The sequence below is a fragment of the Burkholderia sp. AU33545 genome (genome assembly GCF_020419685.1).
GTDB classification, from domain to species: domain Bacteria; phylum Pseudomonadota; class Gammaproteobacteria; order Burkholderiales; family Burkholderiaceae; genus Burkholderia; species Burkholderia diffusa.
This window is the reverse complement of the sequence record NZ_JAIZRQ010000001.1, coordinates 170,544-228,214: the sequence shown is the minus strand read 5'-3', so window position 1 is coordinate 228,214 and position 57,671 is coordinate 170,544. Positions and strand designations below refer to the sequence as shown.

Below are 57,671 nucleotides of genomic sequence, written 5' to 3'. Positions count from 1 at the left end.
TCGCGACCGACGCGACGCCGACCGAAGTCCAGCGCCTGTTCCGCCGCGCGCGCCTGATCGGCCGCCGCTTCCAGATCGTCCACGTGCAGTTCGGCCAGGAACTGATCGAGGTGTCGACGTTCCGCGCACTGGTCGATGCGCCGCCCGAGGCTGCCGCGTCGGCCGAGCCGCCGAAGCGCCTGAAGCGCGACGAACTCGATCGCCGCACGCACGCGGTCGACGCCAGCGGCCGCGTGCTGCGCGACAACGTGTGGGGCGAACAGCACGAAGACGCCGCGCGCCGCGACTTCACGATCAACGCGATGTACTACGACCCGTCGACGCAGACGGTGCTCGACTACCACGACGGGATGGCCGACATGCGCGCCCGCCTGCTGCGGATGATCGGCGACCCGGCCACGCGCTTCCGCGAGGATCCGGTGCGGATGCTGCGCGTCGTGCGCTTTGCGGCAAAGCTCGGCTTCGAGATCGAGCCGCATACGCGCGAACCGATCAAGGCGCTCGCCGACCTGATCAACAACGTGCCGGCCGCGCGCCTGTTCGACGAAATGCTGAAGCTGCTGCTGTCGGGCCACGCGCTGGCGTGCCTGCAGCGGCTGCGCAAGGAGGGCCTGCACCACGGGCTGCTGCCGCTCCTCGACGTCGTGCTCGAACAACCGCAGGGCGAGAAGTTCATCACGCTCGCGCTGAACAACACCGACGCGCGCGTGCGCGCCGGCAAGACGGTATCGCCGGGCTTCCTGTTCGCGACGCTGCTGTGGCACGACATGCGCCAGCGCTTCGAGCAATACACGGCGGAAGGCGAATTCCCGGTGCCGGCGCTCCATCGCGCGATGGACGACGTGATCGACATGCAGACCGAGAAACTCGCGATCCACAAGCGCTACTCGGCCGACATGCGCGAGATCTGGGGCCTGCAGTTGCGCCTCGAAAAACGCTCGGGCCGCAGCGCGATGCGGCTGCTGGAACACCAAAGGTTTAGAGCGGGGTATGATTTCCTCCTGTTACGCTGCGAATCCGGCGAGCTCGATGCGGAAGTCGGACAGTGGTGGACGGATTTCATCGAAGGCGACGCGGCCGCGCGCGAGGCACTCCTCACGCAGGGCGGCTCGAAGGAAAAATCGCCCCGCAAGCGGCGCCGCCGCGGCGGTGCGCGAAACCGCAATCCGGGCGAAGGCGCCGCCGAGCAGGCGCCGGACACCGCGGGCGGTTCCGACGACTGACGCGCGCGCCGGCGAACGACGTAGGAAGTGATGCCATGACGGTTGCATATATCGGACTGGGGGCGAATCTCGGCGATGCGCGCCAGACCCTGAAGGACGCGGTGGTGTGCCTCGCGCAGCAGCGCACCATCTCGGTCCTCGGCAAATCGAGCCTGTATCGCACGGCGCCCTTCGAAGCGGGCGGCGACGATTACTACAACTGCGTCGTCAAGCTCGACACGACGCTGTCGGCCCGTGAGCTGCTCGCGCTCTGCCAGAAGATCGAACATCACTTCGGGCGCGAGCGCCCGTATCGCAACGCGCCGCGCACGCTCGACCTCGACATCCTGCTGTTCGGCTCCGATTCGATCGACGAACCCGACCTGATCGTCCCGCATCCGCGCCTCACCGATCGCGCATTCGCGCTCGTGCCGCTCGTCGAGATCGAGCCGGCGCTCGACATCCCCGCGCGCGGCCGCGCCGATGCATACCTCGCCTCTGTCGCGGATCAGCGCGTCGAGAAGGTACAGACCTGTCAATGCCTGATGCAGAAGGCCCTTGCCGCCGGCGCTGACGCCGACAAGAACCGCTGCCGATGAACATCACTCCGCTGACCGTCACCGCGCCAGACCTGCGCGCCCCGCATCGCTATCTGGTGATCGAAGGGCCGATCGGCGTCGGCAAGACGACGCTCGCGCGCCTCTTCGCCGAGCGCTGGTCGATGCAGACGCTGCTCGAGCGCCCGCAGGACAACCCGTTCCTCGAACGCTTCTATCGCGACACCGCGCGCTACGCGCTGCCCGCGCAGTTGTCGTTCGCGCTGCAGCGCGCGCAGCAGGCGCGCGAACTGATCGGCGCGCTCGAGACGGGCCGGCCCGTCGTCGCCGATTTCATGCCGCAGAAGAACGACATCTTCGCGCGGCTGAACCTGCCGGAAGACGAATGGCAGTTGTACCGCTCGATCGCGACGCACCTCGACGTCCCGCAAGCCCCCGCGCCCGATCTCGTCGTCTATCTGCAGGCGAGCCCCGAGGTGCTGTTCTCGCGCATCCAGAAGCGCGGGCTGCCAATGGAGCTGCAGATCAGCGACGCGTACCTGCGCTCGCTCGTCGATGCGTACAACGAATTCTTCTATCACTACGACCGAACGCCGGTACTCACGGTCGCAGCCGAACACCTGAACCCGCAAGACTCCCCCGAAGACCTCGCGCTGCTGATCGAGCGCATCGACACGATGCGCGGCCGCAAGGAATTCTTCGTCAAGGGCGAAACGACGCGCTGACGCGTCCTCGCCTGTCGTTCCTCCCCCATCGAACCGGATTTCCCCATGACCTATCTCCAGGAATCGAGCCGGCCTGCCGTCACTGTGCCCAAGCTGCAGGCAATGCGCGAGGCCGGCGAGAAGATCGCGATGCTCACCTGCTACGACGCGAGCTTTTCCGCGCTGCTCGATCGCGCCGGCACCGACGTGCTGCTGATCGGCGACTCGCTCGGCAACGTGCTGCAGGGCCACACCACCACGCTCCCCGTGTCGATCGACGACATCGCGTACCACACCGCATGCGTCGCGCGTGCGCAGCCGCGCGCGCTCATCGTCGCCGATCTGCCGTTCGGCACGTACGGCACACCGGCCGAGGCGTTCGCGAACGCGGTCACGCTGATGCGCGCCGGCGCGCAGATGGTCAAGCTCGAAGGCGGTGAATGGCTCGCCGACACGGTCCGCTTCCTCGTTGAACGCTCGGTGCCGGTGTGCGCGCACCTCGGCCTCACGCCGCAGTCGGTGCATGCGTTCGGCGGCTTCAAGGTGCAAGGCCGCACGGAAGCTGGCGCCGCGCAGCTGCTGCGCGATGCGCGCGCGATCGAGGACGCGGGCGCGCAGCTCGTGGTGCTCGAAGCGGTGCCGACGCTCGTCGCGTCCGAAGTCACGCACATGCTGAAAATCCCGACGATCGGCATCGGCGCGGGCCTCGAATGCTCGGGCCAGGTGCTGGTGCTGCACGACATGCTCGGCATTTTCCCCGGCAAGCGCCCGCGTTTCGTGAAGGATTTCATGCAGGGCCAGCCGAACATCCAGGCGGCCGTCGAGGCATATGTGAGCGCGGTGAAGGACTGCTCGTTCCCGGGCCCGGAACACTCGTTCTGACGCGCGGCCGGCGCCTGTTCGATACGAAAAAAAGCGCGGCACCCTTTGCAGGGCGCCGCGCTTTTTCCTTGGATGCGGTGTTGCCGAAGATCAGCGGTATCGGTTCGTCGGGCACGCGGCCCAGTCGTTCATCGCGTCATTTCAATACCGCATCGAGCGCGCCGCGCAGTGCATTGGTCAGCAGCAGCGCCTCGGCGCGCGCCAGATCGTCGAGCGTGACGATGCGCTCCTGGGCGCCGAATGTGCGGTCGTCGAGCAGCACGCCGCGCATCACGCCCGGCAGCACACCGCTCGACAGCGGCGGGGTCACCCACTGGCCATCGAGCTTCACGAACAGGTTCGAGCGCCCGCCTTCCGTCACTTCGCCGCGCTCGTTGACAAACAGCATGTCGAAGCCACCAAGCGCTTCCGCCACCTGCCATGCGCGATCGTATTCGGCACGGCGCGTCGTCTTGTGCAGCAGCAGCGCGTCGTCCGTGCGGGTCGGTGCGAACCCGTGCGCGGACGCAAGCATCACGCCGACCGGCCCAGCGGGAAGCGGTTTCATCGTCGCGGCCATGATGTCGATCGTGCCGTCCTTCGCGAGCGCGAGCTTCATCCGGTACGGGCCGTCGCCGTCGAGCGCCGCGCAGCGCGCGTCGATCTCGCGGCGCAACGCATCGGCGTCGAGGCGGAAGCCGAATGCATCCGCGCTGCGCCGCAGCCGCGCGAGATGGCGCTCGAGATGCCGGATGCCGTCCGCACGCGTCGCGGCGGTGGTTTCGAACAACTGAAAGCCGGGATCGGCGTCGGTCAGGAATCGCGCTTTCAATTCGCACTCCGCATATTCGTCGGCGGCGACGCTGTCGAGCACGATGCCCGCGCCGACCCCCATCGTGCCGCGTCGCCGGCCGCCAGCGGCCGCTGCCGCGTCACGCGTGTCGATCGTTGCGGCAGCATCGACATCGACCGCCTCGAGCGTCAGCGTCCGGATTGCGACCGACAGGCAGAAATCGCCGCAGCCGGTCGCATCGCCGGGCGACGCATCGCCTGCCGCTGCCCCTTCCTTCGGTGCGTCGAGCCAGCCGATCGCGCCCGTATAGAGCCCGCGCGGCGTCGACTCGATCGCGTCGATCAGTTCCATCGTCTTGTGCTTCGGCGCACCGGTGATCGATCCGCATGGAAACAGCGCGCGCAGCATCTGCGCGAACGTGGTGCCGTCGCGCCAGCCGGCCTCGACCGTCGACGTCATCTGCCATACCGACGCGTACGGCTCGACCGAGAACAGCGCCGGCACCCTGACCGTGCCCGTACGCGCGATCCGCGACACGTCGTTGCGGAGCAGGTCGACGATCATCACGTTTTCCGCGCGGTTCTTCGGATCGTTCGCGAGGAACGCGGCGGCCGCCGCGTCGTCGCGCGGATCGGCCGAGCGCGGCGCGGTGCCTTTCATCGGTCGCGCGCGCAGCATGTCGCCGTGCTTCTCGACGAACAGCTCCGGCGAGCACGACACGACCCACGCACTGTCGGGCAGCGCGATCAGCGCGCCATAACGCACGGGCTGACGCGCGCGCAGCCGCCGGTACAGCGCGAGCGGCGTGCCGAACATGTCGAAATTCAGCCGATACGTGTAGTTGATCTGGTACGAATCGCCCGCGCGCAGCGCGTCGTGCACCGCAGCGATCGCCGCGTCGAACGCGTCGCGCGACACGCTCTTCGCGACATGCGCGACGCCCGCGATCGACGGCGGGCCGCCGCCGTCCCGCTGCGCGAGCCACGCATCGACTTCGTCGCGCGACAGGCGCTCGCAGCGCGCATAGAGCAAAAAGCGCAGCGGGGCATGGCCCGGCTGCGCTCTTTCAAGATTGCGTCCGAATTCGTAATCGCCGACGACGACCGCATGCAGCCCGTCGCGCAGATCCTGCGCCACCGCCGCATCGAGCTCGTCGAGCCGTGCCGGATCCGTACACACGCGCTCCCGCACGAAACCGGAATACAAACGACTCGACCGCGTGGACGCGGTCGAGTCGCAATCGTCCAAGAGCGCGAACGACGCGCTCTCGTTGCCTTCAGTCATGCCGTCACTCGAAGAAGCTCTTCACCCGGTCGAACCAGCTCTTGCTCTGCGGACTGTGACGCGCACCGCCCTCGGCCAGCGACTTCTCGAACTGCTTGAGCAGATCACGCTGCTGGTCGGTCAGCTTCACGGGCGTCTCGACCTGCACGTGTACGTACAGATCGCCCGCGATGCTCGAACGCAGACCCTTGATCCCCTTGCCGCGCAGGCGGAACGTCTTGCCCGACTGGGTACCTTCCGGCACCGGGAACGACGCACGGCCGGCCAGCGTCGGCACCTCGATCTCGCCGCCGAGTGCGGCGGTCGTGAACGGGATCGGCATCTGGCAGTGGAGATCGTCGCCGTCGCGCTCGAACACCGAGTGCGGCTTGATGTGGATCTCGACGTACAGATCGCCCGGCGGCCCGCCGTTGATGCCAGGCTCGCCGTTGCCGGCCGAGCGGATCCGCATGCCGTCGTCGATGCCGGCCGGGATCTTCACTTCGAGCGTCTTGGTTTCCTTCACCTTGCCCGATCCGTGGCAATGCGCGCACGGTTCGGGGATGTAGGTGCCGGTGCCGTGACACTTCGGGCAGGTCTGCTGGATGCTGAAGAAGCCCTGCGACATGCGCACCGTGCCCTGGCCGTGGCAAGTCGGGCAGGTTTCCGGCTTCGTACCAGGCTTCGCGCCCGCCCCGTGACAGACTTCGCATGAGACCCAGCTCGGCACGCGGATCTGCGTGTCGTAGCCGTGCGCGGCCTGCTCAAGCGTGATTTCCATGCTGTAGCGCAGGTCGGCACCGCGATACACCTGCGGACCGCCGCGGCCGCCACGCGCGGCGCCGCCCGCGGCCTGACCGAAGATGTCGCCGAAGATGTCGCCGAACGCATCCGCGAAGCCGCCGAAACCCTGTCCGCCCGCACCGCCCATGTTCGGATCGACGCCCGCGTGGCCGTACTGATCGTACGCCGCGCGCTTCTGGTCGTCCGACAGCATTTCATAGGCTTCCTTCACTTCCTTGAAATGCTCTTCCGCATCCTTGCTGTCCGGATTGCGGTCAGGGTGATACTTCATCGCAAGCTTGCGATACGCCTTCTTGATTTCGTCGTCGCTCGCATTCTTCGCGACGCCCAGAACCTCGTAGTAATCCCGTTTCGCCATATCGATTCGCTGTGCCGTCGCGTGTCACGCACGCGGCGGCTCCTTTCGCCCGCAGTAAAGTCTCTCGACTCGTCTGGCGCTGCGCCGTCCGCGGACGGCTCGCGCAGCACCCGCCAAAAAACAAATGTGCCCGGAGGGCCGCGAAGCCCGCCAGGCGTGGAGTCGATCCGGCCATCCGGAAGGAAAGACAGACCGCTGTTCAGCCGCGCCGCGCGCGTGTCGCGCGCGGCGTGCGGTGCCATGGCAACCCGGCTCAGTCCTTCTTCACTTCCTTGAACTCGGCGTCGACGACGTCGTCCGCAGCCTGCTGCGCGCCGCCCGCGTGGGCCGCGCCTTCCGCTGCACCCGCCGCGCCGGCCGCACCGGCCTGCTGCGCCTGCATGTCGGCGTACATCTTTTCGCCGAGCTTCTGCGAAGCCTGACCGAGTTCCTCGACCTTCGCGTCGATCGCCGCCTTGTCGGCCGACGTATCCTTCAGCACGTCCTCGAGCGACTTCAGCGCCGCTTCGATCTTTTCCTTCTCGCCCGCTTCCAGCTTGTCGCCGTACTCGGTGAGCGCCTTCTTCGTGCTGTGGACCAGCGCGTCGCCCTGGTTGCGCGAATCGGCCAGCTCGCGCAGCTTGTGGTCTTCCGCTGCGTTCGCTTCCGCGTCCTTGATCATCTGGTCGATTTCAGCTTCGGACAGGCCCGAGTTCGCCTTGATCGTGATCTTGTTTTCCTTGCCGGTCGCCTTGTCCTTCGCGCCGACGTGCAGGATGCCGTTCGCGTCGATGTCGAAGGTCACTTCGATCTGCGGCACGCCGCGCGGCGACGGCGGGATGCCTTCGAGGTTGAACTCGCCGAGCAGCTTGTTGCCTGCCGCCATCTCGCGTTCGCCCTGGAACACCTTGATCGTCACGGCCGACTGGTTGTCGTCCGCCGTCGAGTACACCTGTGCGTGCTTCGTCGGGATCGTCGTGTTCTTGTTGATCATCTTCGTCATCACGCCGCCGAGCGTCTCGATGCCGAGCGACAGCGGGGTCACGTCGAGCAGCAGCACGTCCTTGCGGTCGCCCGACAGGACCTGGCCCTGGATCGCCGCGCCGACTGCGACGGCTTCGTCCGGGTTCACGTCACGGCGCGGGTCCTTGCCGAAGAACTCCTTCACCTTCTCCTGCACCTTCGGCATGCGGGTCTGGCCGCCGACCAGGATCACGTCGTCGATGTCCGACACCTTGACGCCTGCGTCCTTGATCGCGATGCGGCACGGTTCGATCGTGCGCTCGACCAGATCCTCGACCAGCGCTTCCAGCTTCGCGCGGGTAATCTTCAGGTTCAAGTGCTTCGGACCCGATGCGTCGGCCGTGATGTACGGCAGGTTGATTTCGGTCTGCTGGCTCGACGACAGCTCGATCTTCGCCTTTTCAGCGGCTTCCTTCAGGCGCTGCAGCGCGAGCACGTCCTTCGACAGGTCGACACCCTGCTCCTTCTTGAACTCGCCGATGATGTAATCGATGATGCGCTGGTCGAAGTCCTCGCCGCCGAGGAACGTGTCGCCGTTGGTCGACAGCACTTCGAACTGCATTTCGCCGTCGACGTCCGCGATCTCGATGATCGATACGTCGAACGTGCCGCCGCCGAGGTCATACACGGCGATCTTGCGGTCGCCCTTCTCGGCCTTGTCGAGGCCGAACGCGAGCGCAGCCGCGGTCGGCTCGTTGATGATCCGCTTGACTTCGAGGCCCGCGATGCGGCCGGCGTCCTTGGTTGCCTGACGCTGGCTGTCGTTGAAGTACGCCGGCACCGTGATCACGGCTTCCGTGACCGGCTCGCCGAGGTAGTCTTCGGCCGTCTTCTTCATCTTGCGCAGCACTTCCGCCGAAACCTGCGGCGGCGCCAGCTTCTCGCCGTGCGCTTCGACCCATGCGTCGCCGTTGTCGGCCTTGATGATCGTATACGGCATCAGGCCGATGTCCTTCTGGACTTCCTTCTCTTCGAAGCGGCGGCCGATCAGGCGCTTCACCGCGAACAGCGTGTTCTTCGGGTTGGTCACGGACTGACGCTTGGCCGGTGCGCCGACGAGCACTTCGTTATCGTCCATGTAGGCGATGATCGACGGCGTCGTGCGCGTGCCTTCCGAGTTCTCGATGACCTTGACCTGGTTGCCTTCCATGATGGCGACGCACGAGTTCGTGGTGCCGAGGTCGATACCGATGATCTTTCCCATTTTTGCTAATCTCCAGAAATGCCTGTTTGCTGCGCGAAACCCCGCGTTTTTGGGCGGTTTCGCGCGCCAGAATTCAACTCTGTTCCCGAAATGCGTCCGGCCGATCCGTTTTCAAGACCCGCCAAGCGATGCGGGTATTAAATTTTTTCAATCGATGCCGGTAGCCGGATCGTGCGGACCGACGTCGCGGTCCGACGGCGCGCCTGCCGCCGCGGCAACCTTCGCGCGCGCCGCCGACACCGCCGCCTGGAACTGCGCGAGGCCATGCCAGCCGGTCGCGCGGCCGAGCCGCTTGCCGCGATGGAAAAAGAACCATGTCGGCACACCGTGCAGGCCGAAGCGGCGCCCCAGCTCATGATGTTCATACACGTTGCAATGGAACCACTTCAGGTCCAGCGCGCGCATCGCGTCCGTCTGGGCGAGCATCGCCTTCTTCGCGATCTCGCAGTTGAAGCAGTCGACGCCCCAGAAGAACACCACGGCGAGTGCATCGCCGGCGCCGGCGATCGCGGCGTCGAACGTGTCGGCCGCCAGCGCCTGCATGTCGAACGCTTCGAACGCGGCCGGATCGACGCCGGCGGGAACCATCGCGGCAGCCTTACTTCGGCTGGGCGACCGTGACGAGCGCCGGCCGCAGCACGCGGTCCGCGATCGTGTAACCCTTTTGGAGGACGGTCACGACGGTATTCGGTTCCTGATCGGCCGGCACCATCGAAATCGCCTGGTGCTGGTGCGGATCGAACTTCTCGCCGACCGGGTTGATCGCGACGACGCGGCCCTTCTCGAGCGCGCTCGTCAGCTGGCGCAGCGTCAGCTCGACGCCTTCGCGCACCTTCGTGATGTCGCCGGACGTATCGCTGACGGCAGCCTCGAGGCTGTCCAGCACGGGCAGCAGGTGCTCCGCGAAGCCCTCGATCGCAAACTTGTGCGCCTTCGAGACGTCTTCCTGCGCACGGCGGCGGACGTTCTCGGTCTCGGCCTTCGCCCGGAGGAAGCTCTCCTGCAGCTCGGCGACCTTGGCTTGAGCCTCCGCGAGCGCAGCGTCGGCTGCTTCGGCGGCGGGAGCAGCGCCTTGCGCCGCCTGCTTCTCGCTGCCGATGTCTTCGGCCGATTGGGTAGCCGGGTTCTCTTGCGTGTTTTCCATGTCGCTGAAAGTCGATTAGAGGTTGAAGCCAAATCGGCAACCGCCGGACCGTATGCCGACGACACCGCACATTGTTGGTGCAAATAAGGGCGAAAACTGCGGTTTCAAGAGGGTTATTCGCCGGTATTCGCCAACACTGCGAAACAACCGCGCCGCACCCCGCCCGATTGCGCGCATTTGTCGCCAGATCGGACGAAACGGTCGGTAACAACGCTTACCAGGCGAGTACTAGCTGCGCACAGGGGGCTGCACTACACTCCACTCAAGCGTCGAGAAAGCGCGTTTACCCTAGCTTACCGCCGCCTGACATCCACCTGGCGCTGCATTCACCGTCCCATCGAGGCGAGTACCGTGAAACTGACCTTTGCCATATCGGTGGTCGCGCTGGTACTGATCGCCGGCACCACCACCATCTGCCTGTCCGGAGCCGTGACCGACCGCACGACCGAATACGGAAGCGCGCGGGCGACTTTCGACCAGATGTTCAGCTCCCACCAGAAAATCTGTCGATGATGCGCCGGTCGCGCTTGGTCGGCCGGCCGTGCAGATTCGCCGCCGGCTCACGATACGTGCGGCGCCGCTCCAGTTCAGCGAGCCGCGCGACGCGCCCCGCTTCCGTTTCCTCGTAAAGCGTCTGCGCGATGCTCGCGGGTCCGCGCACGTCGCAAATGCCCAGCACGGCAATGTGCCAGACGACACCGTCGATCGCAATCTCGACCTCGTCGCCGACGCGCACGTCCTTCGCCGGCTTGACTGCCGCGCCGCCGATCTTCACGTGGCCCTTGTCGACCGCGTCGGACGCGAGCGAGCGCGTCTTGAAGAAGCGCGCGGCCCACAGCCATTTGTCGATGCGCAGCTTCGCGCCGGGTTCCGTCGAAATCCTGTAGTTCATCGCGTTCAATTCACCGTTTCGGGCTGTGCGGCCTTCACCGGCCAGCCCTGCAAATTCTCGGCGACAATCTCGCCCACCGCGCCGATCCACGCGGACGCGCCGTTCAGACACGGAATCCGGTGGAAAGCCTGGCCGCCGCCCGCGATGAACTCGTCGCGCACCTCCATCCCGATCTCCTCGATCGTCTCCAGACAATCGGCCGTAAAACCGGGACAGAACACGTCGACCCGCCGCACGCCGGCCTCGCCGAGTTCGCGCAGCGTCGGCGCAGTGTACGGCTGCAGCCACTCGGCCTTGCCGAAGCGCGACTGGAACGTCACGCGGCACTCGAGCGTCGACAGCCCGAGCGCGGCCATCAGCAGCGCGCCCGTCTGCTGGCACTGGTCATGATAAGGGTCGCCCAGGTCGAGCGTGCGTTTCGGCACCCCGTGAAAACTCAGCACGAGCTTGTCGCCGGCCGCGAAGTCGGGCCGGCCGTGCTGCGCCCAGTACTGACGCACCTGCTCGGCAAGCGCGTGGATGTAGGCCGGATGGTCGGCATATTGCCGCACCGTGCGCACTTCCGGCTGGTTGCGCATCCGCGCGAGCGCGGCGAACGCGGCATCGAATGCGGTCGCGGTGGTGGACGCCGAGTATTGCGGATACATCGGCATCAGCAGCACACGCTCGACGCCCGCGCGCTTGAACTGCGCGAGTGCCTGCGCAATGCCTGGGCTGCCGTAGCGCATCGCGTAGTCGACCGTCACCTGGTAGCCGTTCGATGCGAGCAGGTGGCGCACGCCTTCGGTCTGGCGCTCGGTGTACACGCGCAGCGGCGAGCCCTCGGGCATCCACACTGCCGCGTATTTCTTCGCGGACGCGCGACCGCGCAGCGGCAGGATCAGCGTGCGCAGCAGTATCTGCCAGACGACCTGCGGGATTTCGACGACGCGGGGATCCGACAGGAATTCGGCCAGATAGCGCCGCACCGCGCGCGGTGTCGGAGCGTCGGGCGTGCCGAGATTGATCAGCAGCACGCCGATGCGATGGGCGGCCGCAATGCTCGAAGGCGGCTCAAGATCGAAACGCATGGGCAGGAACGTGCTCGAGGCACGCAGTCGGACGGCCCTCAATTATAGCGGGCCGGCTCGCTGGGGTTGGCTGGCCGTTCGGCCGACTGGCAGCGCACGCGGCGTCGCGGCACGATGGCGAAACGGGATCGGTTCAGGTTACTGCTGGCTCAGCGTGAGTGACAGCAGCCGCGCGGTGATGTCAACGATCGGGATCACGCGGTTGTACGCCATGCGGGTCGGGCCGATCACGCCGAGCGTGCCGACGATCTGGCCGTTCACCTCGTAGGGCGCGGTCACGACGCTCATTTCCTCGATCGGCACCAGCGTCGATTCGCCGCCGATGAAGATCTGCACGCCCTGGGCGTGGCTCGACACGTCGAGCAATTGCAGGAGGCCCGTCTTTTGGTCGAACACGTCGAACAGCTTGCGCAGCCGCGCCATGTCGGAGGAAAGATCCGCCACTTCGAGCAGGTTGCGCTCGCCGGAAATCAGCACGGTGTCCTCGGTGTCGGGCACCTCGGTGCTGGCCGTCACGGCCGCGTGCATCAGCGTGGTCATGTCGCCGCGCAACTGGTCGATCTCGTCGCGCAGGCGGCGGCGCACCTCGTCGAACGACAGGCCGGCGAAATGCGCGTTGATGTAATTGGATGCCTCGGTCAGTTGCGACGGCGAGTAGTCGCGCGGCGTGGCGAGCATACGGTTCTGCACGTCGCCCTCGGGCGTGACGATGATCAGCAGGATGCGCTTGTCCGACAGGCGCATGAACTCGATCTGCTTGAACACGTGGCTGCGCCGCGGCGTCAGCACGACACCCGCGAACTGCGACAGGTTCGACAGCACGCTCGCGGCGGCCGCCACCACCCGCTGCTGCGGCTCACCGGCCTGCAGCGTGTTCTGCACCTGCCGCGCGACGGCCTCGGCGTCGATCGGCGCCTCGACCGTCAGCATCGTGTCGACGAACAGCCGGTAGCCGCGCGGCGTCGGCACGCGGCCGGCCGACGTGTGCGGGCTCGACACGAGGCCGAGCTCCTCCAGGTCGGACATCACGTTGCGGATCGTCGCCGGGCTCAGCTCGAGCCCGGAGTAACGGGACAACGTGCGCGATCCGACTGGCTGACCGTCGGCGATATACCGTTCGATCAGGGTTTTCAGGAGGGTTCGTGCGCGAGGATCTAGCATGGTGGAAAATTTTAGCGCAACCACGCGACCGCGGCGAGTGGCGTCGGCCATTGTTGCGCGGGCCGGCCCGATCCGGCCCCGCCGGCGCACAGCCGGTTCTTTTCGTCAACGAGCTATGGTGTAATGCCGGCATGAAAACCGGTAATCAGTTCAACACTGTCGCGCTCGTCGGCCGGAGCAACACGCCCGGCATCGCCGAGCCGCTCGCCACCCTGGCTGCCAGCCTAGCGAAGCTGGGCTTCGAGGTCGTATTTGAAGGCGATACCGCGCGCGAGTTCGGCATCACCGGCTATCCGGCGCTCACCCCGGCCGAAATCGGGGCGCGTGCGGACGTGGCGGTCGTGCTGGGCGGCGACGGCACGATGCTCGGCATCGGCCGCCAGCTTGCGCCGTACCGGACACCGCTGATCGGGATCAACCACGGGCGGCTCGGCTTCATCACGGACATCGCGGCGGCCGACATGCACGCACGCATCCCCGTGATGCTGGCGGGCAAGTTCGAGCGCGAGGAGCGCTCGCTGCTCGAGGCCCGGATCGTGCGCGACGGCGAACCGATCTACCATGCGCTCGCGTTCAACGACGTCGTCGTGAACCGCAGCGGCTTCTCGGGGATGGTGGAGCTGCGCGCGTCGGTCGACGGCCGGTACATGTACAACCAGCGTTCGGACGGCCTGATCGTCGCCACGCCGACGGGCTCGACCGCGTACGCGCTGTCGTCGGCCGGCCCGATCCTCCATCCGCAGCTCCAGGGCATCGTGCTCGTGCCGATCGCGCCGCACGCGCTGTCGAACCGGCCGATCGTGCTGCCCGACGATTCGAAGATCGCGATCCAGATCGTCGGCGGGCGCGACGTCAACGTGAATTTCGACATGCAGTCGTTCACCGCGCTCGAACTGAACGACACGATCGAGGTGCGCCGCTCGAAGCACACGGTGCCGTTCCTGCACCCGGTCGGCTACAGCTATTTCTCGACGCTGCGCAAGAAGCTGCACTGGAACGAACACGCGTCGAACGAAGACGACAAGGCGTTCTGACGCCCCTGAGCCCGACACCATGCTCCGCCACCTCTCGATTCGCGACTTCGTCATCGTCGCCGCGCTCGATCTCGAATTCGACAGCGGCTTTACCGTCTTTTCCGGCGAAACCGGCGCCGGCAAATCGATCCTGATCGACGCCCTCGCCCTCGCGCTCGGCGAACGCGCCGACGCGAGCGTCGTGCGCGCCGGCTGCGGCCGCGCCGACATCACCGCAGAATTCACGCCGCACGACCGCGTCGCGCACTGGCTCGACGAACACGCGTTCGACACCGAGGACACCGTGATGCTGCGCCGCGTGATCGACGCGAACGGCCGCTCGCGCGCATTCATCAACGGCACCAGCGCGACGCTCGCGCAGCTGCGCGAACTCGGCGAGATGCTGGTCGACATCCACGGCCAGCACGCGCACCAGTTGCTGATGCGCCCCGATGCGCAGCGCGAGCTGTTCGACACGCACGCGGGGCTCGTCGCCGATGCCGCGAACGTCGCACGCGCGTGGCGCGTCTGGCGCGACGCGACGCAGGCGATCGACGCCGCGAAGGCGCACGAGCGCGAACTGCAGCTCGAACGCGAGAAGCTCGCATGGCAGCTCGCCGAGCTCGACAAGCTCGCACCGCAACCGGGCGAATGGGACGAAGTCGGCAGCGAGCACAAGCGCCTGTCGCATTCGGCGAATCTGATCGCCGGCGTGCAGGGTGCGCTCAACGCGCTGTCCGAGGCCGACGACGCGATGCTCCCGCAACTCGGCGCGATCGTGTCGAAACTGCGCAGCCTGGCCGACTACGACACGGGGCTCGGCGACGCGCTCGCATCGCTCGAACCGGCCGAGATCCAGTTGCAGGAAGCCGTCTATTCGCTGTCGCACTACGCGCAGCGCCTCGATCTCGACCCAGCCCGGCTCGCGCAGGTCGAAGCGCGCCTCGACGCGCTGCACTCGACCGCCCGCAAGTTCCGGCTGCCGCCCGACACGCTGCACGAGGAACATGCGGCACGCCGCGCGCAGCTCGCCGCGCTCGACGCAGCCGCCGATCTCGGCGCGCTCGAAGCCGCGCAGGCCAAGGCATGGGAAGCCTATCTCACTGACGCGAAACGCCTGTCGAAGGCGCGCGCGCAGGCCGCGAAGGCGCTCGGCACGGCCGTCACGGCCGGCATGCAGGAACTGTCGATGGCGGGCGGCAGCTTCGAAGTCGCGCTCGTGCCGCTCGCCGATGGTGGCGCGCACGGGCTCGAGCAGGTCGAATTCCGGGTCGCCGGACACCCCGGCGTGCCGCTGCGGCCGCTTGCGAAAGTCGCGTCGGGCGGCGAACTCGCACGGATCAGCCTTGCGCTCGCGGTGATCGCGAGTGCCGCCAGCCCGACGCCGACGCTGATCTTCGACGAAGTCGACACGGGCATCGGCGGCGGCGTCGCCGAGGTGGTCGGCCGCCTGCTGCATCAGCTCGGGCGTGACCGCCAGGTACTGTGCGTGACCCACCTGCCACAGGTCGCCGCGCGCGGCGACCATCACTTCCAGGTCGCGAAGGGTGCCGACGACCGCGGTGGCACCGTCTCGTCGGTCGTCCCGCTCGACAAGGCGAGCCGGGTCGAGGAAGTCGCCCGGATGCTCGGTGGGCTCGAGATCACCGCGACGACGCGCAAGCACGCGAAGGAAATGCTGGCGGCCTGACGCGGGCACCCGGCCCCCGAATGAAAAGAGACCGGCGCATGCGTCGGTCTCTTTTCATCGGCAGCAGCGGCCGCCCGATCGCGCCCGCCCTGCTCCGGTGATTCGAACGCTCGACTCCAACGCCCGAATCAAACACTCGTTTCAATCGCGCCGAACACCCGCTCCCACAGCGCCGTCACGGCCGCCCGCTCGTCGGCCACCAGCGCCGGATCGACCCGCGCCTTTTCCATCCCGTCGAGCCGCAGCTTGTGTTGCAGCTTCCGGTACTTGCGGTACGCGGCGCCGACGCGCTCGGCTTCGTCCTCGCCCATCAGCCCGAATCGGGCGACCTCGCGCAGCAGCGCGATGTTGCCGGTATTGCGTATCAGCTCGGCATCACTCGACGCATGCAGCAGCACCCAGTACTGGACGATGAACTCGATGTCGACCATCCCGCCGCGATCGTGCTTCAGGTCGAACAGCTCGGTCTGGTTCGGGTGGCCGGCGAACACCTTGCCGCGCATGTCGACGATCTCCTTCGCAAGCACCGCCCCGTCGCGCGGCGTCGTCAGCACCTGCTGGCGGATCGCCTCGAAGTCGGCGCCGATCTGCGTGTCGCCCGCGCTGTAGCGGGCACGCGTCAGCGCCTGGTGCTCCCACACCCACGCGGTGTTCGCCGCGTCGCCCTCGCGCAGCTGGTAGCGGCGGAACGCGTCGAGATCGGTCACGAGCAGTCCGGCCTCGCCGTTCGGCCGCAGCCGCAGGTCGATGTCGAACAGCGCGCCGGCGCCGGTCGCGGTCGTGAGCCACGTGATCAGCCGTCGCGTGAACGTCGTGTAGACGTCCGCCGAGTGCTCGTCGGGGTCGTCGTACAGGAAGATCAGGTCGAGATCCGATGCGTAGCCGAGCTCCTTGCCGCCGAGCTTGCCGTACGCGATCACCGCGAACTTCGGCACGTCACGGTGGCGCTTCGCGAGCTGCGACCAGACAACCTCGATCGTCACGTCGAGCACGGCGTCGGCGAGCTCCGAGAGGCGATCGCTCACGTGCTCGACCGACAGCTGGCCCGCCAGATCGATCAGCAGGATGCGGAACACCTCCGCGTGCTGCGCATGCCGCAGCAGGTCCATCTGCTGCTCGGGGCCGTCGGCGGCCGCGAGGCGCGCACGCAATGCGTCCTTGAACGCGGGCCAGTCGAACGGGCTCGCGATCGCTTCGTCGTCGAGCAGTTCGTCGAGCAGTTGTGGATGGCGGATCAGGTAGCCGCCGCCCCAGCGCGTCGCGCCGAGCACCGACAGCACGCGATCGAGCGCGGCGGGATACTCGGTCAGCAGCGCCAGATAGACGCCGCGCCGGCTGACCGTCTCGAGCAGGTCGAACAGCCGCACGATGGTGTCGTCGCGGCGCGCGGTGTCGATCCGCGGCGCAGCCTCGAGCGCGCGCTGCGCGACGCTGTCGAAGCGTTGCCGGCTCTTTTCCGGCAGGCCCGCGTAGCGCGACGACTGCCAGATCGCGCGCAGCCGAGCGAGCACGGTCGCCGGATCGGTGAAGCCCAGCCCGTCGAGGCGCGCGCGCAGCGCGTCGTCTTCGCCGTCGTCGGCGAGCGCCCCGCTCCAGATCCACGACGCGGTGGTGTCCTCGCCCGCCGCGCACGGGCCGCCGCTCACCTTGTCGGCAAAGATCTGGTCGAACTGCGCCTCGACGAAGGTGCGGTAGCCGTCGAGCACTGTCATCAGCGCCGCGTAGTCGGCAAAGCCGAGCGACGCGGCCAACGCCGCGCGCTCGGCCGGATCGACCGGCATCGCGTGCGTCTGCGCGTCGTCGCGGTACTGCAGCCGGTGCTCGAGCGTGCGCAGGAAGTTGTAGGCGTCGGTCAGGCGCTCGCGCACGTCCTCGCCGATCAGCCCGCGCGCCTGCGCATGGCGCAGCACCGCGAGCGTCGGCCGTACGCGGAATTCTGCATCCTGGCCGCCGCGGATCAACTGGAACACCTGCGCGCTGAATTCGATCTCGCGGATCCCGCCGCGCCCGAGCTTGATGTCGTCGGCCTTGTCGGGCCGCATCGACGCGCGGCGCGCGGCTTCCTGGCGAATCTGCTGGTGCAGCGAACGGATCGCACCGATCACGCCGAAATCGAGATAGCGGCGGTACACGAACGGCTTGACGATCGATTCGAGCTGCGACGCGAGCCGCTGCGCCGCGTCGCTGTCGCCTTCCGACACGAGCCGCCCCTTGATCCACGCGTAGCGCTCCCATTCGCGCCCCTGCACGTAGAAATACTCCTCGAGCATCCCGAGGCTGCACACGAGCGGCCCCGAATCGCCGTTCGGGCGCAGCCGCATGTCGACGCGAAACACGTAGCCGTCGGCCGTGACTTCGGACAGCACGCCGATCAGGCGCCGGCCGAGCCGCGTGAAGTATTCCTGGGTGGACAGCGGCGAGCGCGTGCCGCCCGCCGTCTCGCCGTCGTCCTCGTAGACGAAGATCAGGTCGATGTCGGACGACACGTTCAGCTCGCGGCCGCCGAGCTTGCCCATCCCGACCACGCCCAGCACGACGCGCTGGCCGTCGGCGCCGCGCGGCTCGCCGTACATCGCCTCGAGTTCGGCCGACAGCAGCGTGAGCGAGCGCTGCACGGCCACCTCGGCGAGATCGGTCATCGCGGACGTCACCTCGGCGACGTCCGCGACGCCGCGCAGGTCGCGCTCCGCAACCGCGCCGAACACCTCGACACGCAACTGCCGCAGCGCGCGCTTCAGTTGCTCGTCGCCCGGCGCGGTCGCGCCGGCCGGCGATGCGAGCAGTTCGGTCAGGCGCGCGTCGAGCTGCGCACGGGCGAGCGGTGCGGCGGCCCACGCGGCGATCTGGTCGGACAGCGCGGGACGCGCGGCGGCCGCGCGGGCGATATAGCGGGAGTAGGACTGGCTGATCAGGGCGGAAGCGTCGGTCATCGAAAAGCGGGCCTGGCGGTCGGGCCCGCCGCCGCGGGAGAACGCTTGCGCGCCCCGCTGCCGACAGGCCCCGTGGACTCGGCGCGGTGTCGCGACGCGGATGCGCCGCCGCGAAAACCGCGCGCCGGAAAGCCCGTGCCGCGCTGCCGCAACGGCCGCCGGCACGAACCCCTGTGATACATTTCAACGTCAGTCTGCAAAACTACCATATCGCCGCCCTTCCGCCGCATGTCCGACCGTCAGGAATCCGCCTTAGCTGAGCCCGAAGCGGGACCTCCGAAGCACGATCATCCAGTCCTGCGTCACGTGTTCAGGGTGACGCTGGCAGTCGGGATCGGCACGTACTTCGTCGCGGCCGGCGCGTTCCTCGGGCTGCGCTACGTGGTACTGCCGCGCATCGACGAATTTCGCCCGCGCATCGAGCGCGCGGTGTCCGACAAGCTCCACGCGCAGCTCTCGATCGGCAAACTGTCCCCCCACTGGTCCGGCATGCAGCCGGGTGTCGAAGTCGCCAACCTCACCATTCGCGGCCGTGACGGCCAGATCGCGCTGTCGGTCCCGCACGCGACGGCCGCGCTGTCGTGGTTGTCGCTGCTGCGGCTGTCGCCCGCGCTGTCGAGCCTGATCGTCGACCATCCGGACCTCGTCGTCGCGCGCGCGGCCGACGGCTCGCTGAGCATCGCGGGCGTCGGCGTCGCGACCACCCATGGCGGCAACGACACGTTCAGCACCTGGCTGCTGAAGCAGGAAGCGATCGTGCTGCGCAACGGCACGCTGCGCTGGCGCGACGCGCAGCACGATGCGCCGGAGCTCGCGCTGTCCGGCATCCGCCTCGCGGTGCTCAACGACGGCCGCGAGCACAAGGCCGCGCTTCAGGCGCCCGCGAACGGCACCCTGCTGCTCGGCCCGCTCGATTTCCGCGCGCGCTTCCGGCACAAGCCGCTCGCGCCGATCGGCAAGCCGACGAACTGGACCGGCGACGCGTATCTGTCGACCGGCCCCGTCGACCTGCAGACGCTCGGCCGCTATCTCGACATACCGCTCACGATCCACGCGGGCCGCATCGACAACGCAATCTGGGCGACCTTCCAGAACGGCCACCTGCGCTCCGCCGGCGGCGACCTGCAGGGCGCCGACGTCGTGCTGCGCGTGCGGCCGACCCAGCCGCGCCTCGACGTGCCGACGGTCGGCTTCGGCTGGGACATGGCGCTGGACACCGGCCGCGACTACACGCTGCACCTGACGCGCTTCAACGCGGAGCTCGGGCAGCCACCGCTGCCGGACGGCACGCCGCTCGCCCGCTCGCTCGCGCTGTCGACGCTGACCGCCCGCTACCGCGTGCCGGCCGCCGACCAGGGGCAGCTCCTGAGCGTCGTCGGCGACCGCGTCGATCTCGGCATCCTCAGCGAGTTCATCCGCGGGCTGCCGCTGCCGGCGCGGCTGCGCAACGAACTGATCAAGCTCGACCCGCGCGGGATGGTGTCGAATTACCACATCGAGGTCGAACGCGCGAAGCCGGCGCGTGCCGAGCTCGCCGACGAAGAGCGGCGCACCGGCGCCGCACCGATCGTGCGCTACCGCTTCCTCGGCGACCTGCAGGGCATCAGCTTCGCCGCGCAGGAGCCGCCTCCCGGCCTCTCGCCGCGTGGCCATCCGCGCGCCGGCTGGCCGGGCGTCGAGAACCTGTGGGGCCGCGTCGACGCGAACGAGACGGGCGGCGCCGCGCACTTCGACACGGTCAACGCCGCGGTCACGGTGCCCGGCGAATTCGACGAGCCGCGCCTGACCTTCGACCGGCTGCGCGGCAACGCGAAATGGGTGATCACGCCGGCGCCGGGCGAGAAGCACGCGCGCGTCGACGTGACGTTGCCGGACCTGTTCGTCGCGAACCCCGATGCGGAAATCGCGGTGTCGGGCTCGTACACGAACCCCGGCCACGGCCGCGGCTCGCTCGACCTGCGCGCGGAATTCGCGCGCGCGTCGGTGGCGCGCATTCCGCGCTACCTGCCGACGGGGATGTCCGAGCACCTGCGCGACTATCTCGGCCATGCGCTGCAGGACGGCCAGGTGTCCAAGGGCGCGTCGATCGTCGCCCGCGGCCCGCTCGAGAAATTCCCGTTCGAACACGAGCCGGATGCCGGCGTGTTCCATATCGTCGCGCCGTTCACCGGCGGCCGCTTCGAGCCGACGCCGTACCCGCCGCGCAAGCTCGCGAACGGCACGCCGAGCGTCTGGCCCGCACTCGACGGGATCGACGGCGTGTTCGAGCTCGCGCAGAACAAGCTGCGTTTCGACATCGCGCGCGCGCACTACAAGCGCGTCGCGCTGACGAAGGTCGCCGGCCGGATCGACGATCTCGGCAACCCGTCGACGTCGCCGCTCGTCATCGACGGCCATGCGCAAGGCCCGCTCGCGGACCTGATCGACTACGCGGACAACAGCTCGCTCGGCGCGATGAGCGGGCACATCGGCCAGCGGATCGATGCGCAGGGGCCGGCGGCGCTCGCGCTCAAGATCACGATTCCGCAGCACGTTCCGCATCCGCATACCCACGTCGAAGGCGCACTCGCGTTCGGCGGCAACACGCTGTCGACCGACGGCGTGCCGCCGCTGTCCGCGCTGCGCGGCAGCGTGCGCTTCTCCGAGACTGGCGCATCGCTGCACGACCTGTCGGGGCGCTTCCTCGGCGGCCCGGTGCGCGCGAACGGCAACTTCCAGTCGCACGGCCCGTACGCGGTGGACGTCGACGGCAAGCTCGCGCTCGACGCCGCGCGCGGGATGAACCTGCGCGGCACGGCTGCGGCGCTGCTCGAGCACGTGGTCGGCGACGCACCGTACCAGCTCGCCGTGCGCGGCGCGCCGGGCCGCCTGCCGGAAGTCACCGCGCGTTCCGACCTGACGGGCGTCGCGTTGAACTTCCCGGCGCCGTTCGCGAAACCGGCCGGCACGCCGATGCCGTTCCGCTTCACGCTGCAGCCGGCCGCCGAGGCGGGCGGCAAGCGCCTCGAGCACGCCGACCTGACCCTCGGCCCCGTGTCCGCGACCTACCTGCTCGACGCAACACCCGGCCAGCCGCTGCGCGCGATGCGTGGCGCGATGGGCATCCACCGGATGCCCGACCTGCCGCAGGACGGCGTGAGCGCCGCCGTCGACGTCGACGAACTCGACGCCGACGCCTGGCTCGCACTGGCCCGCACGCTGCAGCACGACGCGCCGCGCGCGCCGGAACCGCAAGCCGCGCCGCGCATCGACGTCGCGAGCTTCACGCCGAAACGCTTCGCGCTCCACTTCGGCACGCTGAAGCTGCTCAAGCGCAACTGGGAAAACGTGATCATCGGCGCGTCGCACATCGACGAGTTGTGGCAGGCGAACATCGCGTCGAACCAGGTCTCGGGCTACCTGTCGTGGGCGCCGGGCGGCGACAACGGCGCGGGCGTGCTGAACGCGCGGCTCGCGAAGCTCGTGATTCCGCAGAGTGCGCAGCACGACCTCGTCGGCCGCGCGATGAACCTGCCGACGCCGACCGACCGGCCGATGCCGTCGGTCGACCTGATCGTCGACCAGGTCGTTGCACGCGATCACGACATCGGCCGGCTCGTCGTCAATGCGCGCAACATCGAGGAAGACGGCGCGCCGGTGTGGCAGCTCGACAAGCTCGAGCTGGCGAACCCGGCCGCAAAGCTGACGGCAACCGGCAACTGGCGCACGTCGCGCCGCGCGCTGGCCCGCGGCGTCGACGAAAACGATGCACCGCGCCGCAGCGTGTTCGACTTCAAGCTCGACGTCGGCAACGCGGGCGCGCTGCTCGACCTCGTCGGCCTGCCGCGCACGCTGGCGGACGGCCACGGCACGGTGACCGGCAAGGTCGGCTGGCGCGGCGGCCCGACCGCGGTCGATCTGCCGTCGCTCGGCGGCCAGATCGCGCTCGACCTGGAGCACGGCCAGATCCTGAAGGTCGATCCGGGCGCCGCGAAACTGCTCGGCGTGCTGAGCCTGCAGAGTCTCGCGCGCTTCCTGACGCTGAATTTCCGCGACGTGATCGGCAAGGGACTGCCGTTCGACAAGATCACGGGCACCAGCCGGATCTCGAACGGGATCGCACGCACCGACGACTTTTCGATGACGACTGCGCCGGCGAACGTGACCGTGCGCGGCGCGGTCGACCTTGGCACCGAGACGCAGGACCTGCACGCGCACGTCGCGCCGAAGATCGGCGCCGGCACGGCCGCGATCGCGGCCGCGATCATCAATCCGCTGCTCGGCGTCGGCGTGCTGGCGGCGAACTACGCGCTGTCGGAGACGCTGTCGCACGCGTTCGCGCTCGACTACGCGATCACCGGCTCGTGGGCGCATCCGCACATCGAGCGGGTGCGAGGCGATCAGGGTAAGATGAATCACGGTCCGGCCGATGCGGCGAGCCACTGACGCGCGCAGGGTGCCGGGCCGCACCCCATTTATGACGCAACCGATCCAGCGATGACCGATCACGCCCGTTCCGCCACGCCCTTTCGGGTCGCCGCGCTGCAGATGGTGAGCACGCCGGACGTCGCACGCAATCTCGCCGAAGCCGGACGCCTGATCGCGGAAGCGGCCGGCGACGGCGCGCAGCTCGTGCTGCTGCCCGAGTATTTCTGCTTCATGGGCCATCGCGACACCGACAAGCTCGCGCTCGCCGAACCCTACCGCGACGGTCCGATTCAGCGCTTCCTCGCGGAGGCCGCGCATCGTCACGGCGTCTGGGTGATCGGCGGCACGCTGCCGCTGAAGGCGCCCGAACCCGATCGCGTGCTGAACACGACGCTCGTGTTCGACCCGAGCGGCAACGAAGCGGCCCGCTACGACAAGATCCACCTGTTCAACTTCGAGAAAGGCGACGAATCGTTCGACGAGGCGCGCACGATCCGCGCGGGCGACACGGTCGTCACGTTCGACGCGCCGTTCGGGCGGGTCGGCCTGTCGGTCTGTTACGATCTGCGCTTTCCGGAGCTGTACCGCAGGATGGGCGACTGCGCGCTGATCGTCGTGCCGTCGGCGTTTACGTATACGACGGGCCGCGCGCACTGGGAAATGCTGCTGCGCGCGCGGGCCGTCGAGAACCAGTGCTACGTGCTCGCGGCCGCGCAAGGCGGCAAGCACGAGAACGGCCGGCGCACCTGGGGCCACAGCATGCTGATCGACCCGTGGGGCGAAATCGTCGCGGTCCGCGACGAAGGCGCGAGCGTCGTGACCGGCGCGCTCGATCCGCAGCGCATCGCCGACGTGCGCCAGAGCCTGCCCGCGTGGCGGCATCGCGTGCTGGCCTGAACCGCTGATCCGCCCTGGCGCTTGAAACGCCGCCCGGCCAACCCATCTGCCCAGAACGCACCCGACAACTTTTTGAGAACCCTCGATACCCGCATGAACATCATCGAACCCGGCATCCGCAATCTTGCGCTGGCGAAGGACATCCTCCTCACGCCGTACGGCCTCGACGAGAGCCTGCTCACGCGCACGATCGCCGACATCTTCACGCATCGCGTCGACTACGCGGACCTGTACTTCCAGGCGACCCGCAGCGAAGCGTGGAGCCTCGAGGAAGGCATCGTGAAGTCGGGCAGCTTCAGCATCGACCAGGGCGTCGGCGTGCGCGCGGTCGCGGGCGACCGCACCGCGTTCGCCTACTCGGACGACCTGTCTCCGGAAGCCATCGCCCAGGCGGCCGCGGCGACCAAGGCGATCGCGGCGGCCGGCGGCGGCCGCCAGAAGATCAAGGCGGCGACGTCGCTGAAGGGCATCTCGGGCCGTGATCTGTATCTGCCGTCCGATCCGCTCGCGTCGCTCGACGCGACGGCCAAGGTCAAGCTGCTCGAGCGCATCGAGCAGATGGCGCGCGGTCGCGACCCGCGCGTCACGCAGGTGATGGCGGGGCTCGCCGGCGAATACGATGTCGTGCTGGTCGCGCGCAGCGACGGCGCGCTCGCTGCCGACATCCGGCCGCTCGTGCGCGTGTCGGTCACGGTGATCGCCGAACAGAACGGCCGCCGCGAAATCGGCTCCGGCGGCGGCGGCGGCCGCTTCGACTACGGCTACTTCACCGACGAAGTGCTGTCGCGCTACGTCGACGACGCCGTGCACGCGGCGCTCGTGAACCTCGACGCGCGCCCTGCCCCGGCCGGCGCGATGACGGTCGTGCTCGGGCCGGGCTGGCCGGGCGTGCTGCTGCACGAGGCGATCGGCCACGGCCTCGAGGGCGACTTCAACCGCAAGGGTTCGTCGGCGTTCGCCGGCCGGATCGGCGAGCAGGTCGCCGCGAAGGGCGTGACGGTGGTCGACGACGGCACGCTGCCGAATCGCCGCGGCTCGCTGAACATCGACGACGAAGGCAACCCGACGCAGTGCACGACGCTGATCGAGGACGGCATCCTGAAGGGCTACATCCAGGACACGCTGAACGCGCGCCTGATGAAAATGCCCGTCACCGGCAACGCGCGGCGCGAGTCGTATGCGGCATTGCCGATGCCGCGGATGACCAATACGTACATGCTGAACGGCGACAAGGATCCGCAGGAAATCATCGCATCGGTGAAGAACGGCCTGTACGCGGTGAACTTCGGCGGCGGCCAGGTCGACATCACGAACGGCAAGTTCGTGTTCTCGGCGTACGAGGCGTACATGATCGAGAACGGCAAGATCACCTACCCGGTGAAGGGCGCGACGCTGATCGGCAGCGGCCCGGAATCGCTGAAGTACGTGAGCATGATCGGCAACGACATGTCGCTCGACTCGGGCGTCGGCGTGTGCGGCAAGGAAGGCCAGAGCGTGCCGGTGGGCGTCGGCCAGCCGACCCTGCGGATCGACAAGATGACGGTCGGCGGTACGGCATAACCGCATCGCGACGCAGACAATCCGCGCATTTTGCCGCAAACACGCGGATTGTCCGCATTTTCGCGCATCCCCGGTTGCCAGCGGCCTGGCGCCGGGGTATAAATTCCGAATCAACTTTTTTGACGAACCGAATCTCCGTCATGTCCGCCAAGTTTTATTTTTACTTTTTTTGGCATCTCAGACCGCTGGCGGATCGAGAGGGTTGATGGCGCGTAAAGCGCAACCGAAATTCCCGAAAAAACCGCCGGCGAACCCGGCGGTTTTTTTTCGCCCTTCGCCACCCGGTCCCCGCCGCAGCGGATCCCGCGGTTCCGACCGGAATCACTGAATAGCTTGAATTGATGAATCTGCCGCACGCGCACTGACCGAACGGCGCCCGCAAAATTAGGAGAAACAGCATGCCCCCGCACAACACCGATGATGTCCGCATTCGCGAACTCAAGGAACTGACGCCGCCCGCCCACCTGATCCGCGAATTCGCGTGCTCCGAAGCCGCGTCCGAGCTGATCTACAACTCGCGCCAGTCGATGCACCGCATCCTGCACGGGATGGACGACCGGCTGATCGTCGTGATCGGGCCGTGTTCGATCCACGATACGAAGGCGGCGATCGAGTACGCGGGGCGGCTCGTGAAGGAGCGCGAGCGCTTCAAGGGCGAGCTGGAAATCGTGATGCGCGTGTACTTCGAGAAGCCGCGCACGACGGTCGGCTGGAAGGGGCTCATCAACGATCCGCACCTCGACAACAGCTTCAAGATCAACGAAGGGCTGCGCACCGCGCGCGAACTGCTGCTGCAGATCAACGAGATGGGGCTGCCGGCCGCGACCGAATACCTCGACATGATCAGCCCGCAGTACATCGCCGACCTGATCTCGTGGGGCGCGATCGGCGCGCGCACGACCGAGTCGCAGGTGCACCGCGAGCTCGCATCGGGGCTGTCGTGCCCGGTCGGTTTCAAGAACGGCACCGACGGCAACGTGAAGATCGCGGTCGACGCAATCAAGGCCGCATCGCAGCCGCACCATTTCCTGTCGGTGACCAAGGGCGGCCACTCGGCGATCGTGTCGACGGCCGGCAACGAGGACTGCCACGTGATCCTGCGCGGCGGCAAGACGCCGAACTACGACGCGGACAGCGTGAACGCCGCGTGCGCGGACATCGGCAAGGCGGGCCTCGCCGCGCGCCTGATGATCGACGCGAGCCACGCGAACAGCTCGAAGAAGCACGAGAACCAGATCCCCGTATGCGCGGATATCGGCCGCCAGGTTGCGGCCGGCGACGAGCGCATCGTCGGCGTGATGATCGAGTCGCACCTCGTCGAGGGGCGTCAGGACTTGAAGGAAGGTTGCCCGCTGACCTACGGCCAGAGCATCACCGACGCGTGCATCGCGTGGGACGACAGCGTGAAGGTGCTCGAAGGCCTCGCGGAATCGGTGAAGGCGCGGCGCGTCGCGCGCGGCAGCGGCAACTGATCGCCGGCAGGCCCGAGGCGGCGTGTGCCACCCGCGGCCTGCAGCCTGCGCCGCAAGAAGAAAGCCCGGCTCGCGCCGGGCTTTCTGGTTGGCAAGCAGCCGCCGTCAGGCGCTCACTCGAGCGCGCCCGAACCGAAGATCTCGGTATTGATGCGCTCCGGCGCGACGCCGAGCGCGACCAGCGCGTCGCGCTGCGCCTTCATGAACGCGATCGGGCCGCAGACGTAGTAGTCGGCATCCGGCACCAGCGCGTATTGCTTCACGCGTTCCGGCGTCAAGCGCCCCTCGAGGTCGTGATCGACGCCGACCCGGTCGTTCGGGCCGACCAGCTCGTACAGCACCGTGCGCTTCACGTTCGCGTGTTCGCGCACCGTATCGTTCAGCCAGTCGCGGAACGCATGCACCGCGCCCGACCGGCATGCGTGGACGAACCGCACCTCGCGCGTGCTGCCTTCGCCGACCAGCGTCGATGCCATCGACACCATCGGCGTCAGGCCGACGCCGCCGGAGATCAGCACGACCGGCGTATCGACGCCGCGCTTCAGCGAGAATTCACCCATCGGCGCGGTCACTTCGACGATCGCACCCTCCTCAACGCCGTCATGCATCAGCGTCGATACCTTGCCGGGCGGGATCGCTTCCGGCTGGCCGGCCTCGCGCTTCACCGAGATGCGCAGCCACTTGCCGTGCGGTGCGTCGGACAGGCTGTACTGGCGCGGCTGGTCGACGCCGAGGTCGCCGACGAAACGCTTCACCGTGACGTACTGGCCCGGCGCGAAGTTCGGCGCCTCACCGCCGTCGGCAGGCGTCAGGTAGAACGACGTGATCTCGTCGCTTTCACGCACCTTGCGGGCGACCTTGAACGGACGGAAGCCGCTCCACGCGGCGCCCGCGTACAGGTCGGCCTCGGCGCCGATCAGGATCTGCGCGAGCTGGCCGTACGCGACACGCCATGCCTCGAGCGTCTCCGCGTCGACCGCGTCGCCGAGCACTTCAACGATCGACGCGAGCAGGTTCTCGCCGACGATCGGGTAATGCTCGGGACGGATGTTCAGGCTCGCGTGCTTGTGCGCTATGTGCGACACCGCCCCGCCGAGCGCGCCGAGGTTGTCGATGTTCGCCGCATACGCATAGACCGCCTTCGCGAGCGTTTCCGGCTGGCTGCCGGTCTTCTGGTGCGTCTGGTTGAACAGGTTCTTCAGTTCCGGATGGCGCGCGAACATGCGCTGGTAGAAGTGCTTCGTGATCGTCGCACCGTGCACGGCGAGGACAGGGGCAGTGGCCTTCACACGAGCCATCTGGTCAGCGGTGATGTGGGTCATGTTCGATTTCTCCGTTAAACATGCACATACGATACATCTTTAAAAATCGACGCCCCTCGGGCAAATTGTCGCAGCGCGCAAAAACGCGACAGCGCGTCAGCGGACGCGCCCGCGCTCCCACAGCACGTCCGAGCCGCCACCCGCGCGGTTCAGCACGCGCGCCAGCACGAACAGCAGGTCCGACAGCCGGTTCACGTAACGCCGCGGCGCATCATTGAGCGTGTCGTTCCGCCCGAGCGCGACGATCGAGCGCTCCGCGCGGCGGCACACCGTCCGGCATACGTGCGCGAGCGACGCCGCGCGCGAGCCGGCCGGCAGGATGAATTCCTTCAGCGGCGGCAGCGTCGCGTTGTAGTCGGCGAGCCACCGGTCGAGGCGCGCGAGGTGCGTGTCGTCGAGTACCGCGTGGCCGGGAATGCACAGCTCGCCGCCGAGATCGAACAGGTCGTGCTGGATCGTGACGAGCGCGGTGCGCACGTCGTCCGGCAGCGGCTCGGCAAGCAACACGCCGAGGTTCGAGTTCAGTTCGTCGACGTCGCCGATCGCGGCGATCCGCGCGTCGTCCTTGCCGATGCGCCGTCCGTCGCCGAGACCCGTGGTGCCGTCGTCGCCCGTGCGCGTCGCGATCTTGCTCAAGCGGTTGCCCATGCGAATCTCCTCTCGTGCGCGGCCGCGATGCGGCCCGGTTGCCTAGGAACGCGATTATCGCAGCCCGCGGCGGCGGGCGCAGCGGGCGTTACAGCGTAGAATGAACCGAAAGTTTGACAAGCAGTCGTCAGGAGACATTCGTGAATCACCCTGCCCCGCCGGCCACCGCGCGCCGCCCGCTGCCCTCCGCCATGCTCGATGCGCTGCGCGCCGCCTTCGGCGAGCGTGTCTCGACCGCCGACGCCGTTCGCGCCCATCACGGTCGCGACGAATCGCCGTTCGATCCGCAACTGCCCGATGCCGTCGTATTCGCCCACAACGCCGATGAAGTTCGCGAAGTGGTCTCGCTGTGCGCGCTCTACGGCGTACCGCTGATCCCGTACGGCGCCGGCTCGTCGCTCGAAGGCCACCTCCTCGCCGTGCGCGGCGGCGTCTCGCTCGACCTGTCGGAAATGAACCGGGTGCTGTCGATCAACGCGGAAGACCTGACCGTCACGGTCGAGCCGGGCATCACGCGCAAGGCGCTCAACGAAGCGCTGCGCGACACCGGCCTGTTCTTCCCGATCGATCCGGGCGCCGACGCCAGCATCGGCGGCATGACCGCGACCCGCGCATCAGGCACCAACGCCGTGCGCTACGGAACCATGCGCGAGAACGTGCTCGGCCTGACCGCCGTGCTCGCCGACGGCCGTGTCGTGAAGACGGGCTCGCGCGCGCGCAAGTCGTCGGCCGGCTACGACCTCACGCGCCTGTTCGTCGGCTCCGAAGGCACGCTCGGCGTGATCACGGAGATCACGCTACGCCTGCATCCGCTGCCCGAAGCCGTGTCGGCCGCGATCTGCACGTTCCCGTCGATGGGCGACGCGGTGCGCACCGTGATCGAGACGATCCAGATCGGCGTGCCGATCGCGCGCGTCGAGTTCGTCGACGCGCTCGCGGTACGCTCGATCAACCGCCACTCGAACCTGACGCTCGCCGAAGCGCCGACGCTGTTCTTCGAATTTCACGGCACCGAAGCCGGCGTGAAGGAGCAGGCCGAGCTCGTGCAGACGCTTGCGGGCCAGAACAATGGCCAGGGCTTCGAATGGGCGACCCGCCCCGAGGATCGCACGCGGCTCTGGGCCGCGCGCCACAACGCGTATTTTGCGATGCTGCAGCTCAAACCCGGCTGCCGCGCGGTGACGACCGACGTGTGCGTGCCGATCTCGCAACTCGCCGCGTGCGTCGAGGAAACCGAAGTCGACCTGCGCGCATCGTCGCTGCCCTGCCCGATCGTCGGCCACGTCGGCGACGGCAATTTCCACGTCGCGATCCTGATCGATCCCGACAAGCCCGAGGAAATCGACGAAGCCGAACGCATCAACGACCGGATCGTCGAACGCGCGCTGCGCCTCGGCGGCACCTGCACCGGCGAGCACGGCGTCGGCCTGCACAAGATGCGCTTCCTGCCGAAGGAGCACGGCGACAACGCGATCGACGCGATGCGCGCGATCAAGCTCGCGCTCGATCCGCGCAACCTGATGAATCCCGGCAAGATCTTCACGTGCTGACACGGCGGCGCGCTGCCGCGCCGCCCGCTGGAGACCCCATGAACGCTTCCGTCGAACTGTCGAGCGCAACCCGCGCGCAACGCCAGCGCGAAGTCGTGCAGGCGCTGATGGCCGTGCTGCCGACGCATTGCCTGCTGTTCCGCGACGAAGATACGGCGCCGTACGAATGCGACGGCCTGTCCGCGTACCGCCGGCTGCCGCTCGCGGTCGCATTACCCGAAACCGAATCGCAGGTGCAGCGGATCGTGCAGATCTGCCGCCGCATGGAAGTGCCGATCGTGCCGCGCGGCGCGGGCACGAGCCTGTCCGGCGGCGCGCTGCCGATCGTCAACGGCGTCGTGCTGTCGCTCGCGCGCTTCACGCGCATCGTCGAGGTCGATCCGTACGCGCGCACCGCCACCGTGCAGCCCGGCGTGCGCAACCTCGCGATTTCGGAAGCGGCCGCGCCGTACGGGCTGTACTACGCACCCGATCCTTCGTCGCAGATCGCCTGCACGATCGGCGGCAACGTGGCGGAGAATTCCGGCGGCGTCCACTGCCTGAAATACGGGCTGACGGTGCACAACGTGATGCGCGTGCGCGCGGTCACGATCGACGGCGAGATCGTCGAATTCGGCTCGCTCGGCCTCGACACGCCGGGACTCGACCTGCTCGCGGTGATGATCGGCAGCGAAGGGATGTTCGCGATCGTCACCGAGGTCACGGTGAAGCTGATCCCGAAACCGCAGACCGCGCAGCTCGTGATGGCGAGCTTCGACGATGTCGTGAAGGGCGGCGAGGCGGTCGCCGCGATCATCGCGTCGGGCATCATCCCGGCCGGGCTGGAGATGATGGACAAGCCGGCCACGCAGGCCGTCGAGGCGTTCACGCACGCGGGTTACGACCTCGACGCGAAGGCGATCCTGCTTTGCGAATCGGACGGCACGCCCGAGGAAGTCGCGGAGGAAATCGTCCGCATGACGGCCGTGCTGCGCGAGCATGGCGCGACGCGAATCCAGGTGTCGCGCAACGAAAGCGAGCGGCTGCGTTTCTGGTCCGGCCGCAAGAACGCGTTTCCTGCCGCGGGACGCATTTCCGCCGACTATTACTGCATGGACGGCACCGTGCCGCGCCGCGCGATCGGCCCCTTGCTCGCGCGCATCGAGCAACTCGAAACACGCTACGGACTGCGCTGCATCAACGTGTTCCATGCCGGCGACGGCAACATGCATCCGCTGATCCTCTACAACGCGAACGATCCGGACGAGCTGCACCGCGCCGAGCAGTTCGGCGCGGAAATCCTCGAATGCTGCGTGGAATTCGGCGGCAGCGTGACGGGCGAGCACGGCGTCGGCATCGAAAAGCTCAATTCGATGTGCGTACAGTTCTCGCCGCAGGAGCGCGATGCGTTCTTCGCGGTCAAGCGCGCATTCGATCCGGCCGGGCTGCTCAACCCCGACAAGGGCATCCCGACCCGCGCGCGTTGCGCCGAGTACGGCCGCCAGCACGTCCGTGGGGGGCTGCTGCCGCACCCCGACCTGCCGCGCTTCTGAGCGCCGCGCAGTCACGCAGTCGCGCGGCCCGTGCCGGCCGTGCGCGTGGCGGCTGCATGCCTTCGTCATACGGGGCTTAGGGATAGTCGCGATGTGGATTCGCGCCACCCCGGTACAATCGACCGGACAACAACGAGGCAGCAACAGAACATGGAAGAGGACGACATCGTCGCCGGATGGGCCGAGCGCATCCGTGCCGCCAGTGCCGACGGCCGGCCGCTGCGGATTCGCGGCGGCGGCACCAAGGACTGGTACGGCCAGGCGCTGGACGGCGAAATACTCGACACGCGCTCGTTTCAGGGCATCGTGTCGTACGATCCGGCCGAGCTCGTCGTCACGGTCCGCGCGGGCACGCCGCTCGCGCAGCTTGAAACCGTCCTCGCCGAGTGCGGCCAGATGCTGCCGTTCGAGCCGCCGCATTTCGGCCGCGCGGCCACCGTCGGTGGCTGCATCGCGGCGGGCCTCGCGGGCCCGCGCCGCGCGACCTGCGGCGCGCCACGCGATTTCGTGCTCGGCGTCACGCTGATGAACGGGCGCGGCGAAGTGCTGCGCTTCGGCGGGCAGGTCGTGAAGAACGTCGCCGGCTACGACGTGTCGCGGCTGATGGCCGGCTCGCTCGGCACGCTCGGGCTGATGCTCGACCTGTCGATCAAGGTGCTGCCGGTGCCGGTCGCCGAAGTCACGCTGAAGTTCGAGGTGACCGCGACCGACGCGGTGCGCAAGCTCAACGAATGGGGCGGCCATCCGCTGCCGGTCAGCGCGAGCGCTTGGCGCAACGGCACGCTGGTGCTGCGGCTGTCGGGCGCCGAGGCCGCCGTGAAATCGGCGAAGACGCTGCTCGGCGGCGAAGTCGTCGACGCGGTCGAGGCCGAGCGATTCTGGGCCGGCCTGCGCGAGCACACCGATCCGTTCTTCAACGGCATTCCGCCCGGCTATGCGCTGTGGCGCCTCGCGCTGCCGTCGATCACCGAACCGATGCACCTGCCCGGCACCCAGTTGATGGAATGGGGCGGTGCGCAGCGCTGGTGGATCACCGATGCCGACGCGCAGACGGTGCGCATGAGCGCGAAGCAGGCCGGCGGCCATGCGACGCTGTTCCGCGCGGGCGATTCCTACGACCGCAGCGCGGGCGTGTTCACGCCGCTGCCCGCGCCGCTGATGAAGATTCACCGCGGGCTGAAGACGGCGTTCGATCCCGCGCGCATCTTCAACCGCGGCCGGCTCTACCCCGACCTCTGAGGGCTCGATGCAAACGAACCTCGCCGATTTCATCCGCAATACGCCCGACGGCGACGAGGCCGACGCGATCCTGCGCAAGTGCGTGCATTGCGGCTTCTGCACCGCGACTTGCCCGACCTATCAGCTGCTCGGCGACGAACTCGATGGCCCGCGCGGCCGTATCTACCTGATCAAGCAGATGGTCGAAGGCGCGCCCGTCACGCGCAGCACGCAGCAGCACCTCGACCGCTGCCTCACCTGCCGCAGCTGCGAGACGACCTGCCCGTCGGGTGTCCAGTACGGCCGGCTCGTCGAGATCGGCCGCAAGCACGTCGAAGCGCAAGTGCAGCGCCCCGTGCAGCAGCGGCTCGTGCGTCGCTTGCTCGCGAGTCTCGTGCCGAACGCGACGCTGTTCTCGCCGATCATGCGGCTCGGCCAGCACGTGCGGCCGCTCTTGCCGAAACGGCTGCGCGACAAGGTGCCGCCGCGCACGCGACTGCTCGAATGGCCGCAGCGCACGCATCCGCGCAAGATGCTGATGCTCGCCGGCTGCGTGCAGCCGTCGATGCTGCCGAACATCAACATCGCGACCGCGCGCGTGCTCGACGCGCTCGGTGTCGAGACGATCGTCGCGCCCGACGCGGGCTGCTGCGGCGCGATCCGCCTGCACCTGAACTATCACGACGAAGCGCTCGACGACGCGCGCCGCAACATCGACGCGTGGTGGCCATACGTCGCGCAAGGCGCAGAGGCGATCGTGATGAATGCATCGGGCTGCGGCGCGACGGTGCTCGAATACGCGCACCTGCTGCGCGACGATCCGGCCTATGCGGAGAAGGCGCAGCACATCGTCGCGCTGACGCGCGACATCTCCGACGTGCTGCTCGCGTTCGAGGCCGAGATCTCGACGCTCGCGCGACGCCGCGCGATCCATACCGTCGCGTATCACCCGCCGTGCACGTTGCAGCACGGCCAGCAGTCGCGCGGCAAGGTCGAGCGCCTGCTCGAGACGCTCGGCATCGACGTACGGCTGCCGGCCGACAGCCATCTGTGCTGCGGGTCGGCCGGCACCTATTCGCTGACGCAGCCGTCGCTGTCGTACCGGCTGCGCAAGCAGAAGCTGCAGAAGCTGCAGGCGCTCGAGCCGCAGATGATCGTGTCCGGCAACGTCGGCTGCATCGCGCACCTGCAAAGCGGCACGCAGATTCCCGTCGCGCACTGGATCCAGCTCGTCGAGCATCTGCTGTACGGCTAGCGCGGCGCCTGCGGCGGCGTCCGTATAATGGGTGATTCGAAGCGGCGCGTGCCGTGCCGCATTCGTCACCGTACTCGCTGCCGTACTCGTTCCCCGTGCCTGCTTCCGTGCCCGTCATGTCCGACTTCGCCGCCCGTCTCGACTCCGTTCACCGCCGCATCGCCGACGCCGCCCGCGCGGCCGGCCGCGACCCCGCCACCGTCTCGCTGCTCGCCGTGTCGAAGACTTTTCCCGCCGACGACGTCCGCACCGCACATGCGGCCGGACAACGCGCGTTCGGCGAGAACTACGTGCAGGAATCGATCGACAAGATCGACGCGCTCGCGGACCTGCGCGCGGACCTCGAATGGCATTTCATCGGGCCGCTGCAATCGAACAAGACGCGCCCGGTCGCCGAACGGTTCGACTGGGTCCATTCGGTCGACCGGCTGAAGATCGCGCAGCGCCTCGCCGAACAACGCCCCGCGCACCTGCCGCCGCTCAACGTGTGCGTGCAGGTGAACATCAGCGGCGAGGCGTCCAAGAGCGGCGTCGCGCCGGCCGACGTGGCCGAGCTCGCGCGCGCGATCGCCGCGCTGCCGGCGCTGCGGCTGCGCGGCCTGATGGCGATTCCCGAACCGGCTGGCGATATCGACGCGCAACGCGTGCCGCATCGCGCGCTGCGCGCGCTGTTCGACGCATTGCGCGCCGAGGGCCTGCCGCTCGACACGTTGTCGATGGGCATGTCCGCCGATCTCGAAGCCGCGGTGCTCGAAGGCGCGACGATCGTGCGCGTCGGCACCGCGATCTTCGGCGCGCGCGACTATTCGCACTGAGCGCTGCGCTTTTCCGCCTTTCCGTTCAATCACCTGCTCAATCTGACATCATGAAAATCGCATTCATCGGCGGCGGCAACATGGCCGCGGCCCTCATCGGCGGCCTGATCAAGCGCGGCGTCGCCGCTGACGGCCTGTATGCCATCGACGTCAACGAGGACGCCCGCGCGCGCGCGGCGCAGCAGTTCGGCGTCCGCACCGGCGCGGCCATCGACGCGACGCTCGCGGACTACGACGCGATCGTGCTCGCGGTGAAACCGCAGGCGCTGAAGGACGTCGCGCAAGCGCTCGCACCGCATTTGAAATCGCAGCTCGTGATCAGCATTGCGGCAGGCATCCGCGGCACCGACCTCGCCCGTTGGCTCGGCGACTACGCGCGCGTCGTGCGCACGATGCCGAACACGCCCGCGCTGGTCGGCATGGGCGTGACGGGTCTCGCCGCGCTGCCGGGCGTCGACGCGGCCGGTCGCGAGCTCGCGTCGAACGTGCTCGGCGCGGTCGGCGAGATCGTGTGGTTCGACGACGAAGCGCAGCTCGATGCGGTCACGGCAATCTCGGGCAGCGGCCCGGCCTACGTGTTCTACTTCATCGAAGCGCTGCAGGAAGCCGCGCGCCGCCTCGGCATGAACGACGAACAGGGCCGCGCGCTTGCGGTCGCGACGTTCGCGGGCGCCGCGCAACTCGCCGCGCAATCGGGCGAGCCGGCAAGCGTGCTGCGCGAGCGCGTGACGTCGAAGGGCGGCACGACGGCCGCCGCGCTCGCGTCGTTCGACGCGCAGGGCGTGAAGGAAGCGATCGTGCGCGGCGCGCTCGCAGCCGAGGCACGCGCGAAGGAAATGGGCGACGAGCTCGGCCGCGCGTAAGCGCGGCGACCGCCGCCGGGCTTCCGGCGCCGGCAACAAAAAAAGCGGCCTCGGCCGCTTTTTTTGCTGGCATCGCGCATCGGCGCGCGGCCCCTTCAGTTGCCGGCCGCACCCGCCAGCAGGTAATGCGCGGCGATTCCCGCGAACAGCACGCCGCCGAGCCAGTTGTTGTGCCGGAACGCCGCGAAGCACGGCATCCGCTCGCGCCCCTTGATCAGCGTGTAGTGATACAGCGCGCAGCCGACCGCCGCCGCCCAGCCCGCCCAGTATGCGAGGCCGAAGCCGAGCGTCACGCCGATCCATACGTAGATGCCGAGCGTCACCGCATAGCATGCCATCACGGCCGCGACGTCGAAACGGCCGAACGTCAGCGCGGACGTGCGAATCCCGATCTTGATGTCGTCGTCGCGATCGACCATCGCGTATTCGGTGTCGTACGCGACCGACCAGAAGATGTTCGCGATCAGCATCACCCACGCGAGCATCGGCACCGTGTCCTGCACGGCCGCGAAGGCCATCGGGATGCCAAAGCCGAAAGCGATGCCGAGATACGCCTGCGGAATCGCGAAGAATCGCTTCATGAACGGATACGAACCGGCGACGAACAATGCGACGACCGACAACTCCTTCGTCAGCGTGTTGAGCGGCAGGATCAGGAGAAACGCGATGAACGACAGCACCACCGCGATCGCGATGGCTTCCCATGCGCGGATCTTGCCCGACGTCAGCGGCCGATCGGCCGTGCGCTTCACATGACGGTCGAAATCGCGGTCGGCATAGTCGTTCATCGCGCAGCCGGCCGAGCGCATCAGCAGCGTGCCGAGTGCGAAGATCACGAGCAGCGGCCAGCGCGGATGGCCGTCCGATGCGATCCACAGTGCGTTGAGCGTCGGCCAGAGCAGCAGCAGGCTGCCGATCGGCTTGTCCATCCGGACGAGCCGCAGATACAGGGGAAAGCGGGCAAGCATGGCGAAGCACCGGGAAGATAATCCCGGCATTTTAGAGCGGAGGCACGGTTCGCGTCATGTCGGGATGGCCCGCGGCCGGGTGGCGCGGCCCGCGCGTCGGCCGCTCCGGCCCGCTGCAAGCGGCCGGGGCAGTCCCGCCGCCAATCCAGGGACAGATGTGCGGCGGACATGCACCGGCGGGCAGGCGGAATTCAATCCGATGCAGGCAACCTGGCCCGGTTTGAGGTCGGACTGCCCGCCGATACCGGCCGCATCGAACTTACGCGAGCAGCGACCGCAGCATCCACGCGGTCTTTTCATGCGTCTGCAGGCGCTGCGTCAGCAGGTCGGCGGTCGGCTCGTCGCTCGCCGCATCGGCGATCGGGAAGATTTCGCGCGCGGTGCGCACGACCGTCTCGTGCCCTTCTACGAGCTGACGGATCATCTCTTCCGCCCCCGGCACCCCGTTCGCTTCCGGCACCGACGACAGCTTCGCGAAATCCGCGAACGTGCCCGGCGCGACGACGCCGAGCGTGCGAATGCGCTCGGCGATCGAGTCGACCGCGAGCCACAGTTCGTTGTACTGCGCTTCGAACATCAGGTGCAGCGTATTGAACATCGGACCCGTGACGTTCCAGTGGAAATTGTGGGTCTTCAGGTACAGCGAAAACGTATCGGCAAGCAGGCGCGACAGGCCATCCGCGATTTTCCTGCGGTCCTTGTCGCTGATGCCGATGTTGATCTGCGTGGCGTTGCCTTTCCTGGCCATCTTCGGAACTCCTCATTCGAAATGTTGAACCGGAGAAAATGCGTCGAGCAATCCGCATGCCGCGTTGCACGGCACCCGTTCGGGACTCGCCGCGCTCAGCCGCCAGCGCTCGATACGAGCGGCGCGAGCGCGTGCAGCGCCTGCGCGGCCAGCTCGGCCGCACCGCCGACGACGATCGCGAAACCGACGATACGCCGCGCCCACTCGGCCGGCGTGAACGCGGTGCGCATGTTCAGCATCATTTGCGTCATGGTCGTCACTCCTTCGACAAGATCCTGGAAGAAAAAACGGCCGGTCGTGCGACCGGCCGTTTCACGTTACAGCGTGACTGCGTTACCGCATCGCGACATTCACGCGAGGTCGAAACGGTCGAGGTTCATCACCTTGTTCCAGGCCGCGACGAAATCGCGCACGAACTTCTCGTTCGCGTCCGCGCTGCCGTACACCTCGGCCAGCGCACGCAACTGCGAGTGCGAACCGAAGATCAGGTCGACGCGCGTACCCGTCCACTTGACCTGGCCCGTCGCCCGATCGCGCCCTTCGAACACGTCGTTAGCGGCCGACACCGGCTTCCACTCCGTGCCCATGTCGAGCAGGTTCACGAAGAAGTCGTTGGTCAGCGAGCCCGGACGATCGGTGAACACGCCGTGCCTTGCGTCACCGACGTTCGCGCCGAGCACACGCAGGCCGCCGACGAGCACCGTCAGCTCCGGCCCGCTCAGCGTCAGCAGCTGGGCCTTGTCGACCAGCAGCGCCTCCGCCGGCGTCTTGTACGCGCTCTTCAGGTAGTTGCGGAAACCGTCCGCAACCGGCTCGAGCACGGCCATCGCTTCGATATCGGTCTGCTCCTGCGACGCGTCCATCCGGCCCGGCGCGAACGGCACCGTCACGGCCACGCCCGCATTCTTCGCGGCCTGCTCGACGCCGGCTGCACCGGCCAGCACGATCAGGTCGGCGAGCGACACCTTCTTGCCGCCCGTCTGCGCATCGTTGAACGCCTTCTGCACGCCTTCGAGCGTTTCGAGCACCTTCGCAAGCTGCGCGGGCTGGTTGACTTCCCAGTCCTTCTGCGGCGCGAGGCGGATGCGCGCACCGTTCGCGCCGCCGCGCTTGTCCGAACCGCGGAACGTCGATGCGGACGCCCATGCGGTCGACACGAGCTGCGACACGCTCAGCCCCGTCGCGAGGATCTTCGCCTTCAGCGCGGCAACATCGGCAGCGTCGATCAAGGCGTGGTCGACGGCCGGAATCGGGTCCTGCCACAGCAGTTGCTCGGCCGGCACTTCCGGGCCGAGATAGCGCGCACGCGGGCCCATGTCGCGGTGCGTGAGCTTGAACCAGGCGCGCGCGAACGCGTCGGCGAACTCGGCCGGGTTCTCGTAGAAGCGGCGCGAGATCTTCTCGTAGGCGGGGTCGAAACGCAGCGACAGGTCGGTCGTCAGCATCGTCGGGCGATGCTTTTTCGCCGGATCGAACGCATCCGGAATCACCTCGTCGGCGCCCTTCGCGACCCACTGATGCGCGCCGGCCGGGCTCTTCGTCAATTCCCATTCGTAGCTGAACAGGTGCTTGAAGAAATCGTTGCTCCACTTCGTCGGCGTCGACGTCCACGTCACTTCGAGGCCGCTCGTGATCGCGTCACGGCCCTTGCCCGATGCGTACGTGCTCTTCCAGCCGAGACCCTGCTGCTCGATGCCGGCCGCTTCCGGTTCCGGACCGACGTTCGATGCGGGGCCCGCGCCGTGCGTCTTGCCGAACGTATGGCCGCCGGCGATCAGCGCGACCGTTTCTTCGTCGTTCATCGCCATCCGCGCGAACGTCTCGCGGATATCGCGTGCCGCCGCGACCGGGTCGGGGTTGCCGTCCGGGCCTTCCGGGTTCACGTAGATGAGGCCCATCTGCACGGCCGCGAGCGGATTCTCGAGGTCACGGTCGCCCGAGTAACGGCTGTTCGGGCCGCCGCTCAGTTCCAGCCAGATCTTTTCCGAACCCCAGTAGACGTCGTCCGGCTCCCACGTGTCGACGCGGCCGCCGGCGAAGCCGAAGGTCTTGAAGCCCATCGATTCGAGCGCGACGTTACCGGTCAGGATCATCAGGTCGGCCCACGAGATGTTGCGGCCGTATTTCTGCTTGATCGGCCACAGCAGCCGGCGCGCCTTGTCGAGGTTGCCGTTGTCCGGCCAGCTGTTCAGCGGGGCGAAGCGCTGTTGCCCGCCGCCCGCGCCGCCGCGGCCGTCGGCGGTCCGGTACGTGCCGGCGCTATGCCAGGCCATCCGGATGAACAGGCCGCCGTAGTGACCGAAGTCGGCCGGCCACCAGTCCTGCGAAGTCGTCATCAGCGCCTGCAGGTCGCGCTTCACCGCCGCGAGGTCGAGCTTCTTGAACGCTTCCGCGTAGTCGAAATCCTTGTCCATCGGATCGGACAGCGCCGAGTGCCGATGCAGGATGTTGAGATTGAGCTGGTTCGGCCACCAGTCCTTGTTCGACGTGCCGCCGGCCGCCGTATGGTTGAACGGACATTTCGATTCGGTCGACATGCTTTTTTCTCCTTTACTTGCTCGTAAGCCCCCACTTGCCGGGCGCGGTTCGTGGAGCATTGCAGGGGGATGAAACGGAACAGGTTGGTCCTGTCGTGCTACGGGGTGTCAGGCGGAGTTGCCTTCGATGCGGGCTGCGGGACTTCGGACATGCAATGCTCCCTCATGGCTGAATGGCGATGAGTCGGGGGAACACGGAACCAGGGTGCCGCGGCACTCATCCGCCATGCACACGGTCCGCCAGATACGCGAACGCTATCGGGCGCAGGCTTCGGGCCGCTGCCCTCGCGCGATTTACGACCACGTCGCGCGACGGGATGTTCCGCTGCGCGTGCTGCAATACCGACCGCATCATGACATACTCCTTTGACATCTGCATTCAGTGTGCAAATCGGACCGCAGATCCAGTGCAATCCATGGAAGTGATTCTATGAATTTCTATCATGAATTTGAATTTGATAAATTTCATCTATTCGATAGGCAAAAATAAACGGGGTCGCTAGACCCCGTCCCTGGCCTGCCTCAGATGCACCGCACCCTGCTCAATTCATCGTCGCCGGCATGTCGAGCTTCGCGACGCCTGGCAGGTCGCACGCCGCGATCGCGTCGCTGATCGCGTCGATCGCCGGCATCCGCGTGAAGCTCTTGCGCCACACCAGCACGACGCGACGATCCGGCACCGGTTCGTTGAACGGCACGTACGACAGCAACTCGGCGTCGGGGCCGTTCGCGCGCGGGCCGACTTCGGCGACCGACATCCGCGGCAGCACCGTGATGCCGACACCGCTCGCGACCATGTGGCGGATCGTCTCGAGCGACGAGCCTTCGAAGGTCTTCTGGATACCGTCGGCCGTCTGCGAAAAGCGCATCAGCTCCGGGCACACGCCGAGCACATGGTCGCGGAAGCAGTGACCGTTGCCGAGCAGCAGCATGGTTTCCTGCTTCAGGTCCTCGGCGTCGATCTCGTGGCGCTTCTCCCACGGATGGCCGGCCGGCAGCGCGACGACGAACGGTTCGTCGTACAGCGGCCGCACCATCAGGCCGGTTTCGGGGAACGGCAGCGCCATGATCGCGGCGTCGATCTCGCCCTGCTTCAGCAGTTCGAGCAGCTTCAGCGTGTAATTCTCCTGCAGCATCAGCGGCATCTGCGGCACGCGCTGGATCATCTGCTTGACGAGCGTCGGCAGCAGGTACGGCCCGATCGTGTAGATCACGCCCAGACGGAACGGGCCGACGAGCGGGTCCTTGCCCTGCTTCGCGATCTCCTTGATCGCGAAGGTCTGCTCGAGCACGCGCTGCGCCTGCGTGACGATCTGGTCGCCGATCGGGGTCACGCTCACTTCGCTCGCGCCGCGCTCGAAAATCTGCACGTTGAGCTCGTCTTCCAGCTTCTTGATCGCCACCGATAGCGTCGGCTGGCTCACGAAGCATGCTTCGGCCGCGCGACCGAAATGCCGTTCGCGCGCGACCGCGACGATGTACTTCAATTCAGTCAGGGTCATTGTGGGTCAATCAGGGTTATACAGGCGATAGGTTTAATTTATACACCCGTTGGCACCGGTTCGCCAAGTTTCTCTGCATCGCGATGCGCCGAATCACCGCCGAACGGCGGTTTTCTATCCGTCCCTGAATGCGCGAATCAGGCCTTCAGATACTGCTCCCGCCCGCCGAGCCAGCGTGCGAGGTGCTGCGTGACCACGTCGGGATACGCGGCGATCAGCCGCGCTGCCGCGTCGCGGGCCGGGTCGATCAGCCAGCCGTCGGTCTCGAGGTTCGCGAAGCGCAGCATCGCGGCGCCGGACTGGCGCGCGCCGAGAAATTCGCCGGGGCCGCGAATTTCGAGGTCGCGCCGCGCGATCTCGAAGCCGTCGGTCGTCTCGCGCATCGTCTTCAGCCGCTCACGGCCGGTCAGCGACAGCGGGCCCGTGTACAGCAGCACGCAGACCGACGCCGCGGTGCCGCGCCCGACGCGGCCGCGCAGCTGATGCAACTGCGCGAGGCCGAAGCGCTCCGCGTGCTCGATCACCATCAGGGACGCGTTCGGCACGTCGACGCCGACCTCGATCACGGTCGTCGCAACGAGCAACTGCACGTCGTTGCGCGTGAAGGCTTCCATCACGGCCGCCTTGTCGGCTGGCGACAGCCGCCCGTGCACGAGCCCGACCTTCAGTTCGGGCAGTGCCGCGGCCAGCGTCTCGTAGGTCTCCACGGCCGTCTGCAGCTGCAGCGTCTCGCTCTCCTCGATCAGCGGACACACCCAATAGACCTGGCGGCCGGTCAGCGCGGCCTCGCGCACGCGGGCAATCACCTCCTCGCGCCGCGCATCGCCGACGAGGCGCGTCAGCACCGGCGTGCGGCCCGGCGGCAATTCGTCGATCGTCGACACCTCGAGATCCGCGTAATACGTCATCGCGAGCGTGCGCGGAATCGGCGTGGCCGACATCATCAGCTGGTGCGGCTGGAAATCGCGTGCACCGTTGGCCGCGTTTGCGGCCTTCGCGCGCAGCGCGAGACGCTGCTCGACGCCGAAGCGGTGCTGCTCGTCGACGATCACGAGGCCGAGCCGCGCGAATTCGACGGTGTCCTGGATGATCGCGTGCGTGCCGATCACGAGCTGCGCGGTGCCGAGCGCCGCGGCCTCGATCGCCGCGCGCTTCTCCTTCGCCTTCAGGCTGCCCGCGAGCCAGGCGACCGATACGCCGAGCGGTTCGAGCCACGCGCGCAGCTTGCGCGCATGCTGCTCCGCGAGGATTTCGGTCGGCGCCATCAGCGCGGCCTGGTAGCCGGCGTCGATCGCCTGCGTGGCCGCCAGCGCCGCGACGACCGTCTTGCCGCTGCCGACGTCGCCCTGCAGCAGCCGCTGCATCGGATGCGCGAGCGTGAGGTCGTGCGCGATCTCGTCGACGACGCGCGACTGCGCGCCCGTCAGCGTGAACGGCAGCGCCGCGTAGAGACGCGTCGTCAGCGCGTCGGCATCGGTCGCGGTGCGGCGCGGCATCGCGGGCGCCGCGCGCGTGCGGCGCTCCTCGTGCGCACGCTTGAGCGACAGCTGCTGCGCGAGCAGTTCCTCGAACTTGATGCGGGTCCACGCCGGATGCGAGCCGTCCATCAGCGCGGCTTCATCGGAATCGACGCCCGGGTGGTGCAGGATGCGCACGGCCTGCGCGAGCGTCGGCACGCCGAGCGGCTTCAGGTAGTCGCGTTCGATCTCGGGCGGCAGCAGCTCGGGCAGCGGCGTGCGCTCGACCGCGTTCTCGATCGCCTTGCGCAGATAGGCTTGCGACACGCCGGCCGTGCTCGGATAGACGGGCGTGAGCACCTGCGGCAGCGGCGCATCGGCTTCGACGACGCGCACGGCCGGATGCACCATCTCCATCCCGAAGAAGCCGCCGCGCACGTCGCCGCGCACGCGCAGCCGCTGGCCGACCGCCATCTGCTTGACCTGCGAGCCGTAGAAATTGAGAAAGCGCAGCACGAGCTGCTCGCCGTCGTCGTCCTGGATCTTCACGACGAGTTGGCGCCGCGGCCGGTATGCGACTTCGTTGTCGAACACCACGCCCTCGGTCTGCGCGATGCCGCCCGGCAGCAGTTCGCCGATCGGCGTGAGCGTGGTTTCGTCCTCGTAGCGCATCGGCAAATGCAGCACGAGATCGATCGAGCGTGTGAGGCCGAGCTTCGCAAGCTTGTCGGCGGTCTTCACGGGCTTGTCGGCAGCCGGCTTCTTCTTGCGCTTCGCGCCGGGCGTACCGGCTGCCCCCGCGTCGTCGCTGCCCGCGCCCGGTTCGACGTCGGGCGCGGCGGCGGCCGGCTGCGCGAGGCGCCCGTCGGCGCCGCGCTTCGGGCCCGCGCGGCGCGGCGCGGCACCGCGCGGCTCGACACTTTGCGCGTGCAACGCGGCATCGTCCGCGTCGAACGGATCGGCGGAATCGGCAACAGCGGCGGAGGAACGGCGTGGTGACACAGGCATCGGATCGTCTGGGTGCTTCGCAAGGCAAGTACAATAGCGGCTTTCACGTCGTCCGAACGAACGACGCCGGCCAGGCCGCGCATCCCGCCATCATAGCGGCTTGCGCGCCCCATTCATGCGTTTCCGCCCTGTCGGCGGCGCCCGCCGGCCGTTTCGAACCAGCCCGCATGTTCACGCTTTCCGATTTCGATTTCAATCTGCCTCCCGAGCTGATTGCGCAAACCGCACTGCCCGACCGCACCGCGAGCCGCCTGCTCGAGGTCGATGGCACCGTCGAGCCCGCGCGCCTCGTCGACCGCCGCTTCGCCGAGCTGCCGTCGTGCATCACGCCCGGCGACCTGCTCGTGTTCAACGATACCAAGGTGCTGAAGGCGCGCTTCTTCGGCCAGAAGGCCAGTGGCGGCAAGATCGAGGTGCTGATCGAGCGCGTGACCGGCACGCACACCGCGCTCGCGCAGATCCGCGCGAGCAAGTCGCCGGGCGCCGGCACGACGCTGCGCCTCGCCGACGCGTTCGACGTGACGGTCGGCGAGCGCGTCGAGCCGTTCTTCACGCTGCATTTCCCGGAGCCGTGCCTCACGCTGATCGAGCAGCACGGCCGCCTGCCGCTGCCGCCGTACATCGAGCACGACGCCGACGCGAACGACGAGACGCGCTACCAGACCGTCTATGCGAGCAACCCGGGCGCGGTCGCGGCGCCCACGGCCGGGCTCCATTTCGACCAGCCGCTGCTCGACAAGCTCGACGCGATGGGCGTCGAGCGCGCGACGCTGACGCTGCACGTGGGCGCCGGAACGTTCCAGCCGGTGCGCGTCGAGAACATCGCCGAGCACCGGATGCACAGCGAGTGGTACGACCTGCCGCAATCACTCGTCGACAAGATCGCCGCGACCCGCGCGCGCGGCGGCAACGTGATCGCGGTCGGCACGACGTCGATGCGCGCGCTCGAAGCCGCGGCGCGCAGCGCCGACGAAGCGGGCCGCCCGCTCGCGGCGACGCAGGCCGAGACCGACATCTTCATCACGCCGGGCTACGGTTTCCGCGTCGTCGATCGGCTCGTGACGAACTTCCATCTGCCGAAGTCGACCCTGCTGATGCTGGTGTCCGCGTTCGCGGGCGTCGAGACGATCCGCGCCGCGTACCGGCACGCGATCGACGAACGCTACCGCTTCTTCAGCTACGGCGATGCGATGCTGCTCACGCGGCGCGACACGCCGGAGGCGCCGCGCGCGTAAGCGAGGCAGGTGCGAAGACGCACCGGCCCGCGACCGCGCAGCCGCCGTGGCTCCCGTTGTCCCGCTGCGCGCGCTCCGATGGCGCGCGCCCGCTTTTCCCAGCCGCCGGCTTGCCGGCGGCGTTTCCAACATGCGCCGGACTGTTCTCCGGTGGCAAGGAGAATGACGCGATGACCGAAGGTTCATCCCACGATACGCACGCTCCCGTGCAGGACCGCCCGGCCAACGGGCTCGAATTCGAACTGCTGACGACCGACGGCCATGCGCGCCGCGGCCGCGTGAAGCTCAACCACGGCGTGGTCGAGACGCCGATCTTCATGCCGGTCGGCACGTACGGCACCGTGAAGGCGATCCAGCCGCGCGAGTTGCACGAGATCAAGGCGCAGATCATTCTCGGCAACACGTTCCACCTGTGGCTGCGCCCCGGCCTCGAGACGATCGACGCGCACGGCGGCCTGCATGGCTTCATGGGCTGGAACAAGCCGATCCTGACCGACTCGGGCGGCTTCCAGGTGTTCTCGCTCGGCGACCTGCGCAAGATCACCGAGGACGGCGTGACGTTCGCATCGCCGATCAACGGCGACAAGCTGTTCCTGTCGCCGGAAGTGTCGATGCAGATCCAGAAGGTGCTGAACTCCGACATCGTGATGCAGTTCGACGAATGCACGCCGTACGCGACCAACGGCGTGCCGACCACGCACAAGGAAGCGGCCGACTCGATGCGCATGTCGCTGCGCTGGGCGAAACGCTCGCTCGACGAGTTCGACCGGCTCGGCAACCCGAACGCGCTGTTCGGGATCGTCCAGGGCGGGATGTTCGAGGACCTGCGCGACGAATCGCTCGCGGGCCTGTCGGAGCTCGGCTTCCACGGCCTCGCGATCGGCGGGCTGTCGGTCGGCGAGCCGAAGGAAGACATGATGCGCGTGCTGCGGCACGTCGGCCCGAAGCTGCCGGCCAACAAGCCGCACTACCTGATGGGCGTCGGCACGCCGGAGGATCTGGTCGAGGGCGTCGCGAACGGCGTCGACATGTTCGACTGCGTGATGCCGACCCGCAACGCACGCAACGGGTGGCTTTTCACGCGCTTCGGCGACGTGAAGATCCGCAACGCGACGCACAAGAATTCGCTGAAGCCGCTCGACGCGAGCTGCACGTGCTACACGTGCCAGAACTTCTCGCGCGGCTACCTGCACCACCTGCACCGCGTCGGCGAAATCCTCGGCGCGCAGCTCAACACGATCCACAACCTGCACTACTACCTGCAGCTGATGAACGAGATCCGCGACGCGATCGAGACCCATACGTTCGATGCGTTCCGCCAGCGCTTCGCGGAGGATCGCGCAAGAGGGGTCGACTGACCGGCCGGCGGGCCGCGTGGCTTCGAACCGCTGCCCGCACCGCGCCACGTCACATAGGATGTGTACTAAATATCGCGTCCCGACCGCCAGTCGTGGCCGCCGAATATTACAATTGCCTTTCCAAACGCGTCGCAACGGTGCCGTTTCATGCTTTAACAGCTTGATCCGAAAGCGCATTTGCTGCGCCGTTTGCACATGGGGCCGGTGGTAGAATAACCGGCTTAATTTTCGATCTTCCCCTACGGAGAGACCAACGTGCCGTTCATTTCCAATGCCTTCGCGCAAGGTGCCGGTGGCGCCGAATCGAGCCTGATGAGCTTCCTGCCGCTCATCCTGATGTTCGCGGTGCTGTACTTCATCATGATCCGTCCGCAGATGAAGCGCCAGAAGGAACACCGCAACATGCTCGCGGCCATGGCGAAGGGCGACGAAGTCGTCACGAGCGGCGGCCTCGTCGGCAAGGTGACGAAGGTCACCGAAGGCTACATCGGCGTCGAAATCGCCGAAGGCACCGAAATCACCGTGCAGAAGGCTGCGGTCACGACCATTCTGCCGAAGGGCACGATCAAGTCGCTGTAAGGCTTTCACCGAGCGTCCGGCTCCCCGCGTCGTGCCCGCCTGAGAGAGCGGGCCGCCGCGGCGCCGGACGCGACGCTTTCACGCCAACCACCCGTTCGGCCCCCTCATGAATCGTTATCCACTCTGGAAATATGTCGTGATGGTCGTGGCGCTCGCCATCGGCCTTCTGTACACATTGCCCAACTTCTTCGGCGAAGCGCCGGCGGTGCAGGTGTCGAGCGGCAAGGCCACGGTCAAGCTCGACTCGACCACGCTGACCCAGGTCGAATCCGCGCTCGCTTCCGCGCAGATCACGCCGGACGACGTCACCTTCGAGAACACGGCGTCCAACGCGAACATCCGCGTGCGCCTGAAGGACACCGATACGCAACTGCGCGTCAAGGACCTGCTGCAGAAGTCGCTGAACGCCGATCCGAACGATCCGCAGTACGTCGTCGCACTGAACCTGCAAAGCGCGTCGCCGCGCTGGCTGACCGCGCTGCACGCACTGCCGATGTATCTCGGCCTCGACCTGCGCGGCGGTGTCCACTTCCTGCTCCAGGTCGACATGACGGGCGCGCTCACGAAGAAGCTCGACTCCGACGCATCCGATGCGCGCACGCTGCTGCGCGACAAGAACATCCGCGACGGCGGCGTGAGCCGCGTCGACCAGTCCGTCGTCGTCAATTTCAGCGACGCGCAGACGGCGGAAGACGCCCGCAAGGTGCTCGCCGCGTCGGTCACCGAACTGCAATGGGCGACCCAGCCCGGCGGCGGCGGCACGCAAGTCGTCGGCACGTTCACGCCGGCCGTGCAGAAGGCCGTCGAGGACGCCGCGCTCAAGCAGAACCTGACGACGCTCCACAACCGCGTGAACGAACTCGGCGTGTCCGAGCCGATCCTGCAACAGCAAGGCAGCGACCGCATCGTCGTCGAACTGCCGGGGGTGCAGGACACCGCGAAGGCGAAGGACATCATCGGCCGCACCGCGACGCTCGAGGCGCGCCTCGCCGATCCGATCAACACGCACCCGAACCCGAACGACCCCGTGCCGCCGGGCGAGGAGCTGTTCACGCAGGGCAACCAGGCGCCCGTTCTCCTGAAGAAGGAAGTGATCTTCACCGGCGACCGCATCATCGATGCGTCGGCGGGCTTCGACGAACACCAGCGTCCGTCGGTCAACATCCGCCTCGACTCGGCGGGCGGCCGCTCGGTGCGCGCGGTGTCGCGCGAGAACATCGGCAAGCCGATGGCGATGGTGCTGTTCGAGAAGGGCAAGGGCGAGGTGCTGACGGTCGCGACGATCCAGTCCGAACTCGGCGACCGCTTCCAGATCACGGGCCAGCCGACGCCGCAGGCGGCGGCAGACCTAGCGCTGCTGCTGCGCGCCGGTTCGCTCGCCGCACCGATGGACATCATCGAGGAACGCACGATCGGCCCGAGCCTCGGCGCGGACAACATCAAGATGGGCGTCCACTCGGTGATCTGGGGCTTCTGCGCGATCGCCGTCTTCATGATCGCGTACTACATGCTGTTCGGCGTGATCTCGGTGATCGGCCTGTCCGTGAACCTGCTGCTGCTCGTCGCGGTGCTGTCGCTGATGCAGGCGACGCTGACGCTGCCGGGTATCGCGGCAATCGCGCTCGCGCTCGGCATGGCGATCGACTCGAACGTGCTGATCAACGAGCGCGTGCGTGAAGAACTGCGCGCCGGCCAGCCGCCGCAGATCGCGATCCAGGCCGGCTACGCGCACGCGTGGGCGACGATTCTCGACTCGAACGTCACGACGCTGATCGCCGGCCTCGCGCTGCTCGCATTCGGCTCGGGCCCGGTTCGCGCGTTCGCGATCGTGCACTGCCTCGGCATCCTGACGTCGATGTTCTCCGCGGTGTTCTTCTCGCGCGGGATCGTCAACCTCTGGTACGGCGGCCGCAAGAAGCTGAAGTCGCTCGCGATCGGCCAGGTGTGGAAGCCGGAAGGCGCCACGGCTGGCGCCTCGTTCGCCGCGGCTGACGAATCGACCGATACCGCACGCGCCGCGAAGCTCGCCGCACCCGCGAAGGGCAACGCACCGCGCGCCGGCAAGCCGCAGCTGCGCAACCGCGCGCAGCAAGGCGTGTCGACGAAGAAACCGGGCTCGACCCAATAAGGCCCCGGAGACGAAGCCATGGAATTTTTCCGCATCCGTAAAGACATTCCGTTCATGCGGCACGCGCTGGTGTTCAACGTGATCTCGCTGGTCACGTTCCTCGCCGCCGTGTTCTTCCTGTTCCACCGCGGGCTGCACCTGTCCGTCGAATTCACCGGCGGCACGGTGATCGAGGTGCAGTACCAGCAGGCCGCGCAGCTCGAGCCCGTGCGCGACACGCTCGGCAAGCTCGGCTACGCCGACGCGCAAGTGCAGAACTTCGGCACGTCGCGCAACGTGCTGATCCGCCTGCAGCTGAAGGAAGGCCTCACGTCCGCGCAGCAGAGCGACCAGGTGATGACCGCGCTGAAGGCGCAGAGCCCGGACGTGACGCTGCAGCGCGTCGAGTTCGTCGGCCCGCAGGTCGGACGCGAACTCGCGACCGACGGTCTCCTCGCGCTCGCGTGCGTGGTGATCGGCATCGTGATCTACCTGTCGATCCGCTTCGAATGGAAGTACGCGGTCGCCGGCATCATTGCGAACCTGCACGACGTCGTGATCATTCTCGGCTTCTTCGCGTTCTTCCAGTGGGAGTTCTCGCTGGCGGTGCTCGCGGCGATTCTCGCGGTGCTCGGCTACTCGGTCAACGAGTCGGTCGTCATCTTCGACCGGATCCGCGAAACGTTCCGCCGCGAACGCAAGATGAGCGTGTCGGAGGTGATCAACCACGCGATCACGACCACGATGTCGCGGACGATCATCACGCACACGTCGACGGAAATGATGGTGTTGTCGATGTTCTTCTTCGGCGGCCCGACACTGCACTACTTCGCGCTCGCGCTGACGGTCGGCATCATGTTCGGCATCTACTCGTCGGTGTTCGTCGCGGGCTCGCTCGCGATGTGGCTCGGCATCAAGCGCGAAGACCTGATCAAGGAAAAGAAGACGGCGCACGATCCGGACGATCCGAACGCGGGCGCGCAGGTTTAAGCGCCGCGTCGTTTCGGCGGATACCAGAAGGCCGGTCCTGTTGGACCGGCCTTTTTTCATGCGCGAGCCGCGCCCGCTTCCTCCGGCGCGACCGCACGGGCCGTCGGCTACAATCGCTTCACCATCCCGCCCCGCCACCCGTCGAAGCCGCGGTCCTCATGATGCCTGCCACGCGTGTCGTTCATCGCATCGTCGCCTGGAGTACCGGTGCCGCCGCCGCGGCCGCGTTCGTTGCATGCGCATCGGCCGCCCGCGCACAATCCGCGTCCGCCCCGCCCGCCGCTGCTGCTGCCGCGGCGTCACAACCGTCACCCTGCCCGCCCGACTGGGAACCGCAGCTCTGCGAACTGAAGGCCGCGGTCGAAGTGCTGAAGAAGCAGCACCTCACCGACGTCGACATCGGCGCGTTGCTCGACGCCACAGTGCACGACGGAATCAAGACGCTGCCGTATGCGCGCTTCTTCAACGCAAAGGAGGAACAGCAACGGCGCGACGACGAGCGCCGCGCACGCGACGGCACGCCGGGCATCGGCATCGTGTTCGAGACGCGGCCCGACGGCCTGCACATCATCGACGTGATCCCCGACGCGCCCGCCGAACAGGCCGGCGTTCGGCCCGACGATCTCGTCGTCGCGATGAACGACCGCAGCGTCGTCGGGATCGACAGCAGCGAGGTCGTGAATCTCGCGAAGGGCGACGCGGGCGTGCCGCTGAAGCTCACGGTCCGGCGTGGTCCAAACCATTCGACGCTGACCTTCGCGCCGGTCCGCGCAATCGTCCGGCCACACCCGGCGACCGCCAAGCGGCTCGCGGGCGACATCCTGTACACGCGACTGTCGAGCTTCCCGGAGCCCGCGGTCGGCAACTATATCGACGCGGTGCAGGCCGCGCGCCGCGCGGGGCCGCCAGTGAAAGGCGTGATCCTCGACCTGCGCATCAACGGCGGCGGCGCGCTGAATGCGGCGATCGGCATCACCGCGCTGTTCGCCGGGCGCGACCGCACCGCGATGGTGACGCTCGAGCGCGACGGCACGAAGCGTCGCCGCTTCACGACCAACTGGCCCGACTACGAACTGCCGGTCATGCACGGCCAGGATCCGCTCGCACCGCTGCAGGCAGACGACTGGTGGCGCAGCGTGCCGCTCGTCGTGCTCGTCGACGGACAGAGCGCGTCGGCCGCCGAAGCGACAGCGGCGGCACTGAAGGACCTCGGCCGCGCGCGGCTGCTCGGGATGCCGACCTACGGAAAGGGGCTCGCGCAGACCGGCGTCGACCTGATCGACGGCACACGCGTCAATTTCACGTTCGCGCGCAACCTGCGGCCGAACGGCTGCCCGATGGACGGTTACGGCGTCGTGCCGGACTGGCTCGTGCCGCCGCGCCACGACTCGGACGTCGACGGCGTGCTGCTGTGGTACCGCGAAGTCGATCTCGCCCGCGCGCCGTATGCGGACCGGCTGACGCCCGATCCGTTCGCGCAGGTACGCAAGGCACGGCAGAAACTGCGCGAAGCGCGCGTGCGCGAGAAAATCGATACGTCGAAGAGCGCGGCGCTGCCGCAGCGGGAATTCGGCACGGATGCCGACTGGCAGCTCCGGCAGGCGCTTGACGCACTCGCCGGCCGGCCGGTGCAGACCATCGCGGCGCCCGCGCAACTGATGCCGGCGCAGCCGGTATGCGAGCGCGGCAGCGACTGACGCGCCGCCGCGCACCCCGCGTCACCGGAACCCGAACCGCCGGCGCAGCACGATCAGCGCCGCGAAGCTCAGCACGGCCGCGAACATCAGGTAGAAGCTCGGCGCGGTCTTCATCCCGGTCGCGCGGATCAGCCACGCGATGATGAACGGCCCGAAGCCACCGAAGATCGTCACCGCGACGTTATACGCAAGCGACATCCCGGTCGTGCGCGTCTGCACCGGAAACACTTCGGAAAGCAGCCCGGGCAGCGCCGCGAAATAGCCGGTCATCAGGAACGCGAGCAGCACCTGCAGCGCGATCAGCGTGCCGAAGCCCGGATGCGCGACCAGGTACGCGAACGCCGGATAAATCAGCACGAGGATGCCGACGGCCGGCGCGAGCATCACGCGCACGCGTCCGTAACGATCCGACCAGTGGCCGACGAGCGGTGCGAACGCCATCTGGATCACGCCGACGACGAGGATCGCGGCAAACGCGGCCGACGGCGCAAGGCCGAGCTGCTTCACGCCGTAGGTCGGCATGAACAGCACGAGATAGGTCGCGACGGTGCCGAGCACCACCACGCCCATCGCGGCGACGAGCCGTGCCTTGTGCGACGCGAACGTGTCGCGCAGCGGGCTCGCGGTGCTTTCGGCGGCGAGGAATTCGGGCGTCTCGTCGACCTTCGAGCGGATGTAGTACGCGACGGGCCCGAGCAGCAGCCCGAAGAAGAACGGGATGCGCCATCCCCACACGGCCATCTGGTCGGCGGTGAGCTGCGCGTTCAGCACGGTGCCGAAGCCGGCGGCAAGCAGCGTCGTGAGCCCCTGGCTCGCGACCTGCCAGCTCGCGAAGAAGCCGCGCCGCCCCGGCACGTGCTCGGCCAGGAACGCGGTCGCGCTGCCGAATTCGCCGCCGGCGGAGAAACCCTGCATCAGCCGCGCGGCGACGAGGATCAGCGGCGCGGCAACGCCGATCGTCTGGTAGGTCGGCAGCACCGCGATCACCAGCGTGCCGGCCATCATCAGCAGGATCGACAGCGTGAGCGCGGCCTTGCGGCCCGCGCGGTCGGCATACGCGCCGAGCACGATCGCGCCGAGCGGGCGCATGAAGAACGACACGCCGAACGTGCCGAGCGTGAGCAACAGCGACACGGTATCGTTGCCGGCCGGAAAGAACAGCTTCGAGATCGTCACCGCGAAGAAGCCGTAGACGACGAGGTCGAACCACTCGAGCGCGTTACCGATCGACGCGGCGACCACCGCGCGCCACACGCGCGGCGACGAGGCAATGGAGCTGGACTGCGTGACGGCATGCATCGGCGATCTCCTTGTCGTTGTACGTTGTGTCGGGCGCGCCGATTCTCGCGCCGCGCGCTGCGCCGACGATTATAGGCGCGCAAAAAAAACCGCCGCGCCCCCTGAAAACGGGAGCGCGGCGGCTGGCTCGCGACGGGCCGGCGGCGTGACGCGGCGGCCAGCCCGGCCGCGCGCGTTACTGCTGCTTGACGGCTTCGGCCGTGATCAGCAGCTTCGTCTTCATCTTGAAGCCGTACTGCTTGCCGTAGTCGAGGCCGAAATCGTCGCGGCTGAATTCGCCGACGGCGTCAACGCCGCACACTTCGCGCTTGAGCATCGGATGCGGCATGCACTTGAACGAATCGATCTTCAGCGTGACCGGCTTCGTGACGCCGTGCAGCGTCAGGTTACCGACCACCGACACCGGCTTGTCGCCGTCGAACTTGATGGCGCCCTTGTAGTTCGCCTGCGGGAACTTGGAGACGTCGAAGAACTCGGCCGTCTGCAGGTGCTCGTCGAGCTTCGCGCTGCCCGTGTGGATCGACGCGATGTCGGTCGTCACGTCGACCGTACCGGTCTTCGCCGCGCGGTCGAGCGTCACGGTGCCGCTCGACTTGTCGAACTTGCCGCGCCAGACCGACAGGCCGCCGAAGTGGTCGGCCTCGAAGCTCGGGTACGTATGGCTCGGGTCGAACTGGTACGTCGCGCTGTCAGCGAATGCCGAGAACGACAGCGAAGCGGCCAGCGCGCCCGCGGCGATGATCAGATGCTTTTTCAAACGCTTTCTCCTTGGAACGGCGCCGCGCCCTCGCGCGGCATTCGGGGTGATGCGACAACCCGCCGCTTACTTCGTGGCGACGAGATGAAACTTGATCTGCACTTCGTCGGCGACGATCGACGTGTCCTTCCACTCGCCGGTGCCGACGTTGAACGCCGAACGCTTGATCGGCAGCACGCCGTCGAAGGTCTGCGTCGGGCCGCTCTGCGTGACCGTGACGGGCACCGTGATGGTTTCGGACTTGCCCTTGATCGTCAGCTTGCCGGTCACGTTGTACTTGTTGCCGCCCGCCGGCGCGATCGCCGACGACGCGAAGGTCGCCTGCGGATACGCCTTTGCGTCGAACCAGTCCTTGCCCGCGACCTGGTCGTTGTACATCTTGTCGCCGAGGTCGAAGCTCGCGATGTCGATCGTCATTTGCGCGCTGCCCTGCGCGGCCTTGGCCGGGTCGAACTTCACCTGCGCGGAGAACTTCCTGAATGCGCCTTCGGTCGGCACGTTCATCTGCTTCGACACGGCGGACACCTTGCTCTTCGCGAGATCGACGTCGGCGTGCGCCGCGGCCGACGCAACGAGTGACACCGCGGCGAACGCGGTCAGCATGGAGCGGGAGAAAGACACTTTCATGGGATCCTTCATTTGGCAGAGGGAAGCATCCGCGACAGCAGGCCGTCGCGGTCCAACAACTGGTGCTTGAGCGCCGCGAGCACATGCATGGCGACGAGCGAAAGCAGAATGTAATTCAAAGACACGTGCAGCGTCTTGAAGGTTTCCTTCAGCGCAGGATCGGGATCGATCAGGCGCGGCAGCGGCACGATGCCGAGATAGACGACCGGGATGTTCGACGCGGAGCTGTACAGGTAGCCCGTAACCGGAATCACGATCATCAGCACGTACAGCAGCATGTGCACGCCGTGCGACACCGCACGCTGCCACGCCGGTGTGTCGCCCGGCAGCGGCGGCGGCAGGTGGGTCGCGCGCCACAGCACGCGCACAACCGCGAGCGCGAACACCGTCACGCCGATCCACTTGTGCCACGAGAAGTACTTGAGCTTCGTCGGCGTGAAGCCGGGGATGTCGGTCATCACCCAGCCGAGTGCGAAGCCGCAGACGATCAGCAGCGCGATCAGCCAGTGCAGCGCGATCGCGGTGTGCGCGTAGCGTGCCGGCGAGGCCGGCGGCGATTTCGATGCCATCATGGATTCCTCAGTTGAGCGAACGGCTGCGCCGGTAAATTCGTCCGACGCTTGTCACGGGCGCCATGCTACCGCAACCTTTTGTCTCGCGCGGACTCCGAGGACAGGCGCGTCAGCCTGCTGCCAGGTTTGCGCCATGTTACCGGCCGGTCACCCGGCAACGGGGCGTTGACACGCCGAAAAAGCCGTTTTGGTAAGATTGGCGCGGGTTCCGGCCCTGTCGACGCGTTCCCCGCCCGTCGCACAACTGCCTTTTCCATGCAACGACACGACCTGATTGCCTGCCACGAATGCGACGCACTGTTGCATAAACCGCGCCTGAGCGGTCGCGAAATCGCGCGCTGCCCGCGCTGCGACGCACTGCTCTATCGCAACAGCACCACGCAGATCGAGCGCATCAGCGCGCTTGCGGTCGCGGCACTCGTCACGTTCGTCATCGCGCAGGCGTTCCCGATCCTCGAAATGGACCTGAACGGCACCCGCGTGCAGACGACACTGATCGGCGCGATCGACGCGCTGTGGCATCAGGACATGGAGATCGTCGGCGTGATGGTGTTCTGCTCGACCGTGCTGTTCCCGCTCGTCGAGATGGCCGCACTGCTGTACGTGCTGCTGCCGATCCGGCGTGGCGTCGTGCCGCCGGGCCTCAATTTCGTGCTGCGCACGATCCAGCTCGTGCGGCCGTGGGGGATGATCGAGGTGTTCATGCTCGGGATCGTCGTGACGATCGTGAAGATGGTGAGCCTCGCGCGCGTCGTGCCCGACGCGGCGCTGTTCGCGTTCGGCGCGCTCACGCTGATGACCGCCGTCGTGCTGATGTTCGATCCACGCACGCTGTGGGACATCGCCGACGACCTGCGCGCCGGGCGCACGCCCGCCACGCCCGACGGCACCGCTTCGCCGCCGCAAGCGCCCCGCCAATGACGATGCCGACCGCCGCCCGCGAGGGCTACGCCAGCTGCCACGCATGCGGGCTCGTGCAGACGATCGACCATCCGCACGCGCATTGCGCGCGCTGCGGCAGCACGCTTCACTTCCGCACGCCGAACAGCATCACGCGCACCTGGGCGCTGCTGATCGCGGCCGCGATCCTCTATATTCCGGCGAACCTGCTGCCGATCATGCGCACGTCGTCGATCGTCGGCTCGCAGGAGGACACGATCATGAGCGGCGTCATCTATTTCTGGACGTCCGGCGACTGGCCGCTCGCGGTCGTCGTATTCGTCGCCAGCATCCTCGTGCCGATGCTCAAGCTCGGCGTGCTGACGATCCTCGTCGGCACCGCGCAGCGGCGCACCGTGTGGCGGCCGCTGCAGCGCACGCGCCTGTACCGGATCGTCGAGCGGATCGGCCGCTGGTCGATGCTCGACATCTTCGTCGTGACGCTCACCGTCGCGCTCGTCCATTTCCGTTCGCTCGCCGTCATCACGGCCGGCCCCGGCGCGCTCGCGTTCGGCTCGGTCGTGATCCTGACGATGCTCGCGTCGATGCAGTTCGATCCCCGCCTGATCTGGGATCCAGTCGAAACCTCAGGGAAACACCATGAATAGTCCGCAAGGCCCGCAGCAAGACGCGTCCCGGCCGCCCGATCCGGCGATCTCGACGAAAAGCGGCTGGCTGCCGTCGCTCGTCTGGCTCGTGCCGCTGATCGCCGCGCTGATCGGTATCGGCCTCGTGATCAAGTCCGTGCGCGAACGCGGCCCGGAAATCTCGATCAGCTTCCACAGCGCGGAAGGGCTCGAGCCGGGCAAGACGCAGGTCAAGTACAAGGACGTCGAGATCGGCATGGTCAAGACGATCAAGCTGTCGAAGGACCTGTCGCGCGTGCTCGTCCAGGTGCAGCTGAAGAAGGAAGCCGAGGACTTCGCGGTCAAGGGTTCGCGCTTCTGGATCGTGCGTCCGCGCGTCGGCGCGACCGGCGTGTCGGGGCTCGGCACGCTGCTGTCGGGCGCGTACATCGGCGTCGATGCCGGCCACGGGCAGGACACGCAGACCGACTTCACCGGCCTCGAGACGCCGCCGGCCGTGACCGGCGACCAGAAGGGC

General features: G+C 67.6%; 47 protein-coding genes (2 of these 47 cut by a window edge). 26 read left to right on the top strand and 21 right to left on the bottom strand.

Annotated features, from left to right (window positions below):
* The 4 genes in view from pcnB to panB are tightly spaced (at most 45 nt apart) and all read left to right on the top strand, a layout consistent with a single transcriptional unit that may run on beyond the window.
* Positions 1-1,223, top strand: the 3' portion of a protein-coding gene (gene pcnB / locus LGM71_RS01020) for a polynucleotide adenylyltransferase PcnB (RefSeq protein ID WP_226113595.1). 316 nt of this gene lie to the left of the window's left edge; only the last 1,223 of its 1,539 coding nucleotides appear in the window; the start codon falls outside the window, past its left edge; the stop codon is at positions 1,221-1,223.
* A gap of 35 nt (positions 1,224-1,258) precedes the next feature.
* Positions 1,259-1,801: a 2-amino-4-hydroxy-6-hydroxymethyldihydropteridine diphosphokinase gene (gene folK / locus LGM71_RS01015; RefSeq protein WP_226113593.1), complete on the top strand. Its 543-nt coding sequence runs from the start codon at positions 1,259-1,261 to the stop codon at positions 1,799-1,801.
* Positions 1,798-2,484, top strand: coding sequence for a deoxynucleoside kinase (locus LGM71_RS01010; RefSeq protein ID WP_226113591.1), 687 nt, complete (start codon positions 1,798-1,800; stop codon positions 2,482-2,484). Before folK ends, LGM71_RS01010 begins: the two co-directional genes overlap by 4 nt.
* A 45-nt stretch (positions 2,485-2,529) precedes the next feature.
* A complete protein-coding gene (panB, locus tag LGM71_RS01005; protein WP_226113589.1) occupies positions 2,530-3,345 on the top strand; it encodes a 3-methyl-2-oxobutanoate hydroxymethyltransferase in 816 nt (271 codons plus the stop codon).
* A 136-nt stretch (positions 3,346-3,481) separates the two neighbouring features.
* Here the strand turns inward: panB and LGM71_RS01000 are convergent, their stop codons facing one another.
* The 5 genes from LGM71_RS01000 to grpE form a co-directional block, all read right to left on the bottom strand.
* Positions 3,482-5,401 carry a chorismate-binding protein gene (locus LGM71_RS01000; RefSeq protein WP_226113587.1) on the bottom strand — a complete coding sequence of 640 codons (1,920 nt, stop codon included), beginning with the start codon at positions 5,399-5,401 and terminating at the stop codon, positions 3,482-3,484.
* Between the two features lie 4 nt (positions 5,402-5,405).
* Positions 5,406-6,542, bottom strand: coding sequence for a molecular chaperone DnaJ (dnaJ, locus tag LGM71_RS00995; RefSeq protein WP_226113585.1), 1,137 nt, complete (start codon positions 6,540-6,542; stop codon positions 5,406-5,408).
* A gap of 253 nt (positions 6,543-6,795) precedes the next feature.
* Positions 6,796-8,748, bottom strand: a complete 1,953-nt coding sequence (gene dnaK, locus LGM71_RS00990; protein ID WP_059608300.1) for a molecular chaperone DnaK — start codon at positions 8,746-8,748, stop codon at positions 6,796-6,798.
* 147 nt (positions 8,749-8,895) lie between these two features.
* Positions 8,896-9,336 (bottom strand): thioredoxin family protein, encoded by a 441-nt coding sequence (locus LGM71_RS00985; RefSeq protein WP_226113577.1) that lies wholly within the window; start codon positions 9,334-9,336, stop codon positions 8,896-8,898.
* Between the two features lie 10 nt (positions 9,337-9,346).
* Positions 9,347-9,892, bottom strand: coding sequence for a nucleotide exchange factor GrpE (gene grpE / locus LGM71_RS00980; protein ID WP_059465453.1), 546 nt, complete (start codon positions 9,890-9,892; stop codon positions 9,347-9,349).
* A 351-nt stretch (positions 9,893-10,243) separates the two neighbouring features.
* On the opposite strand from grpE, the gene LGM71_RS00975 reads away from it, so the two are divergent.
* Positions 10,244-10,405: a hypothetical protein gene (locus LGM71_RS00975; protein ID WP_006476841.1), complete on the top strand. Its 162-nt coding sequence runs from the start codon at positions 10,244-10,246 to the stop codon at positions 10,403-10,405.
* Here the strand turns inward: LGM71_RS00975 and LGM71_RS00970 are convergent.
* The 3 genes from LGM71_RS00970 to hrcA form a co-directional block, all read right to left on the bottom strand.
* Positions 10,377-10,784: an RNA-binding S4 domain-containing protein gene (locus LGM71_RS00970; RefSeq protein WP_059608298.1), complete on the bottom strand. Its 408-nt coding sequence runs from the start codon at positions 10,782-10,784 to the stop codon at positions 10,377-10,379. The two genes, LGM71_RS00975 and LGM71_RS00970, sit on opposite strands and share 29 nt — an antisense overlap.
* A gap of 5 nt (positions 10,785-10,789) precedes the next feature.
* Entirely contained in the window at positions 10,790-11,854 is a 1,065-nt protein-coding gene (hemH, locus tag LGM71_RS00965; protein WP_226113575.1) for a ferrochelatase, read from the bottom strand.
* A gap of 138 nt (positions 11,855-11,992) precedes the next feature.
* Positions 11,993-13,015: a heat-inducible transcriptional repressor HrcA gene (hrcA, locus tag LGM71_RS00960; protein WP_011544637.1), complete on the bottom strand. Its 1,023-nt coding sequence runs from the start codon at positions 13,013-13,015 to the stop codon at positions 11,993-11,995.
* Between the two features lie 131 nt (positions 13,016-13,146).
* On the opposite strand from hrcA, the gene LGM71_RS00955 reads away from it, so the two are divergent.
* Both LGM71_RS00955 and recN read left to right on the top strand, forming a co-directional pair.
* Positions 13,147-14,049: an NAD kinase gene (locus tag LGM71_RS00955; RefSeq protein ID WP_059608296.1), complete on the top strand. Its 903-nt coding sequence runs from the start codon at positions 13,147-13,149 to the stop codon at positions 14,047-14,049.
* Positions 14,050-14,068: 19 nt separating this feature from the next.
* The gene (recN, locus tag LGM71_RS00950; protein ID WP_124902654.1) at positions 14,069-15,718 is read left to right on the top strand and encodes a DNA repair protein RecN; all 1,650 of its coding nucleotides are present in this window, start codon (positions 14,069-14,071) and stop codon (positions 15,716-15,718) included.
* 128 nt (positions 15,719-15,846) lie between these two features.
* Here recN and glnE read toward each other — a convergent pair whose 3' ends face one another.
* Positions 15,847-18,648, bottom strand: coding sequence for a bifunctional [glutamate--ammonia ligase]-adenylyl-L-tyrosine phosphorylase/[glutamate--ammonia-ligase] adenylyltransferase (gene glnE, locus LGM71_RS00945; protein WP_226113573.1), 2,802 nt, complete (start codon positions 18,646-18,648; stop codon positions 15,847-15,849).
* Positions 18,649-18,876: 228 nt separating this feature from the next.
* Between glnE and LGM71_RS00940 the strand changes: the two genes are divergently transcribed.
* The 4 genes from LGM71_RS00940 (at position 18,877) to aroG (ending at position 26,984) form a co-directional block, all read left to right on the top strand.
* Complete coding sequence (locus LGM71_RS00940) at positions 18,877-23,073, top strand: YhdP family protein (protein ID WP_226113571.1); 4,197 nt, start codon at positions 18,877-18,879, stop codon at positions 23,071-23,073.
* Between the two features lie 51 nt (positions 23,074-23,124).
* Positions 23,125-23,952, top strand: coding sequence for a carbon-nitrogen hydrolase family protein (locus tag LGM71_RS00935; protein ID WP_226113564.1), 828 nt, complete (start codon positions 23,125-23,127; stop codon positions 23,950-23,952).
* A gap of 93 nt (positions 23,953-24,045) precedes the next feature.
* On the top strand, positions 24,046-25,512 hold the full coding sequence (gene tldD / locus LGM71_RS00930; RefSeq protein WP_226113562.1) for a metalloprotease TldD: 1,467 nt from the start codon (positions 24,046-24,048) through the stop codon (positions 25,510-25,512).
* Between the two features lie 398 nt (positions 25,513-25,910).
* Entirely contained in the window at positions 25,911-26,984 is a 1,074-nt protein-coding gene (gene aroG, locus LGM71_RS00925; RefSeq protein WP_059465445.1) for a 3-deoxy-7-phosphoheptulonate synthase AroG, read from the top strand.
* A gap of 113 nt (positions 26,985-27,097) precedes the next feature.
* Here the strand turns inward: aroG and hmpA are convergent, their stop codons facing one another.
* Entirely contained in the window at positions 27,098-28,306 is a 1,209-nt protein-coding gene (gene hmpA, locus LGM71_RS00920) for an NO-inducible flavohemoprotein (protein WP_226113560.1), read from the bottom strand.
* Between the two features lie 96 nt (positions 28,307-28,402).
* Positions 28,403-28,954, bottom strand: coding sequence for a cob(I)yrinic acid a,c-diamide adenosyltransferase (locus LGM71_RS00915; protein ID WP_124902664.1), 552 nt, complete (start codon positions 28,952-28,954; stop codon positions 28,403-28,405).
* Between the two features lie 140 nt (positions 28,955-29,094).
* On the opposite strand from LGM71_RS00915, the gene LGM71_RS00910 reads away from it, so the two are divergent.
* The 6 genes from LGM71_RS00910 to proC all read left to right on the top strand — a co-directional run bounded on the left by LGM71_RS00910 (position 29,095) and on the right by proC (position 36,187).
* On the top strand, positions 29,095-30,504 hold the full coding sequence (locus tag LGM71_RS00910; RefSeq protein WP_124624927.1) for an FAD-binding oxidoreductase: 1,410 nt from the start codon (positions 29,095-29,097) through the stop codon (positions 30,502-30,504).
* Positions 30,505-30,542: 38 nt separating this feature from the next.
* Entirely contained in the window at positions 30,543-32,036 is a 1,494-nt protein-coding gene (locus LGM71_RS00905; RefSeq protein ID WP_151050825.1) for an FAD-linked oxidase C-terminal domain-containing protein, read from the top strand.
* 150 nt (positions 32,037-32,186) lie between these two features.
* On the top strand, positions 32,187-33,275 hold the full coding sequence (gene glcE / locus LGM71_RS00900) for a glycolate oxidase subunit GlcE (protein WP_124624922.1): 1,089 nt from the start codon (positions 32,187-32,189) through the stop codon (positions 33,273-33,275).
* 7 nt (positions 33,276-33,282) lie between these two features.
* Complete coding sequence (glcF, locus tag LGM71_RS00895) at positions 33,283-34,509, top strand: glycolate oxidase subunit GlcF (RefSeq protein ID WP_059608286.1); 1,227 nt, start codon at positions 33,283-33,285, stop codon at positions 34,507-34,509.
* Positions 34,510-34,625: 116 nt separating this feature from the next.
* Positions 34,626-35,324 (top strand): YggS family pyridoxal phosphate-dependent enzyme, encoded by a 699-nt coding sequence (locus LGM71_RS00890; protein ID WP_124624919.1) that lies wholly within the window; start codon positions 34,626-34,628, stop codon positions 35,322-35,324.
* Positions 35,325-35,374: 50 nt separating this feature from the next.
* Complete coding sequence (proC, locus tag LGM71_RS00885) at positions 35,375-36,187, top strand: pyrroline-5-carboxylate reductase (RefSeq protein ID WP_124902670.1); 813 nt, start codon at positions 35,375-35,377, stop codon at positions 36,185-36,187.
* Between the two features lie 95 nt (positions 36,188-36,282).
* On the opposite strand, the gene ubiA is transcribed toward proC, so the two are convergent.
* The 6 genes from ubiA to recG form a co-directional block, all read right to left on the bottom strand.
* Positions 36,283-37,155 (bottom strand): 4-hydroxybenzoate octaprenyltransferase, encoded by an 873-nt coding sequence (gene ubiA, locus LGM71_RS00880; RefSeq protein WP_059608284.1) that lies wholly within the window; start codon positions 37,153-37,155, stop codon positions 36,283-36,285.
* A gap of 259 nt (positions 37,156-37,414) precedes the next feature.
* Positions 37,415-37,903: a Dps family protein gene (locus tag LGM71_RS00875; RefSeq protein ID WP_059608283.1), complete on the bottom strand. Its 489-nt coding sequence runs from the start codon at positions 37,901-37,903 to the stop codon at positions 37,415-37,417.
* 95 nt (positions 37,904-37,998) lie between these two features.
* The gene (locus tag LGM71_RS00870) at positions 37,999-38,154 is read right to left on the bottom strand and encodes a hypothetical protein (protein WP_170296459.1); all 156 of its coding nucleotides are present in this window, start codon (positions 38,152-38,154) and stop codon (positions 37,999-38,001) included.
* Between the two features lie 99 nt (positions 38,155-38,253).
* Positions 38,254-40,440, bottom strand: coding sequence for a catalase/peroxidase HPI (katG, locus tag LGM71_RS00865; RefSeq protein ID WP_124902674.1), 2,187 nt, complete (start codon positions 40,438-40,440; stop codon positions 38,254-38,256).
* Positions 40,441-40,982: 542 nt separating this feature from the next.
* A complete protein-coding gene (locus LGM71_RS00860) occupies positions 40,983-41,942 on the bottom strand; it encodes a hydrogen peroxide-inducible genes activator (RefSeq protein ID WP_059608281.1) in 960 nt (319 codons plus the stop codon).
* Positions 41,943-42,079: 137 nt separating this feature from the next.
* Positions 42,080-44,407 (bottom strand): ATP-dependent DNA helicase RecG, encoded by a 2,328-nt coding sequence (gene recG / locus LGM71_RS00855; protein ID WP_124902676.1) that lies wholly within the window; start codon positions 44,405-44,407, stop codon positions 42,080-42,082.
* Between the two features lie 167 nt (positions 44,408-44,574).
* Between recG and queA the strand changes: the two genes are divergently transcribed.
* The 6 genes from queA to LGM71_RS00825 all read left to right on the top strand — a co-directional run bounded on the left by queA (position 44,575) and on the right by LGM71_RS00825 (position 52,373).
* Entirely contained in the window at positions 44,575-45,642 is a 1,068-nt protein-coding gene (queA, locus tag LGM71_RS00850; protein ID WP_226113558.1) for a tRNA preQ1(34) S-adenosylmethionine ribosyltransferase-isomerase QueA, read from the top strand.
* Positions 45,643-45,812: 170 nt separating this feature from the next.
* Positions 45,813-47,000, top strand: a complete 1,188-nt coding sequence (tgt, locus tag LGM71_RS00845) for a tRNA guanosine(34) transglycosylase Tgt (RefSeq protein WP_226113556.1) — start codon at positions 45,813-45,815, stop codon at positions 46,998-47,000.
* A gap of 255 nt (positions 47,001-47,255) precedes the next feature.
* Positions 47,256-47,579, top strand: a complete 324-nt coding sequence (yajC, locus tag LGM71_RS00840; RefSeq protein ID WP_006476868.1) for a preprotein translocase subunit YajC — start codon at positions 47,256-47,258, stop codon at positions 47,577-47,579.
* Positions 47,580-47,685: 106 nt separating this feature from the next.
* Entirely contained in the window at positions 47,686-49,707 is a 2,022-nt protein-coding gene (secD, locus tag LGM71_RS00835; protein WP_059608277.1) for a protein translocase subunit SecD, read from the top strand.
* An 18-nt stretch (positions 49,708-49,725) separates the two neighbouring features.
* Entirely contained in the window at positions 49,726-50,676 is a 951-nt protein-coding gene (secF, locus tag LGM71_RS00830) for a protein translocase subunit SecF (RefSeq protein WP_059465429.1), read from the top strand.
* A gap of 158 nt (positions 50,677-50,834) precedes the next feature.
* Positions 50,835-52,373: a S41 family peptidase gene (locus tag LGM71_RS00825; RefSeq protein ID WP_226113554.1), complete on the top strand. Its 1,539-nt coding sequence runs from the start codon at positions 50,835-50,837 to the stop codon at positions 52,371-52,373.
* A gap of 21 nt (positions 52,374-52,394) precedes the next feature.
* Here LGM71_RS00825 and LGM71_RS00820 read toward each other — a convergent pair whose 3' ends face one another.
* The 4 genes from LGM71_RS00820 to LGM71_RS00805 form a co-directional block, all read right to left on the bottom strand.
* Positions 52,395-53,672: an MFS transporter gene (locus tag LGM71_RS00820; protein ID WP_226113552.1), complete on the bottom strand. Its 1,278-nt coding sequence runs from the start codon at positions 53,670-53,672 to the stop codon at positions 52,395-52,397.
* Between the two features lie 175 nt (positions 53,673-53,847).
* The gene (locus LGM71_RS00815) at positions 53,848-54,429 is read right to left on the bottom strand and encodes a YceI family protein (protein ID WP_059535372.1); all 582 of its coding nucleotides are present in this window, start codon (positions 54,427-54,429) and stop codon (positions 53,848-53,850) included.
* 66 nt (positions 54,430-54,495) lie between these two features.
* Positions 54,496-55,056 (bottom strand): YceI family protein, encoded by a 561-nt coding sequence (locus tag LGM71_RS00810; protein ID WP_124624904.1) that lies wholly within the window; start codon positions 55,054-55,056, stop codon positions 54,496-54,498.
* Between the two features lie 8 nt (positions 55,057-55,064).
* Positions 55,065-55,625, bottom strand: coding sequence for a cytochrome b (locus LGM71_RS00805; RefSeq protein ID WP_059608274.1), 561 nt, complete (start codon positions 55,623-55,625; stop codon positions 55,065-55,067).
* A 258-nt stretch (positions 55,626-55,883) separates the two neighbouring features.
* Between LGM71_RS00805 and LGM71_RS00800 the strand changes: the two genes are divergently transcribed.
* The 3 genes in view from LGM71_RS00800 to LGM71_RS00790 are tightly spaced (each overlapping or abutting the next) and all read left to right on the top strand, a layout consistent with a single transcriptional unit that may run on beyond the window.
* Positions 55,884-56,549, top strand: a complete 666-nt coding sequence (locus tag LGM71_RS00800) for a paraquat-inducible protein A (RefSeq protein WP_059608273.1) — start codon at positions 55,884-55,886, stop codon at positions 56,547-56,549.
* Positions 56,546-57,175: a paraquat-inducible protein A gene (locus LGM71_RS00795; RefSeq protein ID WP_059608272.1), complete on the top strand. Its 630-nt coding sequence runs from the start codon at positions 56,546-56,548 to the stop codon at positions 57,173-57,175. The genes LGM71_RS00800 and LGM71_RS00795 overlap by 4 nt, the downstream gene beginning before the upstream one ends.
* A protein-coding gene (locus tag LGM71_RS00790) for an intermembrane transport protein PqiB (protein WP_124624895.1) crosses the window boundary here: on the top strand, positions 57,168-57,671 show its beginning. 1,116 nt of this gene lie beyond the right edge of the window; 504 of the gene's 1,620 nt are visible here — the first part of the coding sequence; it begins with the start codon at positions 57,168-57,170; the stop codon falls past the right edge of the window. Before LGM71_RS00795 ends, LGM71_RS00790 begins: the two co-directional genes overlap by 8 nt.

What these genes read in the sequence shown, in the direction of transcription:
- folK (WP_226113593.1), top strand. Translation starts at nt 1,259, where the DNA reads ATGACGGTTGCATATATCGGACTGGGGGCGAATCTCGGCGATGCGCGC.
- LGM71_RS01010 (WP_226113591.1), top strand. Translation starts at nt 1,798, where the DNA reads ATGAACATCACTCCGCTGACCGTCACCGCGCCAGACCTGCGCGCCCCG.
- panB (WP_226113589.1), top strand. Translation starts at nt 2,530, where the DNA reads ATGACCTATCTCCAGGAATCGAGCCGGCCTGCCGTCACTGTGCCCAAG.
- LGM71_RS01000 (WP_226113587.1), bottom strand. Translation starts at nt 5,401, where the DNA reads ATGACTGAAGGCAACGAGAGCGCGTCGTTCGCGCTCTTGGACGATTGC.
- dnaJ (WP_226113585.1), bottom strand. Translation starts at nt 6,542, where the DNA reads ATGGCGAAACGGGATTACTACGAGGTTCTGGGCGTCGCGAAGAATGCG.
- dnaK (WP_059608300.1), bottom strand. Translation starts at nt 8,748, where the DNA reads ATGGGAAAGATCATCGGTATCGACCTCGGCACCACGAACTCGTGCGTC.
- LGM71_RS00985 (WP_226113577.1), bottom strand. Translation starts at nt 9,336, where the DNA reads ATGGTTCCCGCCGGCGTCGATCCGGCCGCGTTCGAAGCGTTCGACATG.
- grpE (WP_059465453.1), bottom strand. Translation starts at nt 9,892, where the DNA reads ATGGAAAACACGCAAGAGAACCCGGCTACCCAATCGGCCGAAGACATC.
- LGM71_RS00970 (WP_059608298.1), bottom strand. Translation starts at nt 10,784, where the DNA reads ATGAACTACAGGATTTCGACGGAACCCGGCGCGAAGCTGCGCATCGAC.
- hemH (WP_226113575.1), bottom strand. Translation starts at nt 11,854, where the DNA reads ATGCGTTTCGATCTTGAGCCGCCTTCGAGCATTGCGGCCGCCCATCGC.
- hrcA (WP_011544637.1), bottom strand. Translation starts at nt 13,015, where the DNA reads ATGCTAGATCCTCGCGCACGAACCCTCCTGAAAACCCTGATCGAACGG.
- LGM71_RS00955 (WP_059608296.1), top strand. Translation starts at nt 13,147, where the DNA reads ATGAAAACCGGTAATCAGTTCAACACTGTCGCGCTCGTCGGCCGGAGC.
- recN (WP_124902654.1), top strand. Translation starts at nt 14,069, where the DNA reads ATGCTCCGCCACCTCTCGATTCGCGACTTCGTCATCGTCGCCGCGCTC.
- glnE (WP_226113573.1), bottom strand. Translation starts at nt 18,648, where the DNA reads ATGACCGACGCTTCCGCCCTGATCAGCCAGTCCTACTCCCGCTATATC.
- LGM71_RS00940 (WP_226113571.1), top strand. Translation starts at nt 18,877, where the DNA reads ATGTCCGACCGTCAGGAATCCGCCTTAGCTGAGCCCGAAGCGGGACCT.
- LGM71_RS00935 (WP_226113564.1), top strand. Translation starts at nt 23,125, where the DNA reads ATGACCGATCACGCCCGTTCCGCCACGCCCTTTCGGGTCGCCGCGCTG.
- tldD (WP_226113562.1), top strand. Translation starts at nt 24,046, where the DNA reads ATGAACATCATCGAACCCGGCATCCGCAATCTTGCGCTGGCGAAGGAC.
- aroG (WP_059465445.1), top strand. Translation starts at nt 25,911, where the DNA reads ATGCCCCCGCACAACACCGATGATGTCCGCATTCGCGAACTCAAGGAA.
- hmpA (WP_226113560.1), bottom strand. Translation starts at nt 28,306, where the DNA reads ATGACCCACATCACCGCTGACCAGATGGCTCGTGTGAAGGCCACTGCC.
- LGM71_RS00915 (WP_124902664.1), bottom strand. Translation starts at nt 28,954, where the DNA reads ATGGGCAACCGCTTGAGCAAGATCGCGACGCGCACGGGCGACGACGGC.
- LGM71_RS00905 (WP_151050825.1), top strand. Translation starts at nt 30,543, where the DNA reads ATGAACGCTTCCGTCGAACTGTCGAGCGCAACCCGCGCGCAACGCCAG.
- glcE (WP_124624922.1), top strand. Translation starts at nt 32,187, where the DNA reads ATGGAAGAGGACGACATCGTCGCCGGATGGGCCGAGCGCATCCGTGCC.
- glcF (WP_059608286.1), top strand. Translation starts at nt 33,283, where the DNA reads ATGCAAACGAACCTCGCCGATTTCATCCGCAATACGCCCGACGGCGAC.
- LGM71_RS00890 (WP_124624919.1), top strand. Translation starts at nt 34,626, where the DNA reads ATGTCCGACTTCGCCGCCCGTCTCGACTCCGTTCACCGCCGCATCGCC.
- proC (WP_124902670.1), top strand. Translation starts at nt 35,375, where the DNA reads ATGAAAATCGCATTCATCGGCGGCGGCAACATGGCCGCGGCCCTCATC.
- ubiA (WP_059608284.1), bottom strand. Translation starts at nt 37,155, where the DNA reads ATGCTTGCCCGCTTTCCCCTGTATCTGCGGCTCGTCCGGATGGACAAG.
- LGM71_RS00875 (WP_059608283.1), bottom strand. Translation starts at nt 37,903, where the DNA reads ATGGCCAGGAAAGGCAACGCCACGCAGATCAACATCGGCATCAGCGAC.
- LGM71_RS00870 (WP_170296459.1), bottom strand. Translation starts at nt 38,154, where the DNA reads ATGACGCAAATGATGCTGAACATGCGCACCGCGTTCACGCCGGCCGAG.
- katG (WP_124902674.1), bottom strand. Translation starts at nt 40,440, where the DNA reads ATGTCGACCGAATCGAAATGTCCGTTCAACCATACGGCGGCCGGCGGC.
- LGM71_RS00860 (WP_059608281.1), bottom strand. Translation starts at nt 41,942, where the DNA reads ATGACCCTGACTGAATTGAAGTACATCGTCGCGGTCGCGCGCGAACGG.
- recG (WP_124902676.1), bottom strand. Translation starts at nt 44,407, where the DNA reads ATGCCTGTGTCACCACGCCGTTCCTCCGCCGCTGTTGCCGATTCCGCC.
- queA (WP_226113558.1), top strand. Translation starts at nt 44,575, where the DNA reads ATGTTCACGCTTTCCGATTTCGATTTCAATCTGCCTCCCGAGCTGATT.
- tgt (WP_226113556.1), top strand. Translation starts at nt 45,813, where the DNA reads ATGACCGAAGGTTCATCCCACGATACGCACGCTCCCGTGCAGGACCGC.
- secD (WP_059608277.1), top strand. Translation starts at nt 47,686, where the DNA reads ATGAATCGTTATCCACTCTGGAAATATGTCGTGATGGTCGTGGCGCTC.
- secF (WP_059465429.1), top strand. Translation starts at nt 49,726, where the DNA reads ATGGAATTTTTCCGCATCCGTAAAGACATTCCGTTCATGCGGCACGCG.
- LGM71_RS00825 (WP_226113554.1), top strand. Translation starts at nt 50,835, where the DNA reads ATGATGCCTGCCACGCGTGTCGTTCATCGCATCGTCGCCTGGAGTACC.
- LGM71_RS00820 (WP_226113552.1), bottom strand. Translation starts at nt 53,672, where the DNA reads ATGCATGCCGTCACGCAGTCCAGCTCCATTGCCTCGTCGCCGCGCGTG.
- LGM71_RS00810 (WP_124624904.1), bottom strand. Translation starts at nt 55,056, where the DNA reads ATGAAAGTGTCTTTCTCCCGCTCCATGCTGACCGCGTTCGCCGCGGTG.
- LGM71_RS00805 (WP_059608274.1), bottom strand. Translation starts at nt 55,625, where the DNA reads ATGGCATCGAAATCGCCGCCGGCCTCGCCGGCACGCTACGCGCACACC.
- LGM71_RS00800 (WP_059608273.1), top strand. Translation starts at nt 55,884, where the DNA reads ATGCAACGACACGACCTGATTGCCTGCCACGAATGCGACGCACTGTTG.
- LGM71_RS00795 (WP_059608272.1), top strand. Translation starts at nt 56,546, where the DNA reads ATGACGATGCCGACCGCCGCCCGCGAGGGCTACGCCAGCTGCCACGCA.